A 57671-nucleotide genomic window follows, 5' to 3' on the forward strand; every position below is an offset into this window, starting at 1 on the left:
CAAAACGATTGAGCGCTTCTGGAGTCATCAAAATTCCCAGCTTTTGCGCATGATCGGCTACCAAGTGAAGTACTTCCGCAGACCAAATGTACTCTTCCTCGATAGGAGCTCTACTCGCAAAAGTGGCAAAGGCCGAATGATAGGGACCGCAAAGCACTTGGGAATTCAGGTCTGCCGCTCGGTCGAGAATCCATAGGAGCTTTTCTTTTGCTTTTTCCCTCACTTTTGGATCCGAGGAAATGGGATTTTCATCTGCCCCCATCACAGTGACAGTGGTGACTTCCAGCCCGATATTTTTACAGTGATCTCCCACTGCCCGACAGGCTTTTTCATCCGTACCTCCGATAAAAAACTCCGCTCCATCGTAGCCAATGGCTTTCAAGCGATCCAGAATCGGAAAAAGATTCTCAGAAATCTCCGCTGACCAGGCCAGCACATTAAATCCTATTTTGTTCATATCTCTTAAAGTCCAATTCTTATTTGCTGTTTCTTTTTGTTCTTAGTTCGAAGTTCAACGTTAGATGGTAAAAAAGTAAGCCTTATCAAATGAGCAAGGTCAAATACCAGTAAGTATGAGTCTTGCATCTTTCATCTCGACTCTTGATACTTGATACCAGCTACTTGCTACTTATTTAAAATCCTCCACCCTCATCCCTTTACGGAAGGTATCAAATCCAAACATGGTAGGCTGATATTCCCCTACATAGTCCACATTGAGCTCGGGATTAATTTGGTTGGATAGGTCCAAAAGCCAAAGGGAAGCATTCACTATCAACCTTCGCAAATCTGCACTTTGGAAACCCATGGATGAACCCATCGTAGAGGCAAAGGCCATTCCTTCCTTTCCCCCTTCCAGCTGATAAGGCTTGGTCCAGGCAATGGGCATCACGGACTTTTCCCAAATCAAAGGAGCTTGATCATCCATTCCCGCAGTGGATTGGCCTTGAATGAGTACGGTGGCACTTTCAGGAAGTCCTTGGATTCCATATACGTCTTCGGGTACCCAAATATCCTTTACTCCCCGCAAAACCGGGTGATCATTCATCTGCTGAACCCCATCGATCAGTGCTCGGCAGCCTTCTTTGGCGTGGATACCATGGTGGTTGACCCAAGTTTCTCCGAAAATCCGCTTACCAAATCCCTTTTCCCAACCGGGTTCTTTCCCGTTCCAAGTCCACTTGGCAAATTTCGACTCCTTGTTTTTTTGATAAGCAAAAGCGTGGGTGGACGTTCGGAGGCCGATAATAGGCTTCCCGGCCTTAAGGAAATTCTCGATGTGCTGGGTTTGCTCGTCAGGAAGCTCCCGGAAGCGAATCAACATAATCATCAGATCGGCCGACTCCAAATGCTCCAGTCCAGGGATATTATTTTGATAATTGGGAACGATGTCACCGGTCTCGGGATGGATGGGAAAAAGAACCGTGGTCTTGAAACCATGTCTTTCAGAAAGGATTTTCGCCAGCATGGGCATGGATTCCTCGGAGCGGTATTCATCATCCCCTGCTATCAAGACGATATGCTTTCCTTTTCCAGGTCCTTCCTTTCCTTCAAATTGAAGAAAAGTGACTCCATTTTGAGCAAGGGTCTCAAAACTGGCTACAGAAAACAGAAGAAGAAACAGGAATCCAATTCGAAAAGAAAGGCGGTTCATAATTGAGAGATTTTGGGCTTTAGGCGTTCTATTTGCCTTTGATTTTCTTAAAAATAAGAATTGGCAGCAAAATCACTATCCCGACAGCCAGCCCAAGGACAAAATCTTTGATTATTCCCGGCCAAGTGGGCAGTAAATGATGGAAGAAGTCAATATTGTGGGAAAAAATCCCTCCCGCCACCAAGAGTAAGGCGATGGTCCCGACAAACCCGATAATTCGAATCAGGTAAGGCAGCGCCTGAACCAGCAGTCTTCCGATTTTATCCGAAAATGTGTTGTCCTCTGGATTGAGTGCAATCAGCTTGTACCCAAACTCATCCATCCTTACGATCAAAGCGACCAACCCATACACCCCAACTGTGGCAAGCAAGGCAATAATGGAAACGACAACGATCTGGGTACTAAGCGGCTGATCGACGACAGTACCCAGGGCTATGATGACAATCTCTACGGAAAGAATAAAATCCGTGGTGATGGCAGATTTGACTTTTTTCTTTTCCTGAGCCAAAACCTGTTCAGGAGTGATATCTGCTTCCAAGTCAACTTTTTCATGCCCATGCGCATGAGGAAAAATCCATTCCAGAATCTTCTCGGCGCCTTCATAGGCCAGATACATCCCTCCCAAAACCAATATCACGGTAACCACCACAGGCGCGAATGCACTGAGCAAAAAGGCCACAGGGAGTATAATCAACTTGTTGACCAACGAGCCCTTGGAAATAGCCCATAGCACCGGCAACTCTCGGTCTGAAATAAACCCGGAGGCTTTTTCAGCATTGACAGCTAAGTCATCCCCCAAAATCCCAGAGGTCTTTTTGGCTGCAACTTTGGTCATGGTGGCCACATCATCCATAATGGTGGCGATATCATCAAGTAAGGCAAATAGTCCAGATGCCATGTGTATTTACGAATTACAATTTTGGAATTACGACAATTTTACTAGCCTTCAACCCTAATTTCAAATATGAAGAAGCCAGTTTTGAAAAAAGGGAAAAAGGAGAACGAAACTAAAAAGAAGTTGGGCTTTTGAATAGAATATGAAATAATTATCTCCAAAAAATCTCTGAAGTATAAAACCCAATTTTCAAATCTTCCAATCTTTCAATTTTCCAATCTCTTCGGATCAAAAATCAAAGGAAAAAACTTTCCTCCCATTTTTTCTCCTTTGGGGATCACAGGAACACCTTCCAAAAGCGGTTCATTGGTATCCGAAACGGTGCCGTCTGCGAAGACATTGAGCACAAAAGCCTTTCTGGATCGGGGAGAAAAGTTGGCGAAACTGCCGTGCACTAAAAGCGGATGATGAAATGCCGCATGGCCGGCTTTGAGCGGAATGGCAACCGGCTTGAAATTCGACTTTTGCTCTTCAGTCATCATAGCCATCAAGCCGTCCATTTCTCCGGCAAGTGCAGGCTTCTCCAGCAATCCCCAACGATGCGAGCCCGGCACGTACTGAAGACAGCCATTTTCCTCAGTAGCATCATCCAAGCCACACCAGCAAGTCAGATGCTGCATCTCTATCGTGCGGGTCCAGTAGCTGTAATCCTGATGCCAAGCCACATTTCCTCCATAATGGGCCGGCTTGCAAAAGAGCTGATCGTGCCAAAACCGAACCGGTCGATCTCCTAACAGTTGGGACGCGACCATGCGAAAAGCTGGGTTCCAGATCACATCGTGAAAGGCCTCAGCTATTCTCCAATGGCCTAAAGAATGAAAAAGGACCTTATTCGGATCTCCCGATTCATTGCTGTGAAACTCGTGAAAAAGATGATGCATGGGATGCTTTGGGTCCATGACCTCATCGAGTGCTTTTTTCAAGGCTTCGATTTGGGTTTCATCCAGCAGCTTGATATCTGCCAAATAGCCATTTTCTTTGAAAAAGTCGATTTGCTCTGGGCTGAGACGGTATCGGTCCCAATCGGAAGTAGATTTGGGTTGAGAAAAAAGGTCAGTTAGCGGATGATGAAAGTCGGCGAGGTCACGCATAGGTTTGGGTTTTGTCAGAGTAGAAAAGTTAATAAAAATGCCAAAGAAAGAGGTCTGATTCAAGAAATTTTGCCTCCGCAATGGTTTCCGTTGATTTTTTGCAGTAAGTCAAAAATTATGGGAGGGTTTGGGTAGATTGAAACAGTAAAAATTCTGACCCAAAATCATCCTATTATGTCCACCAATCGAAGAGACTTCCTCAAAACCGGTGCTACGGCAGTACTCGGTCTTTCCGGTCTTACGATCGTTTCTCCCCAAGTCTTGGGCAGGTCCCACGGATATGTTGCCCCAAATGACCAAGTCAATTTGGCCTGCATCGGCATTGGCAATCGGGGAGCGGAAATCATCAAGGCCCTGCACAAAACTGGTTTATGTAACATAGTCGCGATTTGCGATGTGGATATGGGTGCCAAGCAGACCCTGGAGGTGATGAATATGTTTCCTCAGGCAAAGAAATATCAGGATTTCCGCAAAATGTTTGATGAGATCGGAGGGGAATTTGAAGCGGTAAGCATTGCCACTCCTGACTTCTCCCACTTTCCGGTGACCATGATGGCTTTGGCCGAAGGCAAGCATGTCTATGTGGAAAAGCCCATGGCAAGAACATTCCTGGAAGTGGAATTGATGATGGCCGCCGCAAAGAAAAACCCTAAACTGGCTACCCAGATGGGAAATCAGGGCCATTCCGAAGGAAATTACTTTCAGTTTAAAACCTGGAAAGAAGCAGGAATCATCAAGGATGTCACAGCCATGACTGCCCACATGAACAGCCGGAGACGCTGGCATGGATGGGACCCGAATATCAGTCAATTTCCCGCCGGGGAAACTATTCCTGACACCCTAAACTGGGACGTATGGACTTCTCAGGCGCAACCTCATGCATTTAACAAGAACTATCACAATGGACAGTGGAGATGTTGGTATGACTTCGGTATGGGTGCCTTGGGCGACTGGGGAGCACACATCATGGATACTGCGCATGAGTTTTTGGAATTGGGACTTCCTTATGAAATCAATCCTACCAAACTCAGCGGTCACAATTCCTTTTTCTTCCCCATGTCCACGACCTTGGAATTCAAATTTCCTGAGCGGGGAGCTATGCCACCCATGACGATTACTTGGTACGATGGGTTGGACAATATTCCTGCTGTCCCCGATGGCTATGGGGTATCGGAGCTTGATCCCAACATTCCCCCACCGAGCAACGGACAAATCCAACCTGCCAAGCTCAATCCTGGAAAAATTATTTACAGCAAAGAATTGACCTTCAAAGGCGGGTCTCATGGAAGTACCCTATCCATTATTCCTTCAGAAAAAGCCAAAGAATGGGAATCCAAGCTCCCAGAAGTACCTCAAAGCCCATCCAACCACTTTGAAAACTTCCTGAAAGCCTGCAAAGGAGAAGAAAAAACCAGATCTCCATTTGAGATAGCCGGACCACTCAGTCAAGTATTCTGCTTGGGCGTGCTGGCGCAATGGACGGGATTGAAACTCGAGTTTGACCGGGAAACCAAACAAATTACCAACAACTCGATGGCCAATCAACTGCTGATGGGATTGCCTCCGAGAAAGGGTTGGGAAGAGTTTTACAAAGTATAGACGCTTGACGTTTTGGACTTGTCTAGAGAAAAATTGCTGTTGGAGAAATCTGACAGCTTTTTTTATGGTCCGAAAATCTTCCTAACTTTTCCACCTTACCACTTTCGACCTTACTTCTCCAGCCTTTCCAATCGCTCCAAAAGAGGCGGTTGGGAATAATTCACAAACACGTACCAGGGGTGCGGATTGATATAGCTTAGGGACTTAACTGAAAGGGCTCAAGGACTTCTGTCTGAGGGCGAGCAGCGAAGGTTTCTTTGGCGATGGTTGATAAGTTTGGATTATTGGAGATTAAGAGTGCATATTCCGCAATCACTTAAGATTTGAAAATTAGTAGAAAACAATTACTATTCAGTTAGAAATTGTATCCTAGTCCTATTCCTGCGTGAATGGCCTGAAAATCCCAGGATTCATCCATTTTGGTAGGTATTGAGAAAAAGGGTGTATAACCTATTCGGAAAAAAAAACCTTTGTGAGGCTTTTGATATCGATAACCTATTCTGAAGGGAATTAGGGCAGCAAAGAAACCGTCGCCTTTCGTTTGGATTATTCCCCCTGCGGTAAATTCGGAATCAATTTGAGATTCAATGAATGGAGTAAATCCAACTCCCAATTCAAGGTGATGTCTTTTTTTCCCAACCAGAGCAACCAACTCTACTGGTAAAGCTGGTTTCCAAATGGTAGAACCTTCAATTGGGTCAGCCCAAAACGAAAATCCCAAACTACCAACCAGTTTGACATTTCCATTTTGGTGAAATGTTCGACCATAGTTAAAGGCATACTGCCCAGCATTACCGCCAATTTCAAGATAAATGCTGTTTTTTGGATAGCTTTGAAATGAGTCTTCTTGTGCGAATAAGTAAAAGGGAATAAAGGTTAAAATCAAAAAGAAGATTTGAATATGCTTAGTCATAATAGTCAATTTTTATGGTCTTTATTGAATTACTATTTGTTCCAGTACTTTCATGAATTAGAATTCCATCTTTTTTCACTCACCACAAGTACTCACCGCATGTATTAACATCCCACCCAAATGGCTGTTGAAAAGTATTTACAGTGTAAGTATGGGTTCCTCCAGGAATGGAATTACCAGGGCAAACTTCAGTTGGTCCATCTATAACGACTTCAACAGCGGCAACGGTCTGGCAGAAAGTGATGAGAAATATAATCAGCAGGTAAAAAGTCTTCATTTGTAAAGAATTATTAAGTTTAAAGAAAAATTAAGGTAAAGAGAAAAAAATGATTTTTTAAACTTTTCAGAAAAATAATTCAGAAATTTTAGTTTAAAAATACTTCTCTATTTATCTGATAAACAATAGTTTACATTTGATTTTAATGACTAATTATTTTTTTTCAAGTTTTTTAAGCCTTTCCAACAAAGGAGGATGCGAATAATTCACAAACACGTACCAAGGGTGTGGATTGATATCGCTGAGGGTTTTCACAGAAAGTGTTTTCAGGGCCTCTGCCAAAGGTTTTCCGGAGAAAGTGCTTTTCGCAAAAGCGTCCGCCTCAAATTCATTTTTTCTGCTTAGCCAGTTCATCCCTATCCCCAAGACCATGGAAATCGGGGAGAACAGCATGGTAAAACCGATGATATTCAGCTCAGGAGACCACGAATTTCCACCCAAAGCCAAACTCATGTTTTCAGAAAAAATCACCTGAGCTAAGAGAAACAACATCAACCCTACTTGGACTACCGAAATGACCATACTCCAGAGAATGTGTCTCTTTTTGTAATGTCCTACCTCATGGGCTAGGACAGCCACCAATTCGTCCGGCGGGTGCTGTTCGAGAAGGGTATCGTAAAGCACCACTTTCTTTCTTGAGCCAAAGCCAGAAAAAAAAGCATTGGCTTTGGAGGAGCGCTTGCTGCCGTCCATGACAAAAATGTTTTCCAGTGGAAAGTTGACCGAGCGGGCGTAACTGATGATTTTTTCTTTCAGCTCCCCATTTTCCAAAGGCGTCAGCTTATTAAATAGAGGAAGAATCCAGGCAGTATAAAAAAGATTGACTGCCACCATAAATCCTGCTGCAATCAGCCAAAACTGCCACCAAAAATCCCGCCCCATACGGTGAATCAACCAAAGAAAAACCAAAAGCAACCCTCCCCCGATCACAATGGAAAGGAGATATCCTTTTAGCTTGTCTGAAAAGAAAGTTCTTGTTGTAGTTTTATTGAATCCATACTTTTCTTCGATCACAAAAGTAGAGTACCAATCAAAGGGAAGACTCAGGATATCCGACCCGATAAAGACAATTCCGAAGAAAAGTAAAGACTGATAAAGTGGATCTATGGAAAATCCCTCAATCCAAGAATCCAAAGCTCCAAACCATCCCATTAAAATAAATGCCAGAGTAAACAAAAAGGAAAAAATACCTGCGATGAGTCCAAAGCGGAAGTTTTCCAATTGGTAGGCTTTTGCTTCTTTGAGATTGGATTCGCTGAGGTATTCAGAAAGGTTTTGAGGAATCTGAGGTATCGGATTTTTTGCATTAAGTAGCTTCAGCGTTTTTCTTACCAAAAAGCCGAAAACCAACACCCCTACCAAAAGGTATTTTAATTCCTCTGAGCTCATGAAATAGATTAAAATTTAGGACAAGGAAGGATGGTGTCCCTGCGTGAAGGTTTTCCCTGATAGCTATTGGGCAAAGTCCATGAGATACTGATTTCATGAGCACCGCCTGTCTGTATTCCCAATTGGGAAACGGTGTAATCGAAACTGTATCCGATATTCAGTCCACTTAGCAAATTGACACCGACCATCATAACAACTGCGTCCCGGTTACTTTGGTTTTCAACAGGCCGGTAGGGTACACCTCTATACCAAAGTCCAAAAACAATGGGTTCAAGATAGAGATAAGCGCCCAAATCCAACTGCTCGAAGGGGCCTTGTCTCTTGTAGTTGAATGTGGGAGTGATAGAGCGCTGCCGACGCATATGAGTAAAATCACTTCTCATAGTCCCTTCCCCAAGATCAATTCTGTAGCCTCCGTGAAGGGAAAGCTTCATTGGAAGTGGACTCAAGCCGTCGATAAATGACTGATTGGGTTGATTCACATGGTGTGCTGCGAGACCCACCCAAAGATTCTCTGTAAAAAACAAACCGCCAACCGAGAGAGATAGCATCCCAACTGGATCGCCCAAGCCTGGAATATCGGTAGGGAAATTGATCAAATCCCCAAAAGGATCAGCTTCATTGATATTATTTGCAAAAACCAGATTTTCATAAAATCCGATTTCTCTTCGAATATAACTTGCTTGAAAACCCGGACGGAAGTAGCTGTTCTCTCCCAATTTCAATTCGTAGGAGTACATTAATGAAATTGAAGTAGACCGAAGCTTTGCAGCACCTTCTGTGTCCTGCATTACATGAACTCCGATTCCACTGTTGTAATCAGGCAGATAAGTATCATAAAAAGCCGAAAAGGTAGTGAACTGTGCATCAATGCTTGGCCATTGGTTTCGGTAATTGAATCCAATTCTTCCAGTCAACTCCCCCCCGGCCATGGCAGGATTGAGATAAAGAGGGGCGGCATAATATTGGCTATATTGCGGGTCCTGCCCATACGCTTGTCCCATCCAAGCAAATGATACAGATATAAAAAAAACCAATCGAAGCAGAGACCGTAACAAGGATTTGTTCGTTTATTTGAATATTCAGTCAGCTTCTAAACGTTTGGACACTTAGGTTGTTTTAGAAGCAGTTCGAAAAATATGAAAAGCAAATCGTATTCCATACTTATCCAGTTTTTTTTCAGCCTTCTTACTACATTTTTGTGGTTGGGAAATACCAATTCCTCATTTGGTCAAGGATTCAACAATAACGAATGGATATTTGGATACTGTGTCTCAAGTACTGAAAACAATTATCTCTCTTTTGGAAAAGGCGGAACTGCCACAGTCCAAACCTTACCTTCCACTGTCTTGGTGGGGACAAATAACAATTCCCTTGCAATAGACCCTATCACTGGTCAACCTCTCTTTCTTACCAATGGAGAATTGGTCTACGATTTCGGATCCAATCCTCTTCAAGGTAGTGCCCCGGGGCTGAATGGGGATATCGATGGAAGGCAGACGGTGGCGTCGGGCTTTTTGGAATATGATCCCAACGGAAACAGACTCTTCTATATTTTTTACATTTCCCCTTCAGGGCAGCTACAATATGCCGTAGTAGACATGAATGCTCCTGGAGAAGCCGTGGGTAATGAACCTGCTTTGGGTGAAGTGATTGCCAAGGATGTGGCTATCGGGTCAGCCGAAGGAGCAGTTTTGGTTGTGAAAACTCCAGCTTCCCCTTCTTATTTAATCAGTTTTTCTGGAGGAAATCTGATTTCCAGAAGATTGGAATCCACTCAGGGTGACTTTACCCAAACTGACACAGAGGGAATTCCTTTTACCCCCAAGGCGATAATTTTTGACGAGGAAAACAGCAGGCTTATCGTAATCTCAGAAGATCCCGGAGACGATATTTTGGTCCTTTCATTTGACTCAGCATCCGGTAATTTTGGAAATCCAGAACCCATCAGTGAATCAGGGGGAAGTGAGGATATTGGAGGGGCAGATTTTTCTCCCGGCGGAGAGTTTATCTATTTCTCCAGAGGCAATCAATTGTTTAGAATCCCTACCTCAAACCTAAATGCTACTCCTGAATTAATCCCAACAGAGCCGTCTTTGAATCAGATCTATGACGTCAAAGTAGGCCCGGACGGACAGGTTTATTACATCTACGAGGAAGTGGCAGGAGGCCCGCAACTTATCGGTCGAGTCACCAACCCCAATGAATCGGATCTGACCGCCTTGGTGGTAGAAGAAGATCCCTTTAACGGAACAGATTTCTGCGGAAAGATCTTTCCGACTTTTGCTCCAAACGCAGATATCAGCCCCACGGTGGACTTTACTTGGGACCCATTGGAGCCCTGTGCGAATAATCCTGTCCAGCTGACCAGCGAGATTTCTCCTCAAAATTATCAGCCAGTTTCTTTCAATTGGGAATTCACCCCTCCACTCACCGACTCGGACGGAAATCCACTCCCGGCAGATTTTAATCAGGAGCACTTCCTCATTCCTCAGGATGCTGCCCAAGAATCCAGTGTCACGGTCACTCTAACTGTAGAATTTGCGGATGGTACTAGCCGAGATGTGACTAAAACTATTCCTTTAACTGAAAACAACCTTGAGGCTAACTTTACGCCTTCCGACACTACCGTTTGTGAGACTTGTCTTGATATCGCTCCTTTCCTTCAGGCCCAAGCCGCAGGCGGACAGCAGGGAGGGGAAGCTCCAGGAGGCGCTGGAGCTACTTACGAATATTTTTGGTCCAACAAAAGAGATGAAGGATGGATCGGTCAGCAGCCCAATGAGGTCTGTAGACCCGGTTTGTATTGGGTCTTGGTGAGAGAGCCCGGTTCACAATGCTATGCCTATGCCGAAATCCGCATCCGAATGTGGGACCTGCCGGATCAGACCAACAATATCTGGTATTTTGGGGATGGTGCAGGATTGGATTTCAATCCTGATCCGGATGATGAAACTGCCCCGACTCCACGTCCAATAGCCCAGCGACACCCTCAAAACATTCCAGCAGGTACAACCACCATCTCTGATCAGGCAGGACAGGTCCTATTCTTTACCGATGGAGCTTCAGTTTGGGATCTGAACGGGCAGCTGATGGAAAACGGAGACAATATCGGTGGAGACAATACCGCCAGTCAATCTGTAATTGCTGTTCCGGTTCCTACTCAGCCGACTCTATTTTATCTATTCACTACCCAGTCCCAATCCGGAGGATCCAATACAGTCAGCTACACGGTAGTGGATATCAAGTCTGAAAACCAGACCGGAGTAGGAAATGTGACCACCAAAAACAACTTCCTATTTAGCCCATCCACGGAGCAGACGGCAGCTTTGACTTCAGGAGACACTACCTGGGTGATGTTTCATGAATTAGGAAACAATACCTTCCGGGCCTACCCCGTCACTGTGAATGGAATAGGCCCCGCTGTATTGAGCTCCGTCGGAAGCAATCACGGATTTAATTCAGGAGTTGGTGCAATGAAATTCAGCCCCGATGGCACCAAGGTGGCAGTGACAATTTCCGAAGGCGGCTGCAATCGGGCCGAAATCTTTGAATTTGACCAGCAGACTGGAAGAATGACCGAATATGCCCGACTGGACTTGGGCTGCAACGGAGATATTTATGGCTTGGAATTTTCCAATGATTCAGACCGCATCCTCGTCTCCTACCGCAATGGAGGTCCGGGAATCGAGGAAATGATTATTACTCAAGTTGCAAACGATGATCCGAATGCAGCACCTTGTCCCGCTTGCTTTGCCAATGCTACCACCAGACCCCAACGGGAAGCTTGTATCCTTTCTACCAAAAATCAGGTAAGCGGTACTGCCGCTTTGAATCTCGGAGCACTTCAGATCGCTTCAGACGGTCAGGTATATGCGGCAGTAGTGGGTGACAATCGCATCGGCCAAATCCAGGTAGGCAGTGGATGTACTGGAAGAAGTACGTTTACCTTGGATGCGGTAGAACCCATGCCTGGTACCTCAAATCTAGGCCTGCCCAACTTTGTGCAAAACTCTGGTAGCTCAATTCCAGAACCGGCACTCTCTATCCCAACCCGTCTTTGTCTTGATCCTGCCCTAGGAGCGGAAGCTATATTTGAAGGAGCCGGAGAGCCTGATATTGACTCCTATTTTTGGACTATTACCAAAGACGACGGAACGGTAATATTGAATGAATTTGGAGGACCCGGTGATGAGTTTCAGACCTTAGAGCAAATACTCAATGAACCGGGAATTTATACAGTCAATCTCCGGGTGGATCGATGTGCAGAGGTCAATTATTTCCAGGCTGAAGGGGAATTTGAAGTAGTAGCTCCTCCTACTTTGACTCTTGGCTCGGATGCTACACTCTGTGCCGGAAATCCTGTAACTCTGACAGCAATTGACGGGTATGATCCAGCCAGTGGACTGTATGATTTTCAATGGACCAATGCAGCGGGAGTGGTTTTTGGAGATGAAAACTCCAATTCAATCACTGTGGATGAAGAAAGCATCTACACCGTTCAGGTAAGTTACCGCCTTCCTGATGGACTTACGGATGATGAAGCTTTGTTTTTCGAGACCTGTCCCTCCACAGCTGAAATTTTCGTGGGACCAGCCTTCGAGTTTGAAGTCAATGCTTCTGCCGATGAGGTGTGTTTCGAGGATATAGTGGTCACTTTAGCACCGGATACGCCTTTGGAAGGAGAGTGGTTTTACACATTAAATGGTGATCCAACCCGAGTATCCTTGGGTGAATTTTTCGAATTGGAGCTGTTTGTGATCAATCTGCCTGGCCCAGGTCAGTACGAAATTATTTTTGTGGGAGAAGATCCTATTTTACCAGGCTGTATCTTCGAAAAAACCAGCAATCTTCTGGTCAACGAACTGCCCCTTTTGGTACCTACAGCTACCAATCCTGCTACAGATTGTGCCACTGCAGACGGAGCATTTGAAATCCTCATGCAAGCCAATGCAACTGAAGTAAGGATTACTGAATTGGCTTTGACTTTCAGCAATGTCAATGCGGGGGATATCTTGCCCGTACCTGATGTTCTACCAGGAGTGTATACCATTGAGGCTGATAATGCCTCGGGTTGCTTTTTCTCCTCCTCAGTCACAGTGGAAAATCTCAATCCTCCTTCTCAATTCGCATTCACGGTAAATGTTCAAGATGAAACTTGTGCGACTACAGGGGTCAACCCTGGAATAATCACCATCTCTTTCGACAACGGAGTAGCTCAGATTGGGGAATATGAAATCGTAAGGCAGGGAGATGGTCAAGTGTTTACCGGCCCTCTTCCCAACTTAGCATTTTTTGATGTGGAAGTACCTTTTGGTGATTATTTGGTGGAAGTGAAAGATCAATTCGGATGCTCGATCCCTGATACTACAGTTTACAATATCGAACAGAAATTGGAAGTACTTTTCTCTGTACCAACCTCCGTCACTGCCTGCGAAAGCTTCACTTTTGCCCCTTCAAGCCCCAATCTTTTAACCTATTCTGCTACCAATTCCAGTGGAGCGGTATTTACACCTAACGCCTCTGGGGAGTTTACTTTCACCCAATCTGATACATATATCATCCGAGGAGAGGATCCAAGCGGTGTGGATTGTCCGAGAGAAATCCAAATGCAGGTGAATCTAACCCAGCCTCTTGACTATTCGCTTTCTGGGCCGGTGATTGATTGTCAAAGTGGAATCCGGTACGAAGCAATTTTGAATAATGCGGATCCAGCCGACGTGGTTTTCTTGTGGAGAGATGATTTGGGAGTGATTGTGGGCAGAAGACAAACTTTTGTACCTAGTCGTGCAGGCCAATACTCACTGGAAGTCCAGCCAATATCAGGAAGTCTATGCCCTACCAATCCCATTACTTTCACAGCTGAGGTGCTAGTGGATCCAATCTCCATCTCGCTGAATGTACAGCCCTTCTGTATTGAGCTTACCAGCACAACCATTCAAATTGACGGTGACCTAAGCAATGTAGGCTTCATAGAATGGTTTAGTGTCAATGGTGGCACCAGAACCAGAATCCCGCAATTTGACGATCTTCCGATAATTGATGTAAGTCAGGAAGGAACCTACGAAGCCCTGGTTAGAAGTAACTTAGGTTGTGAGTTGGGCCGAGCAAGCGGAGTAGTCCAACGATCCACGATCATACCTCCAGTAGTACCTTTGGAGCCAATTACCATTTGTGCAATAGAAGGAGTCACTACCAGTATCAACCCGGGTGACTATGACAACTATTCTTGGAAACTGAATGGACAAGAAGTCTCGACTGAGGGAATCTTTACTCCCGAAAGACCTGGAAATTATGAATTGACCGTGTCTGATAATCTGGGCTGCGAGTATGTGGCCACATTCACTGTATTTGAGGACTGTAGGTTGAGAGTAAGGTACCCAAGCGGAGTAGTTTTGGATGATCCTAACCGTAACTTCATCTTGTATGCAAATGAATACATTGACGAAGTGGAAGTCTTTATTTTTAACAGATGGGGAGAATTGATTTTCTATTGCGAACACGAAAATCTCGAACCAAGGCAGCCTTTCTGCCCATGGGACGGCATTGTCAATGGAAAATTTGTCCCCAACGGAACATATGCGGTGCTAGTGAAGTTTTACTCCCGAGATCAAAATCTCACAGAAACAGAAACCAAAGCGATTACGATTATTCAATAGTATGTTAATTCTCATTTCTCCTGCCAAAACCCTCGATTATTCAACCCCCAACTATACTAACCACTCGCATCCTGATTTTTTATCTGACATCAAAAGTTTGGTCAATGTGATGAAGAAAAAATCAGCAAAAGAAATCGCTGATCTGATGCATGTGAGCGAAAATCTGGCAACCCTGAATGAGGAGCGATACAAGACTTTTCAGAAAGAATTCAATCCTGAAAATTCAAAACAGGCGATTCTTGCCTTCAAAGGGGATGTGTATACCAAAATTGAAGTTGACAGCTTTTCTCAGGAAGATTTTGAATTTGCCCAAAACCACCTTCGGATTCTTTCTGGGTTATATGGTTTACTCAAGCCTTTGGATTTGATCCAGCCTTATCGATTGGAAATGGGTACTCCCCTCTCTACCTCCAAAGGGAAAAATCTCTACGAGTACTGGGGCACCAAAATCGCAAAAGCCATACAAGCCACCGCTCAGGGAAGACCTATTGTAAATCTGGCTTCTCAGGAATATTTCAAGGCGGTGGACCAAAAGGCACTAAAATCACCCGTAATCACCGTTCAATTCAAAGAATTCAGAAACGGGAAATATCAAATCATAGGATTATTTGCCAAGCAAGCAAGAGGGTTGATGACCAACTTTGCCATCAAAAATAAAATATCAGATCCTGAGCAGCTAAAGACCTTTAACGAAGAGGGCTATGAATTTTCAGAAGGATTGAGTTCTACTTTTGATTGGGTCTTTGTGAGATAAGATAATTTCCTGCAATTTTGATCTAAGTACAAAGTCCAGCAATTTTTTGCCCGCTCAAAAAATAGTAGCTTAGTATCAGAATTTCAGGTTTTTACTCGTGATTACAATCCAGTCTACTTTCAGACTTTTTTTGTTTATACTGATCCTATCCGGTCAATTTACTGGCAAGGATGATAATGGTATATCCAAGAGTGTAGATTCAAATGTTCTATTTGACCCTGAATTGACTGGGCCCGAAAGGCTATGCAATGTTTTTGGAAGCATTTTGGCTAATTACTTTGGAGGGGGCAACCCGGCCACTGACGTTTATTCTTGGGAATTGACTGGGCCAGGCGGTCAGACCCTTTTCAAAGGGGCAGGCGGTGCTGGCTTTCAAACCTTTAGCTATACCTTTTCGCTGATTGGGGTCCATGAGATCAAACTGGTAGTTTCCAGAGGAGGAATAGTCATTGGCAACCTTTCCAAATCTATAGAAGTGGTTCAAGGACCATTGATTCAACTAAAAGCCAATTATACCATCTGCGAAAACCAACCCATTACCCTGTCAGCTATAGATCCTTCTAGCTCTAATTTTTCTAACTATATCTTCGAATGGAAAGATGGAAGTGGAGCTGTCATAGGGAACCAAAATACACAAGTAGTAGATGCATCAGGAGATTATTCCGTCTCTTTTTTCTTTGAAAATGCATCAGGAATAAAAGACTGCGAGACTAACCTCACAACGAGGGTAAACCTTGCTCCTACTTTCACAATTAGTTCTACCGGATCATCTCTATGTCCTGACGCAACCATCACCTTTAACTCCTCCCCCTCCGCTCCTGGGGAATGGTTTTATCAAAAAGTAGGAGATCCGGACTTGATTTCACTAGGACGCGGCACCTCCAAAACTCTCTCTCCGAATCAAATCTCAGGTGGGTTTGGAGATTACCTTGTCTTATTTGAAGTCCCCAATCCCAATAATCCATCTTGCATCCAACAGGCTCAAAGCTCATTTACTTATAATCCCTTACCGGAAATCGAATTTATCAGCGCAAGTGGTGCTTCCGAATGTTTGGTTGCCGATGGCGCACTTACTTTGGAAGCAGTGACTTTCATAGACCTTATTTTTATTGATGGTTTGGGGATCAGTCTTGGTCCATTCAATCCAGGGGACCCAATTCTCATTCCTGGATTAAAGTCAGGAGCTTATACCATCACATCTCAACTCGGCAGCTGTACCAATTCTCTTGCTTCCGTAGTCCCTTTGGTTGATCCTCCCAGTCAGCTTTCTTTCGAAATCCAGGATGTAGAACCAGAAAAATGCACAGATACCGGGAAATTAAACGGCTCTTTTTTAGTTAAACTACTCAATGGGCCTGTGGTAGACGGGTCTTACCGAATACTTAATTCCAGAGGGGGGGTGTTTCGAAACCAAGCTTTGGGAAATGAAACAGAATTGTTTTTTGATGTGCCGGGTGGAGAATATGTATTTGAAATCTACGACAAAGACAGTTGCAACTTGCCCAAAGCAGAGTTGATAGACGTTCCGGCTTTACAGCAGGTGGCATTCAGTATTCCAGATTCACTTTCAATCTGTCAAACCTTTGATTTGACTCCTGAAACCAGTCAGGCATTAGAATTTTCCTTGATTTATCTTAAAGATGGGACCGAGACGATAAAGCCTGCGGGGGAAGCTTTCACTTTAACTGAAGCAGGGGAATATAGCTTGGTAGGCAGAATACCAGATCAAAATCTGCTATGCCCTTTGGAAAGGAAACTTTTTGTGTTGGTTGTGGACCCAGTTGACTTCGAACCTGTTCTTATCAATCAGGACTGTTTTGGAAATCGGACCTACGAAGCCAAATTATTTGGCAGTGACCCTGATTCTGTCATTTATCGCTGGTATGATGAAAATGATCAAATAGTCGGTACTGGGCAGTTTTTGAATCCGATTTCTTTTGGAACCTACAAGCTGGACGTACAGCCGGCCAATAGTACTGCCTGCCCCATCCCCCCGCTTGAATTTGAAATTTCCCAACCCGTTCTTTCAGTCGATGTTACTTTGACCTCAACCAAACTATGTGAATTTGGCCCGAGGGCAATCATTAGTCTTAGTACGACCTTTCCTGAAGAAATCACGGATATCGAATGGAGACGATACGATGATTTGGGAAATATTGAAAACTTACCTCAGTTTGATAATCAAGCTGAAATCACGGTAGATGTAGCAGGCAATTACGAAGCAGCAGTCTTTAGCCGTATTCCTTCCATCAACAAAGACTGTGAATTGGGAAGAAGCAGTTTGGATCTTGATTTGATTCCGGACAAAGTTCCTTTTATAATTCCGGATTCCCTTTCCATTTGTGATCCCTATCAATTGATCCCAGAATCTGCTGATCCTTTGGAGTTTGAATTGATATTTCCTGATGGAAAAACAGAGATCAAAGGCTGGAATGAGGCCTTTTTACTGGACCAGGAAGGCACATACACTGTTTTGGGCTATGACCCCAATATCAGTGGTCCACTTTGCCCGGATCAAAAAACAATTGAGGTAAAAATCAATCCTCCGGTGATTTTTTCTGCCGAATTGGTGGATCTTTCCTGTACAGGAGAATATCAATATCTGGCAAAAGTGGAAAACTACCCTCCGGATTCTGTAGATTATTTTTGGAGAAATCCGGCAGGAAGCGTGGTGGGTACTCAGGCGATTCTTTCTGCCTCCACCTATGGCACCTTCTCACTTGAAGTTCAGCCCAAAGGCTCAATTCCCTGCGGAATCATTCCGGTGGAATTTGAAATACCAGTTCCTGTTTTGGAAGTGGATGTCGAACTGACCGCAGAGACGCTGTGTCCTGACCAACCGGATGCAGCTTTGAGCTTTACTGCCAATTTAGAGGCAGTTCAGACCATCGAGTGGTGGTTTACTGACCTAAGCAACAATACATCTCAACTTACCTCTGAAACAGGCAAAACGGAAATATTGGCTATCGAAGAAGGAACCTACGAAGTCCAGCTTTTGAATTCTTTCGGATGCATTCTCGGAAGAGATTCCCTGATGGTCATCCGAAGTACGGACCAAAACCGCCCCATCTTGGAGGAATCCTATCAGATATGTCCAAGGTATGAAATCGCTCCCACGCTAAATCCAGGTAGCTTTTCCTCCTATGAATGGTATTTTGGCGAAAATTTAGTTTCAACCAGTCCCACCTTTAAACCCCTTCAAATTGGAACATATACGGTAGTAGTTTTTAGCGGAGAGGGGTGTGCCTATCAAACCCAATTTATTACTGAAGAAGAGTGTGAGCTAAAAGTGATTTTTCCAAATGCAATTCAACCTGGAAATCCTGACTTACCTTTCTTAATTTATACCAATTATCTAATCGACGAATTGGAAGTTTGGATATACAACAAATGGGGCAATCCTGTATTTCATTGCAGAAAAACTGATTTGATAACAGAGGAATCAACCTGTCTATGGGATGGATATGTAGAGGGAGACAAGGTTATTCCTGGTTCCTATGCCTACAGGGTATGGTATCGTAACAGAGAGAAAAACATTACCAAAGAAGAACTTGGGGCTATTCTTGTGATCGATTAATTCAGAAAGACAAAGTTAAGTGGAACATTTTTTGAATTGACTTCCGCAAGTAATTCCATGAATTGGAGTTAGTTTTGTGTTTCACCCTTAGATTACAAAAATCCCTTTGAATCCGACTCAATATCCAAAAAGGAATATTGAGATGTGGTCTTGGTTGCTGGTCTTATTTGCGTTTATACCTTCCCTAGAAGGCCGAATCGGAAACACCACAGAAATTCTTCCAAGCAATCTCATAGTACAATCAGACCCGACATTAGTGGGGCCAGAAAATCTATGTATTGTTTTTGGTGGTGTAGTGGGGACCTATAGTGGTGGTGGAGACCCCAACACGGATGTTTACAGCTGGTTGGTCACTGATTCCCAAGGACAAGAAATCTTCAATAGAAGTGGAGGCCGGCAGTTTGAAACTGTAAAAATCTCATTCAATCAAACAGGAACTTATTCTTTGTCTCTAAGTGTAAGGAGAAACAGTGCAACTATCTATTCGAAGACAGTTTCTATTAATGTCCAACAAGGCCCAACTCTTGCCTTACTTCCGGACTATCTTCTTTGCGGGGATACGCCTACAGAAATAACAGCCATTGATCCCTCCACTCCTAATTTTCAGGAATATAATTTCATCTGGACAGATGTCGGGGATAATGTGGTGGGTACTACCAATAGTATTTTTGTCACACAGGAAGGCTTCTATAAAATCGAGCTTTTCCTCAATGGTGCCAGTGGGATTCAGGAATGCTTAATTACAGGTTCGACTTATGTGGGACCCTCTTTGGACTTTGAGCTCAACGTATCGAAATCAGTGGTTTGCCAAGGCGAATCCGTTACCTTAGGTACAGATACACCACTTTCAGGTGAATGGTTTTTGAAAGGTCCGAGCTCCTCTACTTTCGAATCTTTGGGCAATTCATTTAGTGTCAATCTAGACTCTGATAAAATTTTAACCCCAGGGATATACGTAGCCAAATTCCGTGCGGTGGACCCTGACTATCCTGATTGTCCATCAGAAAGAAAAATCAGCTTTGAAGTAAATGAAACTCCGAAAATCAACTTCAATCATATTGAAAAGCCGGATAATTGTGCTGAACCTAATGGGGCTTTCTCTATAACAGCACTTAATGATTTGGATTCTTTAGTAATTGTAGAGACCCAAACTCTCTTGTCCAATGTATCCGCAGGCCAACAAGTTTCTTTTAATAATCTCAAACCGCAGCTGTATACAATAGCTGTATATTCCAATGGCTGCCAGTTTGTATCCATTGAGAATTTGGAATCCAAAGACCCTCCCATTCTCACTCCAAGCACACCGGCAATTGATATCCCCCAATACACCCTCACTCCTGAAACCTGCTCTGCATCAGGAATTAATTTAGGCTCAATAGCAATTAATTTCGCTCAGGGACAGGTAAACGGAGAATTTCGGATTCTATCTCCTGGAGTAGGATTGGTAACTCAGGGTACGATTACTGACCAAGACTCTCTGATAATTCCTGTACGAGGAGGCAGGTATTTATTCGAGTTGAAAATAGACGGCTGCACCTATCCAGTAGAGAATTTCACCATTGATTCTAACCCTTTGGTAACCTTTGATGTCCCCAATGAGATAAATATCTGTCAGACCTTTGACCTGATACCCGAGACTTCAGAAGATTTAATCTTTGAACTTACTTTTCCAGATCAATCCATTCAAACCTTGGATGCAGGAGAAGCTTTCACCCTCACTCAGGGTGGAGAATATTCTATTTTGGGATTTCCCGCTGACCCAAATTCTAATCTTTGTCCCAGAATTCAAAAAATCAATTCCACACTTGCCCGGGAATTTTCATTTGGACTCTCTCTGTATGAGGAGGATTGCTTTGGAAATCAAGTTTATAAGGCTGAACTAACCGGGATCAATCCGGAAGAAACTTCCATCCGATGGATAAACTCTGAGGGGGTGATTGTTGGCCGAAATGAATTGTTTTTTTCAACAGCTGTCGGGGACTATTCTTTGATTGTTCAGCCGCTTCAAAGTGGTTTTTGCCCCAAAAACCCAATCTTCTTCACGGTAGAACCACCGATTCTCCAAGTTGAGGTAAATATGAAGGCCAATAAAATCTGTCCAACCCCAGGCACCAGTAGGATTGAGGTAAACACAAATATGGAAGCGGTCAGGGAAATTGAATGGATATTTTTTGATGATGCGGGTAATAGAAGAGACCTTCCGGAATTTGAAAATCAGTTTGAAATAACTGTGGTGGAAACTGGAAATTATGAAGCAGTGGTGTATAACCGAATTGGTTGTGAAATAGGCCGTAATTTTATAAAAGTAGAAAATAGCGACTTACTAACTGAACCCAATTTAGAAGATGTTTATGGTATTTGCTCCAAAGGGAAAAGAGGACCTACACTTAATCCCGGAAACTTTGCGGAGTACTTTTGGTATTTTGGAGAGCAGTTAGTTTCGAAAGAACCCATTTTTACTCCAAAAGAGGCTGGGGAATATTCTCTAATGGTGATTACAGAAGACGGTTGCGAGTTTTTTGACAGCTTCAGAGCCTACGATGCTTGTTCTTTCGATGTAAGAATGCCAACAGCTATGGTTCTTGGAGATTCCTCCAGAAATTTTGAGGTCTTTTTGAGTGAAGGAGTCACAGAAGCAGAATTGTACATTTTCAATCGGGGAGGAAATTTGATTCATTTCGAAAAAGCCTTGGAAATCCCCTATGAGCAAGCCTTTTTGAAATGGGATGGAGTATCATTTGGGAGGTTGATTCCTTTGGGCACCTATGTCGTCAAGCTTAAAGTCCGGAATCCCCTGTACGACTATGAAGAAGTGATTACTTCCTCACTTTTGGTCATTGAGTGATTTGCCAGGGAATGTCTGAAAACTCTTTAGTAATTCAGAGGCATTTCCAAAAAAATGGACCCTCTCACCAGAGTTCAAAAAGAGCACTTTCCATCCATCAACAGGAGGAAATGGCATTTCATAATTTTTTTTGCACGGGAAAGCTAAATCGACTTTTTTTTCTATTTTGAGCCTCTTCTGAATGTTTAATTCAAACCCAAAAACCAAAAGCACTCATCTATGACTCAAACCATCAACCGGAGCGCCCTCTTCAACGCAAGTTGTCTGGCGCTGATCACCACTGCCTTTTCGTTTTCGATCAGGGCAGGTATTCTTCCTCAGTTGGGAGATTCCTTTGGACTGACTGCCGAGCAGTTAGGCTTTATCAACTCGATGTGGTTCCTTGGCTTCCCCATTTCTATGATTTTGGGAGGATTGTTTTACCACATTGTAGGTCCTGCCAATATTATGAGAATTGCTTTCGTCACCCATACTTTGGGGATTCTGATGACCATTTATGCTGGGGGGTACACTACCTTACTGATTTCTACGCTCTTTATCGGATTCGGTAACGGCTGTACGGAAGCTGCATGTAATCCGATGATTGCAGACATGTATTCAGGCACTACACTGAATAAGATGCTCAACCGCTTCCACATGTGGTTCCCAGGGGGTATTGTATTGGGAAGTTTGGTTTCCAAGTTTATGACAGACAGCGGATTTGCTTGGCAAGCTCAGGTTTGGGTGATGATGATCCCGACCATTGCCTATGCAGTGCTATTCTTTGGAAAAGCTTTCCCAAAACCTACTGTAGAAGGAGCCACTTCCGTGGGCTCGAATATCAAAGCTATGTTTAGCCCAGTCTTTATCTTCCTATTCTTCTGCATGGCCTTGACTGCGATTACTGAATTCGGACCTCAGCAATGGGTAGGTTTGATCATGAGTGCAAGCGGAGCAAGCCCAATGCTCATCCTCGCCTTGACTACAGGGGTAATGGCAGTAGGTAGATTCTTTGCCGGTCCGGTAGTTAAATCTTTGGGACAAACCGGAGTACTTCTTGGAGGAGCGATCTTTGCCGCATTAGGTATCTTTATGTTCAGTACGGTGACAGGCCCTATGGCTTACTTGGCCGCTTTGATCTTTGCTATTGGAGTTTGCTATTTCTGGCCTGTGATGGTAGGTGCCGTTGCACAGCGAGTTCCACTTTCAGGTGCGTTAGGCATGTCTATCATCGGAGGCGTGGGGATGTTCTCCACAGCTATTTTCCAGCCGATTATTGGTGGGTGGATAGACAGTGACCGAGCTGCTCAAGCTGCTGCGGGTCTTACAGGAGATGCTTTGGAACTAGCCGCTGGTCAGGAGACTTTGATGAAAATGGTTTCCTTCCCGGGAATTCTCATTGTCCTCTTTATCATCTTCTTTATCTGGCAACGAGGCAGCAAACCAGCCGCTTCAGCCGCCCATTAATTAAAAAATCAGGCAGCCTTCGGGCTGCCTTTTTTATGCCATGAAAAAACTTCCTCTTCTCTGTATTTTAACTTTTGTTTTGAACTATGGACTCGGTCAGACGATAAGAGGACCCATTCAGGTTCATCCCGAGCAGCAATATTTGATGTCCTCAGAGGGGGAGCCCTTTTTCTGGATGGCAGATACGGCATGGGAGCTCTTTCACAGATTGGACGAGAAAAATACTATTTCCTATCTAGACACCCGGCAAAAACAGGGCTTTAATGTAATTCAGGCAGTAGTTTTGGCCGAGCTGGACGGAATTCACACCCCGAATGCCAATGGGGATTTACCTTTTTCCCAACTCGAAAATTGGAAATACAATGAAGCTTATTTTCAGCATGTGGACCGGATTTTGGAATTGGCGTTGGAGAGGAATATGCATATTGCCCTACTTCCTACTTGGGGGGATAAGCTTTTCAAAGAATCCTGGGGAATCGGACCCGAGATCTTTACTCCCAGTACTGCCTACACCTATGGAAAATGGATCGGAAATCGGTACAGAAACCAAAAAAATCTGATCTGGGTATTAGGTGGAGACCGTAATCCCAGAGCAGACTCGGAGGATATCGAAGTTTGGAATCAAATGGCTAAAGGAATTCTGGAAAGCCAAAATCCAGACAATAAAATCCTCATCACCTTCCACCCCCAGCCTGCAGGTCCAGGGGGAAGTAGCAATTGGTTTCATGAAGCAGAATGGCTCGATTTCAATATGCATCAGACAGGTCACTGCCCCAATCAGGCTACTTATGATAAAATAACCCATGACTTGAGCCTGAGTCCCAAAAAACCGACCATCGATGGCGAGCCGATGTACGAAGAGCACCCGAAATGCTTCAATGCTAAAGAATTGGGCTATAGCGAAGCGGCAGATATTCGTAGAATTATGTACTGGAATGTATTTGCCGGAGCTGCAGGTCAATCCTATGGCTGTCATGCAGTCTGGCAAATGTATGATTTGGATAAAACACCGGTTAATGCTCCCCTTAAGCCTTGGCACAAATCCTTGGATTTGGAAGTGGCCAATCAAGTAAAACACCTCAAAAAGCTGATATTAAGCAGATCCTATTTTGATCGAATTCCAGACCAAGGTCTGATCAATGAATCTCAAGACTACAGCGAAGCCTATTTGGCAGCAACCCGAAATCAAAGTGGAACTTATGCTTTAATTTACAGTCCTGACGGATCAAAAATCCCTATCAATTTGTCTTCACTCAAAGGCGAACGATTCAAGTTGACTTGGTATGACCCAAGGACAGGGGCGCAATTCCTCGAGAATGATGGAAAAACAGTAGGAAAAGAAAAGAATCTCCGGGTGAATCCTCCCAGTTCGGGCAGAGGAAATGACTGGGTATTGATCGTGGATGCAATGGATTAAATTCCGCAGGAGTAGCTTTCGTATCGGTCTACAGCAATGGACCAAAGCTTTCCATCCTCGTCCCGGTAAGTAATGGTACCGGTACTTTTAAGCAATTCTATTCCTTCTGTTTCAATAATTGTCCCGTCTTTGAGTTGAATAGTACATGGGCCTTCAATTTTCTTGATATCTACCAGTTCATCACAACCCAAAAGAGCGACCAAAAACACAACAAAAAGCTTACGCATAGAGGAAAGATTTTTCGAATATGGCAAGAAAGTACGGGGAATAAAAAAACTCAGCTTTTTTGCTGAGCTTAGTGACCTCGTCAGGATTCAAACCTGAAACCTCCTGAGCCGTAATCAGGTGCTCTATTCAGTTGAGCTACGAGGCCGAATGGGTCTGCAAAAGTACCGATTTTAATTTTTTCTCCAACAGCCTCCTTCAAGATTTTTTAAAGAAGAGATTCATTCCCCAAACATGCCTTAAGAATAATTAAGAGCTTTTAAGGGGTTTATCCTCTCGGATTTTATATTTTTGCCCACATTCCAAGTAACGAAGACCTCTTGATGAAAAAATTATTTATTCTGGCCTTGGCCTTATTTTCCCTGAATGCTGTCCATGCCCAGGAGACTGAGAAAACACCTAAAACTCCAATCGGAGGACGCCCCAATATCCCCAGTGATCTTAATTTCGAGTTTGGATTCAATGTGTTAACCAACCGTCCCGCAGACTTGGGGACCAATTTTTTCCCATCTCGGACTTTCAATATCTCTTACCAGTTCCCAGTCCCTGTGGGAGGCGAAACATCCGGATTCACCATTAACCCTGGCTTTGGAATTGGTTCTGACAAAATTCAGTTCAGTGATGACAGAAACCTCTTCCGAAACGAAGATTTGGGACCTGAATCTTCCGAATTGGTGGATGTCACTGAAGTATACGGAGACGATCTTATCCTGAAGGCGAATAATTTTGCAATGAACTACTTCGAAATTCCCCTGGAGCTTCGGTATCATTTCAATAAAACCAATTACAGCAAAAGCTTCCGAATTGCGGTAGGAGGAAAAGTCGGTTTCCTGTACGAAGCCCACACCAAAACCAAGTACGAAACTGCAGATACCGGCAAGGTTAAGGTAAAAACCTCAGAAAATTATGGGGTGGAAAAGATCAGATACGCTTTGACCGTGAAGGCAGGAAGCCCTGGATTTTATGCTTGGGGCAACTTTTTCTTAAATGACATTTGGCAGGCAGGCAGAGGGCCTTTTGCAAATCAGGCCAGCCAAATCAACTTTGGAATTGCTGTGACAGTATTCTAAAAACTTTACAACAAGATCTTAATCCCCCAATTGGCTATGTACTTTTGGGGGATTTTCTTTTACGGCCAAATCCAGGAGAAGCCCCACCAGCAGACCAAAAAACCTGAGGCAAAACCCACATAGACTTCAAGAGGCTTATGGGCATTTAGATAGAGTCTTGAAGTGGCAATAGCTCCACTTAAAATCAGGACCAAGATTAAAGGATATAGCGGCTGGAAGTTTGAAAAACTACGTGCCAAGACCAGTACCAAGGCCAAAAGCCCTCCCACACCAGTCATATGGGCGGACATTTTCCACACAAAAGTGATCAAAGTAAGGACCACCACCGCTGCCAGAATCACAGCCATACCCTGCCAAAGAATGGGATCTAAATCGCTTTTCTGATAGAGAAAATAAGTCGTCAGGAAGAAATAAATACAGGTAATCAGAAAGGGAATAATCCGGTCCTTTACTTCCGGCATATGGAGACTTTTCACCGTACCCATAAGCCGAAGTCCGATAATCGAAATCATCGGGATCAAGAGAGTGGAAAGTATAATGAGGTAGAAAATCCTATCCTTGATTTGTTCCGGAATGCTTGTCGCTTCAGGTACCGCAAAAAGAATCATTCCATAGACCAAAGCAGGCATCAAAAGCGGTTGAAAAACCACCGTAATAACCAAAGCAATAATTCTCCCCACTAAAGTTCCTTTCTTAATCTAGCCACTGGTATCTGAAGCTGCTCTCTGTACTTAGCTACTGTCCTTCGGGCAATATTGTATCCCTTTTTATTCAGCATTTTGACCAATTTATCATCGGAAAGTGGCTTTTTCTTATCCTCGCCATCGACCATACCCTGAAGAACTGATTTAACCTCCCTGTTACTCACATCCTCCCCACTGTCTGTAGAAATCCCTTCTGAGAAGAAGTATTTCAAAGGATATACGCCAAATTCGGTCTGAATGGATTTGCTATTGGCCACACGGGAAACGGTGGAGATATCCATATCGATTTTTTCAGCAATATCCTTCAGAATCATAGGGCGGAGATTGGTCTCATCTCCATCCAGGAAAAATTCATATTGATATTTTAATATAGCCTCCATGGTCCTCAAAAGAGTATTTTGCCGCTGCTTGATCGCATCGATAAACCATTTGGCAGAATCTAACTTCTGCTTGACAAAAGTGACGGTCTCTTTAAGTTTTTTGTCCTTTTTATCACTCTTGTCATATGCGTCAAACATCTCTGCATATGATCGGGATATCCTCAACTCCGGCGCATTGCGAGAATTAAGGGATACCTCCAGTTTGCCACTATTATTGGTCAGGATAAAGTCCGGAATGATATACTGTGTACGAACCAGTCCATCAGAGATTCCTCCCGGCTTGGGATTGAGTCGGGTGATCAGATTGACGGCATCTTTTATTTCATCCTCGGAAAGATCCAATCTCTTCTGAATTTTGGAATAGTGCTTCTTGGTAAACTCTTCAAAACAGTCGTGAATGATCAGAAGAGCATGTTGCACATCCGGATCATCTGGGTGTTCTTTTCTTTCCAGTTGGATCAAAAGACACTCCTGAAGATTTCTTGCTGCAATGCCTGCAGGATCAAACGTCTGAATTTTTCGAAGAATCTCCTCCAACTCATCCAAGTCGGTCTCGATATTTTGTCCAAAAGCCAAATCATTGATGATCGCTTCCAGATCTCTGCGGATATATCCGTCATTTTCAATACTTCCAATCAGCTGTTGCCCGATGATTTTCTGGCGCTCATCGAGCTTGAGGAAATTTAATTGGGAAATCAGTTGCTCATGAAGACTGGCCTGACTGGAAATGGGGATCTCCCGGTCTTCCTCATCGGCATTATAATTTCCGTCACCCTGCATTTTATACCCACTGTACTCATCATCCAGATAGTCGTCCAGATTCAGTTCATGATCATCCCTGCCCAAGTCATCGTCATAGGAATCCTCGTATTCTTCTTCCTGTGACTGTTCTTGCTCTTTATCTTTTCCCTCTTCCAAGGCGGGATTGATTTCCAATTCCTCTTCAATCCGAGCATCCAACTCAGCAGTAGGCACCTGCAGCAGTTTGATAAACTGAATCTGCTGAGGAGAAAGCTTTTGAGAAAGTGTCTGAGAAAGGTTTAACTTTTGCATTGAATTGAGATAAAACCAGCAAAACGGGTTTAAAAAAAGCTTTTTCACCAGAAAAAGCCCACTGACCAAATTTAGGAAAAAGAGGCAATTTTTTGATAAAAACGTGATTTAATCGTTTTTTTGCATTCCATTTTATTCAGGCAGGAAATCCATTTTTCCAAAAAAAACTCACGCATGGCATTCAACAAGCGGGTCAAAATCAAGACCATACTCGAACAAAACCCAATCGGACAGGAAATCACACTGATGGGCTGGGTTCGAACCAAAAGAAGTAACAAAAACGTCTCCTTCATTGCGCTCAATGACGGCTCTGTGATTACCAACTACCAGGTAGTCGCTGATCCAAATCTTATTGCGGAAGATATTTTGAAAAAATGTACCACCGGAGCCTGTCTGAAAATCACAGGGACAGTGGTAGAGTCTCAGGGAGCGGGTCAAAGTTCTGAACTCAACGCAAAAACAATAGAAGTACTCGGAGAAGCCGATCCTGAAAAATACCCTCTACAGCCCAAGAAGCATTCTCTCGAGTTTTTGAGAGAAATCGCCCACTTGAGAATGCGTACAAATACCTTCAGCGCCGTATTTAGAGTACGCCATGCTTTGGCTTTCGCCGTGCATAAATACTTTAATGATAAAGGATTCTTTTACATCCACACCCCGATCATTACAGCTTCTGATGCAGAAGGAGCTGGAGAGACATTCAAAGTCACCACTTTGGATATATCCAAGCCACCTCGCACACCAGAAGGCGAAGTAGACTTCAGGCAGGATTTCTTTGAGCGGGAAGCCAATCTAACTGTATCTGGACAACTGGAAGGTGAATTGGCTGCGATGGCGCTTTCTGAGATTTATACATTCGGTCCTACCTTCCGTGCTGAAAACTCCAATACTACCAGGCACTTGGCTGAGTTCTGGATGATTGAGCCGGAAATGGCCTTCTATGATGCCGAGGACAATGCTGATTTAGCAGAGGACTTCTTGAAATACCTGATCAGCTATGCCCTTGAGCATTGCCAGGAGGACTTGAAATTCCTTCAATCAAGATTGGAAGAGGAAGAAAAATCCAAACCGGCCGACCAGAGATCAGAAATGGGACTTTTGGATAAGCTCCGATTTGTGGTAGACAATGAATTTGTCAGAATCACCTACACCGAGGCAATCGATATTCTGAGAAACTCAAACCCTAATAAAAAGAAGAAATTCCAATACCTGATCGAATCTTGGGGGGCAGATTTGCAGTCTGAGCATGAGCGATACTTGGTGGAAAAGCATTTCAAAAAACCCGTAATCCTGACCGACTATCCCAAGGAGATCAAATCCTTCTACATGCGTCAAAACGAAGACGGAAAAACCGTGGCTGCCATGGATATTCTATTCCCTGGAATCGGAGAGATCATCGGGGGGTCACAGCGGGAAGAGCGCCTGGACTTGCTCCTGAAGCGAATGGAGGAGCTACACATTCCGATCGAGGAAATGTGGTGGTTTTTGGATACCCGTAGATTTGGATCTACACCTCATGCCGGCTTTGGGTTGGGTTTTGAGCGAATGGTCCAGTTTGTCACCGGTATGGGTAATATCCGAGACGTTATTGCCTTCCCGAGGACCCCAGGAAATGCAGAATTTTAAACTCATCATCCCCGGCTTAGGTCGGGGATTTTTTTTAGGTGACCACCCAAAAAGTGACCCAGAATAGCAAAAAACGGTAAATGGTAAAGCTGGGAATAATGAAAGCTGTCAACAATACACTTCTCCAAATCGCATCAGCAATACCCGTGGAATAGGCCTTTTTGATCAAGAAATACTGATAAGTAAATATCCCTACAAGAAACAAAATTGAAAGAGTGAGCTCATTCAAAAACCCGTTGAATTGTAAATCCCCGATCCAGTCGACTAAACCAATTAAGCCCGGAAAGGCCACTAAAAAGACCAAAATGTAAAACCCATAGAAATAAGCAGAACCCGCAAAGAAATCAATGAGGTAAAACCTCCTGTCCCGAAGGAAAAGGAGCTTCAAAAACAAGCCATGCAACAAAACCAGCAAAATCAAAAGTAGTTTCCCGTTCGAATTGGAGGTGGCTTCATAGGATGTCCTGAAAGAAGTTGCTTCTTCCGGGTGCTGTTCTAAATAGTTTTCAACTACGGGCCTGACCCAATCACTATAGGGAAGATTGTACATTTGGATATCCAGCGAAGTATTGAAGGTGGAGATCAGAGGAAAAAGAAAGTAAATCAAGTTGGCAAAGAAAAAAAGCTGCAATGGAGAAAGGTATTTTTTACGAACCCCGTCCACAAAGCTTTTGGTGAGTGCTCCAGGCTGGGTGAGGAGCAATTTGATCGTCCTGAAAAATTTTCCATCAGCGACGAAAATGGAGGAAATCAACTCCTCAACAAAAAATTCCAGTCGCTTATCCTGAAGCTCTATTCGCTTTTCTCCACAGGAGTGACAATATGATCCTAGAAATGGGGTTCCGCAACTTGGACAAGTAGGAGATTCAGCTTGAGACATTGAAAAATTCTTTGAAAAATCAATTTGACAAATTCACTGCTGAATTCAAACCCCAACCGATGGCGTCAGCTTATTACTTTTACCCTTCTTGCCAAAGGAATACACAGTACGCTGAAAAAGATAGCTAAATAACCCACGATATTGAAGTTGGTCAGCTGTCCTGCTTCATTTTCACCGATAATCAGCCCTGCTATCAACGAGGCAAGTCCTGCTGCTAATTGCTGCACAGCCGAATTGAAACTCAGAAAACTCCCTCTGTTTTCAGGCTTGGCTGTGCCGGTGATAATAGCAGCAGCTGGGACATAACGCCCGTTTGAAGTCACAAAAAACATCGTGGTAATCATCAGCACGAAAGGAATTGGTGTCACTCCCAAGTGGGTAATTACCCCTATAGGAATCAAGTTGAGCAACATGAAAATGGTAAACACTTTCAGCTTCCCATGTCGATCGGACAGCTTTCCTACCCACGGGGAAGTAAACACTGTAAACCCACCACCGGCAATGTAGATATAGGTCAGCTGTAGTTCAGTAAAACCTACATTAGCTACATTAAAGGGACTGAGAAAAGGAATGATCATAAACTGCCCAAACATCATCATCACAGAAAGCGAGATAGCCTTCATTTGATTTGAATTACTGGTAACTCGGGAAATCACCTGCATTGGGGTGGGCTTGACCAGTTCCTGATCCATATGATCACGAATAGAGGGAATAAATCGAAAAATCATCCCTAGGCTAAGAAAAGACAATCCAGTCAGAATATAGAAGGGCATGTGCCAATCCGAAAGGCTGGCCAAAAACAACCCGATAGGCACTCCCATCACCGAAGCAAATGAAAAAGCAGACATGACCAACCCCATGGCCCGGCCTCTTCTTTCATACGGGACCACATCTCCAATAATGGCCAAAATCAAAGCTGAAGTTAATCCTCCAAAAACCCCACTGAGTACTCTAGCTACCAACAAAATGGGGTAGTTTGGTGACAATGCACAGCCTAAAGTTCCAATCGTAAAACCAACATAGACCCAAAGAAGGATCTTTTTTCGATCAAAGCGATCAAGCACAAATGCTCCCAAAAAACTGGAAATCCCAGCGCTGAAGGTGTAGGAAGAGACAAGCAGACTAAACTCACTGGGACCGATTTCAAAAATTCTCATCAACTGAGGCCCCAGGGGCATGAGAATCATAAAATCAACAATGTGTATGAAATTAATGACTGCTAGAGTCCAAAGCAGAGGTTTTTCTTTGATGTTCATAAAAATCTATGAGTTCAAAACCGCATCAGGAAAAATTAAGTTTGGATCGGCTCTCATTTTTTCACAAAACATTTAAGAGCGTATAGGTCTTTCCTATATTTTCAGAAATATCAGAAGCGATCGTGGATCTTCGGTTTTGCTGTCCGGCGAGTTCACCGGCTTTTCCGTGATGATAGACCCCACAGATCAAGGCATTTTCAGGCGTGTATCCTTGGCCCAAAAAAGAAGTCAGCATGCCCGTCAGCACATCTCCTGCTCCTGCTTTAGCCATGTATTGTGTGCCTGAGGAGTTGAACAATTGCCGTCCATCAACCAAAGAAAGTACTGAATAAGCTCCTTTGATCAACAAATTCAATTGCCATTTCATACAAAATTCCTTGACCTTCATCAGCCGGTCAAGATGATCAGTAGATTTGCCAATTAATCGTTCCAATTCCAGGAGATGAGGAGTCAAAATACTGTTTTTGGGAATTAAGGAAATCAGATCCTGATTTGACGCTATCAAAGTGATCGCATCAGCATCCAAGACTATTGGCTTAGAACAGGCCTTGAGGATATCTTGAAGCAAATCCTTTTTGTCCAGGCCAATCGCAGGCCCTACTCCCAAGGAATCAAATTTATTCCAATCCGTGTTTTCATCGAATTCACACATGACTTCAGGAACCGCGCTCTGGATGATTCCTCTTTCATCCTTAGGTACAAAAGCAGTCACTAAGCCGGAACCAGTCCTCAATGCAGCCTTTGAGCACAAAATCGCCGCTCCCATCTTCCCTTTACTGCCTGCAACTATCGCCACTTTTCCAAAATCCCCTTTATGGGAAAATTGACCAAAAACACGGTGTCTGGATAGGATATCTTTTTCCTGTATAAAAAAATAGGATGTCGGGAAAGATGCGTATTCCGATTCACTGATTCCAATATCTGCCAAAACAATTTTACCGGAAAAGGAGGAATTTTCAGGAAAAAACAAAGCCAGTTTTGGGAAAGCAAAGGTTACTGTGAAGTCAGCTTTTACCCTTGGACCAAATGTAGGTGAATCGGCCAACAGCCCACTGGGAAGATCAATGGATATCTTGATTCCTGGAAAGGAATTCATGCACTCAATAATTGGAACAGCGGAATTCCTAATTGGGCTTTTTAACCCAACTCCCAGAAAAGAATCAATTAAAAGGCCTTCTCTTGAAGAATTAAATTCCTTCAAATCATAAATCAAAACTCCTTCAGGAACCCAATCCAAATTTTTCTGCGCATCTGCAGATAAGACGCTTCCTTCTTCAAAACACCGAAAAACCTGAACCTCCCATCCCTCTTTGAAAAGAAGCCTCGCTATGGCAAAACCATCTCCCCCATTATTTCCAGCTCCACAGAATACGAATACAGGGAGATTTTTTGGAAACTCCATGGATTTCCACCAGTTGATAAAGCTCAAAGCTGCCCGTTCCATCAATTCATGACTGGAAATCCCGGCATTTTGGATGTGGATTCGATCCAGTTCTTTGACCTGATCACCAGAGAGAATCTTAAGCATGGATTAGATTGATTTCGGGGACAAAGAAGTTTTGGGAATACTTACCAGAAGAAGGAAACCTAATCCGACCAAAAAGAAAACACCCAAAGAAGCAGCCGAATTTCGCATACTCCCAGTCAGTTGTTCGATTGCACCGTAGGAGAAAGTACCCAAAACGATGGCAATTTTTTCTGTCACATCATAAAAACTGAAAAATGAAGCATGCTCTGTAGTCCCTTCAGGAATCAGCTTGGAATAGGTGGATCTGGAAAGAGATTGAATACCCCCCATGACCATCCCAACTACAAAGGCGAGGGCATAAAACTCATATACAGAATACACATAATAAGCGGCACCGCATATTCCAATCCAGATTAGAACCATGATCATCAAGCTGATCTTATTCCCGAATTTTTTAGAGACCCAAGCAAATAAATAGCTTCCAATAATGGCAACAAACTGAATAATCAACACCGTCAAGATCAACTGGTCCCCGGGCATACCCAATTCTTTATCCCCAAAGGAGGCTGCGAGATACATGACCGTTTGTACACCCATGGAATAAAAGAAGAAGGAAGCCAGATATTTTTTCATTACCGGGATTTGCTTCACCCTTTGCCAAACTGACCTGATTTCCTGATAGCCCTTAAGGAAAAGCTGGCGCTCAATTTTCTTTTTGTAAGGATTATTGGGCAAAAAGCGGAAAGGAATCTGGGAAAAACCTGCCCACCAAAGCCCGGTGATTAGAAAAGATAGTCGGGCTGGAAGGCTGCCTTCTGACAAACCAAACAATTCTGGAAACTGAATCATGATTAGATTCAAAACCAAAAGAATCACACTACCAATATAACCCAACGCAAAGCCTCTGGCACTTAAAAAATCATATTCAGATTCCTCAGCGATTTCAGGAAGGTAAGCATTGTAAAAAACAATACTGCCTGCGTAGCCAATACTTGCCATCACGCTGCAGAATATCCCAAATTCCAAATTGGAACCATCAAAAAAGAATAAACCCACACAGGAAAGGGAACCTAGGTAGGCAAAAAGCTTCATAAACAACAGCTTCTTACCAGAAGCATCCGCGATACCGGAGAGCAAAGGGGAAAAAATGGCAATGACTAAATAGGAAAAAGAAATAGAATAGGAGTACAAAACTGTATTTATTACTTCCCAACCAAAAAACTGAACCCTATCGGACCCATCTATTCCTTGGGTGACACTATTGTAATACACAGGAAAGATTGTAGAAGTAATAACCAAACTGTAGACAGAATTGGCCCAATCATACATAGCCCAAGCACCCTGTACCTTGGATTTATTGTTAAGTTTTATGTTCATAGCGCAATAAAAAAGCCATCCAGAATAATCAGGATGGCTTTAAATATAAGAATTCGCTTGTTTAATCTTGATAAATCTTACCTGTAGAGGCGTAAAGGACTCTTCGGGCATCCGCATTTCTCAACTCAGTCTGAACGTCAGAGATCGGACCCATCTTCACGTCCTTATCTACTTTCAGAGAAATGGTAATCAATCCTCTATCTGCTTCAGGAAGCATATCTCTTTCTTGGTTGACCCACTGCACGATATCCGGAGCGGTAATCAGTACATCATTGGCCTGAACTCTTGGCTCTGAACCATACAAAGAAGGGTTCTTTGGCTTTCCGATGTAAATGTAAGAGATAAGTGTTTTTTTCTGAAGCTTTTGCAGCTGAGTAGCCTGAGGAATCTTTTGCTCTACCAAGATGGTCTGCTCTCTCAACACGGTAGTCACCATGAAGAAGAACAAAAGCATAAAGATGATATCAGGCAATGCTGAGGTAGGGATGCTTGTCGCTGTATTGGTTTTTTTCTTAAACTTTGACATATCAATTACCTCCTATTTTATCAGGTTCTGCAATAGAGATCGCCATCGGAATTCCCGCTTTCCCTCGGTCTTGAAGAGCTTTGGAAGCTTCATCGTCTCCGGTCAATGCTCGATATTCATCTGCGGTCAATCCTACTCTTTCTCCGTAGACTTCGAAATATGCTTTTTTGGCAAGGTCAAATACCTCCAAAAAGACCTCATAACTTGTTCCTCTGTTAGTCTTGATAGACACAACAGCCTCACCAGGGTTATCTGAAGATTCAGGTCTTCTCAAAGCCTGGGCTTGCAATGAAGCAGGCAAAGAGTTGAACAAAGCAACGGCATCCTCATCCGGAGCACCAAAATTCAAAACAAACTCTTTTATGTCCTTATCCAATCCTTCTGCCGTTCTTCTGTATTCACCTTCTACCAGCAAATCGTCATTGGCATTAACAAGGATGTTAAAGATGTTTCTCTCGTTTTTCTGAATATCTGGCGGCGGAACATTAGGATCCAGCTTCGGAGGAAGGATATTCAAGATACCCTTGTCTGAAGCGATGGTAGTGGTCACGAGAAAGAAGATCAACAACAGGAAGGCGATGTCCGCCATAGATCCTGAGTTTACCTCCTGACTCATTCTTCCTTTCTTCCTAGCCATAATTACTTTATTGCTTTATTAAATTCAGTAATTACAATACCTACTACCGTCACGATAGTGAGGATGTAAGTGGTAATCAAAAAGCCACCTACCATTTGGGACATCCCAGGAGTAAGGTTAAATGGCTCTCCTTCAAACTTTGGCAGTACTTCATTAGTGGAAATAGAATAACTGATGAAGAACAAAACCAAGATCACTACGATTCCAAGACCTGTTTTAAGCAGAGCCTTAGGATTGTCTAGTGACTTTATCAATGGAAGGGCTATAGAAACCAAGGCTCCTAATCCTACCAAAGCGTAGCTCACATAGAGCATAATATCATAAGTATCCATACTATTTTCTTTAGTTAATTAAGAATCGGATTAAGACAAACGGGGAAGCGATAATTACTTACCAGTCAATTTGTGCTTCACCAACACGTCTACCAAAGAGATAGAAGCGTCTTCCATGTCATTAACCAAAGAGTCAATTTTAGCGACTAGGTAGTTGTAGAACAACTGAAGAATGATCGCAACGATCAAACCTGCTACCGTGGTCAAAAGGGCGATTTTGATACCACCTGCTACGATGGATGGAGAGATATCACCTGCTGCTTCGATAGTATCGAAGGCGAAGATCATACCGATTACCGTACCCATGAAGCCCAACATTGGAGCCAAGGAGATGAAAAGAGAAATCCAAACAAGACCTTTTTCCAATCGGCCCATTTCTACGGAACCATAAGCAATGATAGATTTTTCAACCATCTCGATACCTTCAGAGTATCTCATCAAGCCTTGAGTAAAGATGGAGGCTACTGGACCTTTGGTGTTTCTGGTCACGTCTTTTGCAGCTTCGATACCTCCTGAAGAAAGTGCATCTTCCACTTTAGAGATCAATTTCTTGGTGTTGGTAGTGGAAAGGTTCAATGTAATGATTCTTTCCAAAGCAATTGCGAGACCCAAGATCAAACAGATCAATACCGGGGTCATGTAAACTGGATCACCTTCGATAAACTTCTCTTTGATGATCTGGTGGAAGCTTTGCTCCTCAGCGACGATCTCATCGTCTACCATGGTTGGAGATGCAGCAGGGGTTTCTACTGCTGGGGCAGCTTCTGCGGCAGCTGAATCAGCTGAAGCTTCTTGTGCGTTAGCGAAAACAGGAACAAATAGAATCCCTGCAAGCATGAACAAAGCGATTAACTTTCTCATAATGTGATTTTTAAATAGACTTTTGATAAAGGTTAAATGGTTTCCAGATTAAAATCGAGTTTTAAAGTTATCATTTTTTAATTTCAAAAAACAAGGGACGCTTTTAACTTTTTTGAAAGAATCCGCTGTTTAAACCGAAATCGAGGCAATTTTTACATGAATGGGTGAAGATTTGGCCAATTCACCTTCACGCAATTATCACAAAGTAAACAGGACCAAAAGATTACTTTGCAGGATGATAATTTCATCACTTTCTTCCTCAAATTAAGTTATTTTCTTCGCTTTGGATCTTTTTTGACTTATTCAAATTCCCACTACACCCCCAACAAAAGTTTTAATCAACTGATATACATGTACTAATCGGCCAATTACCGCTTAAATAAAACCCAAGAAAATAAGGATTGGCTGTCCGAATAGGCAGAATCCCATTTCAATCCCGAGCCTTCTGCCAAATCCATCAACCTTTCTTGATCATACTTTTGTGAGATCTCAGTCTTGATTACTTCATGGAGTCCAAATTCAATTTTTTTTGTCCCGATTGTTACCGTCTGTTTTTTCAAACTGACCAAAAAACTTTCGGCTGCACCCGTCATGGGATGATAAGTGGCATAATGTTCAAAGGCTGATAGGTCAAAATCCGCAGACAGTTCTCTGTTGATCCTTTTGAGCAAATTGAGGTTAAACCTAGCGGTAATTCCTTTCGCATCGCTGTAGGCATCCAATATCATCTTTGGGTGCTTTTTCAGATCTGCTCCCAGCAAGAAATAATCCCCCGCCTTCATTTCTTTTTTGATCATCTCCAAAAACTCGGAAGCCTTGGAATCAGGAAAATTTCCAATGTTGCTCCCTGCGAACAAAATCACCCGTGGAATATTTCTTTCTCTGATTTGTGGAAGCGTCTGGAAATAATCCCCCATGAGTGGCTTGACCTTGATGGAAGGCACTTGCTTATTGACAAGGTTTTCATTTTCCCTTAGGATGCCCTCATCTATATCCAAAGGAAAATAAGCCAACTGGGGAACTTTTGAGCTTAATACTTCAAGAAAATGGACCGTTTTCCGACCATCTCCAGCCCCAAGTTCGATCACATCCAGTTCCTTTTTCCAGATTTTCTCAGCAATGTATCCAGACTGATTCTGGATGATCTCCATTTCTGCCTTGGGTAAGTAATATTCCGGCATATCCATTATTTCCTGAAATATCCTTGAACCCTCCGAGTCGTAGAAATATTTGGAAGAAAGACTTTTGTTTTTTTTGCCTAAGCCCTCCAAAACCTCCTTTTCAAAATCATTCATAATCATTTATTTGGCTAAGCGAATTCCTGAAAAAATCCACCGGGAGGAAGGATGGAAAAAATTGCGATAGGTAGGACGGGAATGCTCTTCAGGGGTCGCAACCGAAGCTCCTCTTAATACCTGCTGACTGACCATAAACTTCCCATTGTATTCTCCCAAGGCACCTTCAGCCTTTTTAAAGCCCGGATAAGGCAAATAGGAACTCCCAGTCCATTCCCAAAGCTGCCCCCATTTGAACTGCTTTGAGGCTACCTCCCATTCAAATTCCGTAGGAAGACGGCATCCTTTCCATGATGCATAAGCTTGAGCCTCATAGTAGCTAATATGCTGTACAGGGAGATCCCAGTCTACCTTCTCAAAACCCCGGAGGGTGTAATTCCACCATTCTCCCTCGACCTCATGCCAGTATAAAGGCGCACGGATTTGTTCCTTTTGGATAAAACTCCAACCCTCATCTAGCCAAGGATCAAAATTAAGGTACCCGCCGGCCTGAATAAACTCCAAATACTCCCCGTTGCTCACCAAGCTTTCGGAAATTTCAAATTCCTCCAAGAATACCCGATGTCTGCCCAACTCATTATCGTAACAAAACCCTTCTCCTTCAAATCCAATTTCAAAGACTCCCGAACTGACTTTACTAAATTGACCTTCGGAAACCGGTTTGGTTCTAAAGCCCTCTCCATAAACTGGAAAAGTAGGTTGATTTCCCAGAATATACTTCATGTCGTAGACCAAAAGCTCCTGATGTTGCTCTTCGTGGTAGATTCCTAAAACCACTCTTTCTTCCGCCTCCTGTTCAAAATCTCCTTTTTCCAACCACAGGGACAGGCGCTCTGTGACATGGGACCTATAGGCCATCACCTCTCTCACAGGCGGTCTACTCATCAATCCCCGATTGGGACGAAGAACCCGCTTACCGGCATGATTGTAATAGCTATTGAACAAATAGGCAAAATCTTCTGAAAACACCCGATAGCCCGGGTCAAATGGCAACAGAACAAACTGTTCGAAAAACCAAGTCGTATGTCCCAAGTGCCACTTCGGAGGAGATACGTCTGCGATTGGTTGTGGTACGTAATCCTCCACTTCCAAGGGGGCACATATTTCCTCGGTCTTTTTTCTGGTAGAAATAAATTTGGCCAAAAGGGCTTCAATCGAGTTCATCTTAGGGTAGAGTTGATTTGATAACGAATAAACTGTCCTATCAGCAAGATAAAAATCAGGCTGAAAGGCAGGGCAAAAAGGATCAATAAATTACTGACTGACTCAAGCAGGCCTTCCTTTCCCACCCAAATCAAGATGGCGGTGAAAATGAAAATGCTTACTCCCCAGAATACCCGAATTCGCGAATTGGGCTCTGCTTTTCCCTGGTCGGAAAATATACTTAGGACGAAAATGGCGGAGTCAATAGATGTAATCAGAAAGGTTGAAACCAAGACAGTCACCACCAGATTGCTGATAGGCGAAAAGGAGAAATGCGAGAAGAAAATCAGAATTGAACTGTAAATGGAGGAAAAAGCCTCAGGGGAAACTTGACCTGCCTCGATTAGACCAAAAGACCGGGTACCAAAAACCGAAAACCAAAGAAAAGTGCCCAAGGCCGGAATTAGGAGGGCTCCCGACACCAATTCCCGGATAGTTCTTCCCTTGGAGATTCTCGCAATAAAAACCCCGGTAAACGGGGCCCAAGAAAGCCAAAAAGCCCAATAGAAATAGGTCCAGTCTTTCAGAAACTGATCCCCGACCTGCGCTTTGCCAAGATTGAGACTCAGGGAAACAAAGTCTCCCAGATAAGTGAATAGCCCCAATCCCAGACTTTCGATTATCTCCCAAAAGCTTCCCAAGGTCCAGGCAAAAACCATCAATAGGGATGCCCCGGCCATATTCAGGTTGGAAATCAAACGAATCCCCTTCCTTACCCCCAGAAAAGCCGAAAGAGTCGCCAAAAAACAAATGAAAAATAAGGGAATAATGACTTGGGTAGGCACAAAATCCCAGCCTGTCCAATACCGAATGGCCTCCATCAACTGCCTACTGCCCAGTCCTACTCCTGCGACCACTCCAAATAGCGTGCAGAGCAGAATAAACAAATCAATCATTCCTGCCCAAAGCCGATGGCGCCCCCTGCCAAGCAAAGATTCGGAACTTAGGGAAGAGCCCTTTTTGATATAAAGATTAAAGGAAACCACCAAAGCCATCAATCCATAAAAGGCCCAAGGGGTAAGTCCCCAATGAAAAAAGGTATACTCCAACGCGAATGTTTTTGCATCTACATCTGCAGCCCTAGGCGGATTCTGAAAAAAATAAACCGGCTCCTGAACAGCCCTTAAAATCAAGCCTCCTCCCATTCCGGTACTGTACAACATCGCCAACCATGACCACCAGCTAAACTCTGGTGGTCCTGAGCCTAATTTGATTTTTCCGGTGGGCAAAACCGCGAGCATGATCAGGACCACTACCGAGGCAAAACCCAGAAACAAATAATACCCACCAAAATATCCCAAAATCGTCAGGGTAAACTTGGCAAGCAACTCGGCTAAGCCCTCACCAAAAAAAAGAGCCAAAATCAAAAACAAGGCTAAAACACCAAAGGTCAGCCTAAGCAAAAAAGGAGAGGAAGCAATCGCTTTCAGCATCTAACACGCTTAATTTGAATCAGTGATGAACTTCCACTCCTTTCCAAAATGCCAAATACCCTTTGATTGGGAAGGCTGCAGGTTTCGGTTCGGGATAATACCACGCCGCATCGGGATTAGTCTTCCCGTCTACCTTGATTGAATAATAGGAGGCGGTTCCCTTCCATGGACAAACGGTGTGCGTATCGGAGGCCTTCAGGTATTCTTTGTTGACTGAATTCGGAGGAAAATAATGATTTCCTTCAATGACTAGAGTTTGATCACTTTCTGCGATCACCTTTCCATTCCAGCTGGCTTTCATTTTATTGATTTATGTGGTGAGAATTGTGGATTAATGAACATCAGTTAAGGTGAAAACACCTCTTTTTTTTTCAATTTCTCAGGATTCAGCGTCTTTAATTTTGGTCTCTACCTCTATCGGTTCGTGGAGGGTTTTATGAACCGGGCATTTATCAGCTATCTCCAATGCCTTTTCCTTCATTTCTTGGGTCAGCTCCTTGGCACGGATTTCAATCCAGCGGGTAAACTTTGAAATCTTCCCCCCCTTGTTTTTTCCAACACCGGCACTATCCTCTTGATGAACTTTTTCATGATTCAAATAGACGACCACCTCTTCCCAATTCCAACCTTTCCTCTCTGAGTACATTTTCAAAGTCATCGCTGTGCAAGTCCCCAAGGAAGCCATCAGTAGATCATAGGGTGTGGGACCGAGATTTTTCCCACCTACAGATTCCGGTTCGTCGGCAATCAGGTGATGAAATGGCGTCAACACCTCCGTAGTGTAATTATCTCCTGCCAAACGTACCTTGACCTGATGCCCTTTGACGTCATTCTCTGACCGAAAGGTGGGAAGATACTTCTTGGACCAGGCACTGATCACTTCAGCTGCATAGCTGCTTTCTTCAGGATCGGAAAGTAAGTGATCTGCTCCATTAAGGGAAACAAAGCTTTTCGGGTGATGGGCTGCCTGATAGAGCTCTGCCGCATTGGAAATCTCTACAATCAAATCCTGAGGAGAGTGAAGAATCAGCAATGCCTTTCTCATTGCATGAAGCACTTCCTGCAGATTTTGAGACTCCAAATCCTTCACAAACTCCTGGCTTAGCTCAAAAGGCCGTCCTCCAATATTTACTTTGGCCTTTCCTTTTTCTTCAATTTCATCCAGCTCATCCGAAAACAAATGTTTGACATGCTCGGGACTCGAAGGCGCACCGATGGTCACCAATGCCTCAATTGTATCCAGTTGTGCCGCCGCAAATACCACCGCAGCTCCTCCCAAGGAATGCCCGATCATTAATTTGGGGGCTTCGTAATGCTCCTCAAGAAATCGGGAGGCGTAAACCAAATCCGAAACATTGGAAGAAAAACCCGAAGCGGAAAAATCCCCTTCAGAATTGCCAAGACCCGTGAAATCAAAACTCAAAACGGCTATACCCAGCTGACTGAGTGTATCGGATATCGTGCTTACGGCTTTGAGGTTTTTGGAGCAGGTGAAGCAATGCGCAAACAGGGCAAAATACCTAGGATTTTCATCCAAAGGCAGGTACATCTTAGCTGCAAGTTGCTGGCCCTTGGCATTGGGAAAAGTAAGTTTTTTGGTTTTCATGAGAAGAATAAAAAGTAAGATATTCAAAGTAAGGATAAATCTTTTTAGAAACCACCCCGAAAAGGACTTTTGGTCAGGGGCAAGACACCCATGGATGAAATTAGAATGAGAAGTCTGGTTAACCTATTTTTTTTCCTTTCCCTTTGCTCAATAAAAAAAGCCAACTCTATCGCTAAAGTTGGCTTGATTGCAGAGAGGAAGGGATTCGAACCCTCGATACCCTTTAGGGGTATACACACTTTCCAGGCGTGCTCCTTCAACCACTCGGACACCTCTCTGTGTTTGATTTTCCGATCATTTGTCAAATCGGAGTGCAAAGGAATGAATATTTGCTTGCCTTTGCAAACTCCCGCCAAAAAAATAATCCCTACCTCAGGCTAAATTTCATTTCCTTTAGATCAGGCATCAGCGAGTTAAATTCGATTCAGAATTGAATCCGTGTTTCTGAAACCCCCACCCCTTCAAAGAGAATTTCCATGGATGATCCGGATAAATCCACCTCAGTCCCTTTGAGATCAAATCGAAAAATAAACCAACCATCAAACTGATTGAATTTTTCTTTTCCTGAAACAAAAGATCCCAAATCCTCTCCAGAAAGGGATTTAAAAGTAATTTTTCCCTGAGCAAAATTCCCTGCTAGAGTCCTTACATTCCTGATGGTCAACAAGAGTTGATCTGTACTTCGGTTGTGTAGAGACAAGTAGGGCATTCCAATCCCCCGCTTTTCGGTTCCAAAATCTCTCATGAGCAAAGACCACCCTTTTTCAGCTTGAATATCCGGATTCACAACATTCAACGGACTGCCTTGGGTAAACCAAGGCAAAGTGATGGTATCTTCTACGATTCCACCATTATCATCCAAGTAGGTCACAATAGTTTCTCCCTGTTCCCAATCCCAATCCAGGCTAGAGCCTGAATCAGAAAGCTCATTATTGAAAATATGCCTCAGTCCTAAAGTAAATACGGTGTCCTGAATAACGATTTCCTCATCCTCCTCCAATTCCAAAACTGGATCGTCATTTTTGATAATTTCACAGGAAAATAAACCTAAGGAAAAAAGAAGGAAAAAGAGAGTGGTATTTAAGTGGGATTTCATGGCAGAATGGGTTGAAAAAAACTCAACTATTGATAAATTAAGTAAGGGTAAACAAATAAAGTGATTAACGAAAAGAAACTGAATTAATTAAATATGAACAATTGACCTATCCATGAAGTCATGAAAATAGAAGTAGGTTAGCCTTAGCTAATCCCAAACTATTTTAGATAGAAAGAAAAATCCAATTGAATTTACCCGGAAATCTCTCCCGCCAAGGATTGCGTCAGTTGAGTTCGTATTTCTTCCGTAGTCAAATTCTGCCCCAAAAGAAACATCAACTTGGTCACAGCTGCCTCTGTGGTCATATCCGCCCCGCTGACTACCCCCACTGCCAGCAATTCCTTGCTCGTTTCATAGCGGCCTTGAATTACACGACCTCCATTGCATTGAGAGACATTGAGGATAATCAACCCTTTTTTGATCGCTTTTTCCAAAGACTTCATAAACCAAGCCTCTGAGGGGCTGTTGCCGGAACCATAGGTTTCCAAAACCACTCCTTTTAATCCGGGAACGGAAAAACTGTGATCGAGAATTTTCTCCGTAATTCCCGGAAAGAGCTTGAGCACCATCACATTGTTATCCAACTGATTCATATTGACCAGCTTTTTGGCAGATTTATAGGGTCGGATTGCATTGGTATTGTAGTCAATCACGATCCCGGCCTCAGCGAGCGGAGGATAATTTTCGGACTCGAAGGCATCGAAGTGAATACTCTGTACCTTTTTGGAGCGATTTCCTCTCAGAAGCATGTGATTGAAAAAAATACAAACTTCCGGGACAATCGGCAGACCGTTGACTTTGGCACTGGCGATTTCCAAAGAAGTCACCAAATTCTCCCGGGCATCCGAACGCATGGCAGAAATCGGAAGCTGAGCTCCGGTAAAAATCACCGGTTTATTCAGCCCTTTCAGCATATAGCTCAGCATTGAGGCAGAATAGGCCATGGTATCTGTGCCATGCACCACGACAAACCCATCGTAGCTGTCGTAGTTTTCATAGATAATATAGGCCATGTCCTTCCAGTGCCGGGTGGTGACATTGGATGAATCGATTGGTTCGGGAAAGGAAATGACCGTAATGGCAATGTTCATATTGGACAGAATCGGAATCTTTTCCAGAATCAATCCAAAATTGAAAGGAACTAAGGCCCCAGACTCGTCATAAGCCATGCCCAAGGTGCCTCCTGTATAGATAATCAATACCGAAGCGGTATTTCGGCCATTGCCAGTGGTTTTCAGTCGTACAATTTTATAATTCATCTTTCGAATTCCTTGAATAGGGCAAGGGCATTTTCCTTGGTATCCAAGGCGATTTGCTCTGCCGATACATGAAGTAGACCCCCCACCCGTTGTGCGATGTGGGGAAGATAAGCAGGGGTATTTCTTTTTCCTCGGTGGGGTACTGGAGCCAAATAGGGCGCATCCGTCTCCAAAACCAAGTTTTGTATTCCGATAAATGGAATTACCTGATCCAGTCCTCCATTTTTATAAGTGGACACCCCGCCTATTCCCAAAAGGAAGCCAAGTGAAATGATGCGTTTTGCTTGATCCAAGGTCCCGGTGAAGCAATGGAAAATTCCTTTTAGTTGCCCGTTTTGATGCTCTTCGATGATCTCTATCGTCTGGTCGATGGATTCTCTGCAGTGAAGTACCACGGGGAGGTCTTTTTCCAGAGCCCAAAAAAGCTGAATCTTCAGCGCTTCTTTTTGAATCTCAAAGGTGCTTTTGTCCCAATACAAATCAGTCCCGACCTCTCCCACTGCTGCAAAGGACCGTCTGTTCAGCCAATCTTCCATGATATAAAGCTGCTTTTGAAAATCCTCCTTCACATCGCATGGATGAAGACCCATCATGGGAATGCACAGATCACCGTATCGGGATTCACATTCGAGCATCCGGTCGATGGTCTCCACATCTACATTGGGCATATAGATGCGCTCAATTCCGGCACCACGGATCTCCTCGATCACCTGGTCTCGGTCTGAATCAAATTTGCTTGAATAAATATGGGCGTGGGTGTCGATCAGATTCATCAGTAGGGTCTTGACTTCCAAATCGTGGGAGAGGGCCAAAAGTAATAAAGAATCGTCAGGCTGTAGGCAGCCAAAAGGTAAAAATCAAAGAAGATTAAGTCTCTCCACAAGAGTCTCTGCCCGGTTCTCATTGACATATTTCTAAAGAACAACCCTTGCAGAACCAATTTCACCCCCCAACAAACCAAGGCTAAAACCCAACTGGAGAAAAACATCATCCCAAGTCCCAGGAAAAATAAGACCTGCATTCCAAGCAATATTTTCCAACCCAGATTCAAAGTCATCGCCCCGGCCATCCATCGTTTTCTTTGTTTTAAAAGTGCCTTCCAGTTGTTTTCTGCCTGGGTAAGTACCAGGTTTTCTGGGCTGACTACCTGCTCCATTCGAAAACCTTTCTTTTGGATGGCTTTGGAAATTTCCAAGTCCTCCGTCAATGAAAAAGGAATTCCCGAAAACCCGCCACAGGCTTGGTAGGCTTCCTTTCGGATGGCCATGTTATTGCCCAACCCCGTAGTAGCAAAGTCCAAATCATTGACCACTTTGACAATTCCAAGTGTATTCCACCAGTCGATTTCCTGCATTTTTCCCAGCCAAGTTTCACTCTGTACTCGGGTAATTCCTATCACCAAACCTGTTCTCTCCGAAAAACCAGCCAAGGTCTTTTTTATCCAGAAAGGAGGAACCTTACAGTCTCCATCTGTGAAAAAATAAAACTCTCCCACAGCAAATCGCTCTAATTGAGCCAATGCATTTGCTTTTCCGTTTCTCTGAGTCAAAGATTTTTCATCCCTTAGGGCAGAAATCCAAATTACATTCGGACGATTTTGAGCCCATTGGCTAAGGATTTCCCCAGTACGATCCGTACTTTGATCATCCGCCAACAAGATCTGAAGCTTTTCCTTGGGATAGTCCAATCGATCCAAGCTTTGAAGCAAGCGGGGTAGATTTTCCTCCTCATTTCTTAATGCTATCCAAACTGAGACCTGCGGTAAGGGTTCCGTGGCGGTTCCCCAGGATTTCCAGTTGGTTCGGGCCAAAATCAGCAGGATAAAATACTGGATCGGTACCCAAGCCACAAACAGCCAACTGATCAATTCAATCAAAGCAATTGGGTTTTGAATCCTTCACTGAGCAAAAAATCAAGGTAATGCGGAAGCACCTTAGGCAATAATTCAGCAGTTTTTTCCTGATCATGAAAGACGACCACACTCCCGTTTTGGGTAATCTTACAGCTCTGCTCAATCACCCTCTCCGGTGAAATTCCCTTTCGGTAATCCCCGCTCAAGACACTCCACATGATGACCTGATGAGTCTTACGGATAGCCGAGGCCTGGGTGGAGGTAATCAATCCATAAGGAGGTCTGAAAAAACGTGTTTTTTGACCCAAAATATCCTCAACGGTCTTTTCTGCTTTTTCAAAATTGGAAAGGTAGCTCTCCGTATCTGTTTTCCAGCCATTCAGGTGATTATGGGTATGATTTCCGACCTGATGCCCGGCTTGAATCACTTCTCTGGCAAGTGAAGGGTTCTTGCAGACATTGTCTCCCACCGTAAAAAAAGTGGCTTTTTGTCCTCTTTTATCCAATTCGTTGAGTACAAAATCTGTAATCCCGGGAACAGGACCGTCATCAAAAGTGAGAAAAACCGATTGGGTGTCGGGATCCCCTTCCCAAACTCTATTGGGGAAAAGTCGCTGAATCAGTCTGGGAACACCGTGAAAAACCATATGCTAGGAGAACCTCAAACTCATAAATGTCAAATCATCCCGAAGGGGTATGGGTCCTTTGAAAGCTTCAATTTCCTTGAAAAACTCCAAATGAAACTGGTCCGGATCCATACACATATGAGAGAAAACAAAGTTTTGGAGTCGTTCTTCCCCAAACTCCTCATCGCTCGGATTCAATGTCTCGGTGAGTCCATCCGTGTAAAGATGGATGGTAAAGGAATCCAAACCCTGCCTCTCCCCCATCTCCAAAAAGGGAAGATGCTCAAAGGCTCCCAAAATGGTCGTGCCTGCCTCAAGGAGCTCTGTTTTCCCGGCTTTTTCCCAACAGAGAATGGGAGGATTATGCCCGGCATTGACATAGCGAAGCCTTTTCTTCACAAAATCATATTCACCAAGAAAAAAGGTGATGAATCGTTCTCCTTTGGTATTTTCAAAAAGGGTGTAGTTCAACTGATGCAAAATCACCTCAAGACTGGCATCACTTCGAAGTAAAGTACGGAGTGCAGCCTGAAAGTTGGACATCAAAAGCGCAGCGGCAATCCCTTTGCCAGACACATCTGCAACGCAGAAGTAGACCTTTTCTTTGGATTTTCGGATCAAATCGTAATAGTCCCCTCCCACCATACTGTGCGGAAAATAGGTCACTTTTACCTTCAATTCTCGGGTATTGGGCAGATCAGAAGGGAAAAGCATCTGCTGGACCTGAGAGGCAATGGCCACCTCCCTGTTTAGGATTTCCTGCTGGATTTGTCTGCGGGCAAATCGCTTATTCTCCAAGGCCACAACCAAAATATTGGCTATGGCCTGGGTGAAGTCCAGGTCGAGTTCCACCTGGTCTGACTTTCTTCTCAGAAAGAGAAGAGCAAGAAGTTTCTCTTTATGATACACCGGGAGATAAGTTTCCAGCTCCGAAAAAGAAAAATCCCCCGGAAGATCAAGCCTGAGTTCTCCGCTTTCCTTGTGATCGATCACCTGACCGGAAAGTAAAACAGAAGGAATTTTGCCTTTGACACCATGTGCGATTTTCTTTTCAAACTCGCCTTCCTTGGCCACATAGAGAATCATCGCCTTGATCTCCAAATGAACCAAGCAGGTAAACTTGAAAATATTCAGCAACACGCTCTCCGGCTGATTTTCATTGATCGCTTGGGTAATTTCCAAGAGCGCCTTGAGCTCAAGTTCCTTCCGCTGGTATTTGTTATAAGCTTGCCCTTCCAAAATCAAAGTGCGTTATGAGCCATCAAGCCCTTTTTGGTAGCCAGAAAATATAGATTTTTCCCTTCCAGATTGATATTGACCTGATCAAAGCGTTCGTCATCCGGCGCAACCAAGCATTTGATCATTCCATGGGAATACAAGGAGTCAAGGGTATCGAGAAGTAGCGAATCCTCCCATCCCAGGCTTTCTTTCAGGTAGGAAAAATGCTGAACAAAGTACAACTCGTCCAAAAGATCAAATTCAGCGTCTGTCATCGTCGGTGGTTTGAGTCCAAAAATAAGCAAAATCAATTGGACCTGCCTTTCCATTCAAATTTTCCCCAGATCGAGCCGATACTTACCCCAATCACATAAAATGGGTGAAAGAGCGAAGTCAAGGCCCAATATCTACCGGGGGTTCTCCCTAGGGAACGAAGTACCTTTTCCAATGCCCATCTTTCGATTGCCAGCTTTCCCGCCCAGACTCCCAAAAAAGCCCAAATCCCCCATAGTCCATCTATCGGGAGAATAAAACTAAACAGCCAAACCCATTGGGATATAGCTGCCAAAACTGCAGAGAAAAAGTGAGCTGCCGATCCATGCTCTTTCCACTTACTCGCCCAGCGGATTCGTTGGTTAAAAAGAGCATACCAGGAAGGCTGAGGGAGGGTGCGAACTAAGACCTGCTTAAACGGAAGATAAATACAGGCGCGGGCTCCAAACTCCCGACTCATTTTCTTCAGCAAAAACTCATCATCCCCTGACAGCAAGTGATCGTTTCCCATGTATCCCCCTACCCGGAGAAAAGCTGATTTCCTGAAGGCAAGATTGGCCCCGCTGCACATAAGAGGTTTTCTGGATTGAAAGGAAAATTGAGTAACCAGAAGAATACTTGCCCACTCGATCTGCTGAAATACTTCCTGAAATATTCTAGGGTCTGCTTTTGTCAGCACCGGTCCGGCTACTAGCTGTACTTGGGGATTTTGGAAAGGCGCTGCCATTTCTTTAACCCAGCCTTCGGCAAAAGAACAATCCGCGTCCGAGGTAAGGATGATTTCTCCTCTGACTTGCTGAATCCCCCAATTCAAAGCTGCTTTTTTACCAGTTCCTGGACTTTGAAGAATCCGTATTTTGGAGTTGACATGGGCTAATTCTGAAAAAATGGCAAAAGAATCGTCCTCGCTTTGGTCATCGACGAGGAGAATTTCGGTGACTTCGGGAGAAATCTTCCCCAACTCTTTTGCCAAGGGCTCAGCGAGTTTTGATTCGTTTCGGAAAGGAATAATCAAACTGATATTTGGAAAAGCAAAGGCTTCTCCTGATGGCTTTTTGTCTTTTGAAGGCCACTTTCTGACCAGAAGAACAAGCAAAAGGATATAGCTGAAAATCCAAATCAGATAAAAATAGACCATCATTTACACTAACTTGCAGGGGTGAGTAAAGAAGTAGAAAAACCGCTGAAAGAAAAAATCATTTTGGGAATTGACCCGGGCACCACGGTGATGGGCTATGGGCTGATTCTCACGGAAGGCAAGAAATACAAAATCCTTCAATACGGGGTCATCCACCTGAAGAAGTACGAAACCCACGAGCTCAAGCTGAAAAAGATTTTTGAGCGGATCACAGGAATCATTGAAGAATTCGCTCCGGATTCTGTGGCTTTGGAAGCTCCTTTTTACGGAGCCAATGTGCAATCCATGCTCAAGCTCGGCCGCGCGCAGGGAGTGGCCATGGCTGCTGCTCTTTCCAAAGAAATCCCCATTACTGAATACTCTCCCAAAAAAGTCAAACAGTCTGTCACCGGAAACGGAAATGCATCCAAGGAACAAGTGGCTGCAATGCTTCAGACTTTACTGGGCATCACCGAACTGCCCAAATTACTGGATGCCACAGATGCTCTTGCTGTGGCCTTATGTCACCATTTCCACGAAGGAAGGGTGCAATCAAGAGGTCGGACTGCCGGGTGGAAGGCATTTTTGGAAGAAAATCCCAATCGGATAAAAAAATAAATCCCGACCAATCCTGGCCGGGATATTTTATGATTCTGGATTTTGATCAAAAGGAATACCCCAAGGACACTTTAAAAACTTGATTTTTAACAGCCGTATTGAAATAATTCAAGGATCGAAGCCCAAAATCATAACTGGCTTGAACATTGAAATTCAAAGGCAGCACCACTTGAGCTCCAGCCACCCCGGACAAATCATAGGCGGTCAAGACCTCCAAACTGGTAGAGGTGACATCACCCAACTGATAATTTCGGGATGCTAGAAAGGATATCTGAGGACCTAAAAACACGTTGACCGCGGGAATAAGGCTCATTCTGAACAATACAGGGATCTCCACATAGTTCAGCTGCTCATCAATCGACCTTCCTTGATCATCGGTACCGGTATATCCCTTTTGCGAAAAAAACAAGCCCGGTTCCACTTTCAGAAAGTTTTCCCCAAACCTATAGTAAATACCGGCATGAAATCCGGATCGTGGTTCGAAGTTAGTATCGGAGAAATTGGATGAGGAAAACCCAGCTCTAATCCCAAACTGTGCTTGAGCAGAACCAACTAAACCCACTACAAACATTATCAGCAAAACCTTTTTCATAAACTTATAATTTTTTAAATTCCTCAAAACTAACGCTTGAAATTCGAAATCTGATTTCAAATTGGGATTTTTAGTAAATGGAAAACATTCTTAGGATACTGGACAATTTTCTTGAAGTGGACGAAGGAGCAAAAAATGCATTTGCAGACAAGCTCCATCTGATTAACGTCGAGAGAGGGGAAATAGTGGAAGCAGCTGATTCAGTGTGTAGTTATCTCTATTTTGTCATTGAAGGCTCACTTCGGAGCTATTACCTGAAAGACAACAAGGATGTTACTGTGTCCTTTACCCTGGAAGGTGAATTTACCACTTCCATCTATTCCTTCATTTCCCGCAATCCCTCGTATGAAAATATCGAGTCTATGGAAACCTCCCGCTTGGCTCGAATTCACCATGATGACCTGCTGAGACTTTTTGATTCATACCATAGCCTCGAACGGGTCTATCGAAAACTTCTTGAGCAATATTATATCTCACTCGAAGAGCAGTTGGTCTTTGCCAAATTTAAATCGGCAAGGGAAAGGTATCTTGAATTGATGGAGAATCGGCCCAAAATCATCCAAAAAGCATCTGTCGGACAGATCGCCTCTTACTTGGACATGAGCATTGAGACCCTATCACGAATTCGTGCCAAAATCTGATTTTTTGATTTTTCTCAAACAAGAAAACCTATGGATCCAAGTACTTTTGAAGTCTTTATCCCCACGCATAAATGAAAACTCTAAAAGCACTAACCCTCTTTCTTCTTTCGGGGCTCATTCTCATGGGCTGCGACTCCTCCACATATGAGCAGACCTTTGACACCTCAAAAATCCGAAGGGCAAGCTTGGAAGAAACCGAGGCCATCATTGAAGCCTTTATCATGGCTGAAGATTCTTCCACTATAATCATCCCTGAGGGGTTTTACACGCTCAATACCCAGTTGATTCTGGACAATAAAACCGCGGTGAAGATCAAAGGTGAAGGTATGGACAAGACCGTTCTTTCTTTCCGCAACCTCCAAACAGGCGGAGAAGGAGTGAAAATCGTAGGAAATCAAATCTCCATAGAAGATCTGACCATCGAAGATGCTCCTGGAGATGGGATCAAATCCCAGCATACTGACGGAATCACTTTAAGAAGAATAAATGTCACCTGGACGAATGGTGACAAATCAAAAAACGGAACCTATGCCATCTACCCGGTTCAGTGTAAAAATGTGATGATTGACGGGTGCATCGCTTCCCACTCTAAGGACGCAGGAATTTACGTCGGCCAATCTGAGAATATAGTTGTCAAGAATTCACTGGCCTTCGGAAATGTAGCCGGAATAGAAATCGAAAACTCAGACAATGCTGAGGTATTTGGAAACACCGCAAGGAATAACTCCGGAGGAATTTTGGTCTTTAACCTTCCCGGACTACCCAAATCCGATGGTAAAGGCACAAAAATCTACGATAACGACATCATCGACAACAATCATAAGAATTTTGCAACGCCGATTGGCGACGGTCCAAACGGAAATACGGTAACGATGATCCCTCCGGGCAGCGGAATCGTACTTTTGGCAGCCAAAGAAGTCGAAATCTACAACAACCGAATCCATCACAACAAAACCTCAGGTGTCTCTATTGCCAGCTATCAGGTTACCGGATTCCCGGCAGAAGCTCCCAATTGGTCTCCCTACACCACGGATATCTATGTACATGACAACGAGTACAAGAGAAAAAGACTTTCCACTCCTGACCTGACCCGAGAGCTCGGTCAAATGGTCAGCATCTACAATGCACATGGCAAGGGAAAAACTCAGGATATCATTTATGACGGAATTTGGGATGAAAACATCAGTCCTAACATCGAGAGTAATCCGATGAGAATCTGCATTCAGGAGAAAAACTGGGAGAATCTACACTTTACCCGATTTTACCTTAAGGAAGGAGACGATAATATCACTTCTTTCAAGGACCATGAACTCTTTCAGAATTGTCAGGTAAAGGTAAATACTGACATTTCCGGACTCGCAGGACTATAATGAGACGATCAATCAGGAAGATGATAAGGAAAAGCAGTAGAAATAATTGGGTATTGGGACTGATTTTGGGATTAGTCATTTCCTGTCAGGGCAAAAATGAAAACAGCATTACGGAGACCTCCCAAGCTAAATCTGGAGAAAGAGCTTTGGCCCCTGAAGAAGCCGATGGAAACTACCCCTATCGAAGACTATCTACCTATGGATTTTTTGAAGGAGAAATGAATAAGCTTGAACCGGCTTCCACCCTCACCCTGTATCGACCGGCTTCATCCTTATTTACCGATTATGCTTGGAAAAGCCGCTTTGTTTATTTCCCTGACGGAAGCCAAGCCAAAATCGTCGGAGATGAAATGGATTTGCCTTTAGGCTCGATTTTGATTAAAAATTTTTACTACCCCAATGATTTTAGAAAACCGGAAGAAGGAAAGCGAATTATCGAAACCCGTCTGATGATCCATGAAGAAGGAGGCTGGCAAGCTTATCCTTACCTATGGAATGAAGAGCAAACCGATGCCGTACTTAAAGTGGTTGGCGCTCAATTAGAGGTAAAGTTTACCGATTCATCCGGCAAAGATCAGATCATTAACTACTTGGTGCCAAACAAAAATCAATGCAAGAGCTGCCACAACAAGGATGAAAAATTGGCTCCCATAGGCATACAGCCCAAGCATTTGAACCATGAGCTGGACTACGGGGGATTCAAATCCAACCAATTGGCATATTGGGCACAACAGGGACATTTAAGTGGATTTGAAGGAGTCGATGCCTATCCGAAGGTCATCGATTATGAAGATCAAACCCAAGCATTGGATGACAGGGCCATGGCATACTTGGACATCAACTGCTCCCATTGTCATAGAGCGGAAGGCCCGGCTAGCACTTCAGGATTATTCCTTACCTACGATCAGAAAGACCCTTTGAAACTGGGGGTAAATAAAACTCCGGTAGCAGCAGGAAAAGGAGCAGGAAGTTTTACCTATGATATTCACCCCGGCAAGGCCGATCAATCCATTTTAACCTACCGGATGAATTCCACAGAGGTCGGTGTAGCTATGCCTGAAATCGGACGAACTACCGTTCATGAAGAAGGAGTAGAGCTCATCCGTCAGTGGATCAATAGCATGCCTGAGAGCAAATAATCAGATGACTGCCTTTTCGATATACCGGGAATTCATCAATCCAAGCACGCCTAGGTATTTCAGTTTAAACTTGATCGAATCCCCGACTTTCAGCCGTTGGGGATTTTTGTTTAGGTTTAAAATCATCATATCAGAACTGGCCCCCAACACTTCGATTTCCTTATCCTCGGGCTCAAGATATTTCGGATCAATGTCCAAAATCCCCAAGTCCAAAATCGCCCTGAAGGAGGATTTGCCCAGATTTTCCTCTTCGATCTCCGCCACCTGACCTTGAGGATTGGCCGCTAGATTCCCGATCGGCACCAAAGGCTTCTCCTGAAGTTCAATGATTTGAGCATGGAGCTCAAAGACATCCCCATGCATGCCGTCGATCACTTTTTCCTCTACCAAATCCACTCCGAAATAGAGGGTTTCCCCGACACGAAAATGATTGACCCCTGCCGGCAGCTGATGAGAAAGCATCAAGGGTATGGTGACAGAAGTACCAGCGGAAACCCAAGGGATGGATTTCCCGAATTTCAGTTCAATGATTTGTTTGTAGAGTGAAAGCTGAATCAGCTTGTCGGTACTCGGCATGACCCCATTGAGACAGTTCAAGTTGGTACCCAGACCGATTACTTCGATATTGGGAAGTTCAAATACGCGGGCATAAAAATCCACCAAGTCCTGCCCCATTACACCTTCCCTGAGATCACCTGTCTCTACCATGATGATAACTTTGTGAAGCTTTTGCTGTTTCACAGCTTCCTTGCTGATGAGTCGGATTGTCTCCAGTTCACTGTTTAGACTAACGTCTGCGAACTCCACCATCTGAGCTACATTTTTCTTGGCTACGGGCTTGATATACACGGTTTGGACATCTCTTTTCAGCCGTTTGACCATAGCCAAGTTAGAAATCCGGGAATCGTGAATTTCTTCAATTCCCAAATCTATAAGCTCCTGAAGAAATCGCTTATGTCCGCAAAGCAACTTGGAAACCACCCCCCAACTGACCTGCTTCTGCTCGAAGAGGTCTTTGAGAAAACGGTAATTTTCCTGAAGCTTCTCTCTATTTAAGGTAAGGACTGCCATTTTTTATTTCTTGGTTAGCCTCATTTCAAGGTATTTGTTGGTAAATCCCAAGCGCTCGTACAGTTTTTTGGCAGGATTATCCGCCTCCACGTGGAGAGCAATAGCTCCATTAGCCATGGTAATTGCCAAATCCATAAGTTTCCCTCCGATTCCTTTTCCTCTTTGGGAAGCATCCACTGCAATGTAGACCAGAATATTTTCAGGAATATATCCTGACATTCCGGTTTTATTCATCACCAAAGCCCCTACGATTTCTCCCTTTTCCCTTGCAAGAATAACAAAACCGCCTGCATGTAGTCCCGGATCCAAAGCGTAATCCAGACACTTCATGATGTCATCCTTTGGATCTCCGTATTTTCCCAAATGGTGAAAAAGGAAGTCTGCAATCTCATTTTTCTCAAGAAAGGTCGCGTTGTTTATCGCGGATAGGGTTTCTAATTTGATCATATTTTTATTGTTCTATTTTCTTATTTCTAAAATAATAAACCAAGCTATAACTTATTGCTGAACAGGCTATTCCGAATAGATTGGCATCGAGACTAAAAGGCAAATTTACACCTGCCAAGGTCAGGCCCGCTGTGACACTTCCCCCAATAATCATCGAGAAAATAGCCGCTGTTGGATTTCTTTTATTCAAAAATAACCCAGCCACCACAGGAACCAGGAGTCCTGAAACCATAAATGCATAGGAATACAGCATCAAGCTCAATACTTCGGTCATCTGCCAGGCAATCAAGACCGCAATAATTCCAATGGCTAAGGTAAGCAGCTGACTGATTCGAACTTCTTGGTGCATGGGTTTGTCTTTTAGCTGATTGGAAAGAAGGTCTGTGGTCAGATTTCCTGAGGCAGCCATCAAACAGGAATCTGCCGTGGACAGCACTGCCGAAAAATAAGCCGACATCATCAGGCCAAGGATTCCCACAGGGAGAATTTGACTTAACATCACAGGAAGGCCCATCTCGGGATCCATCGTCGCCGTAAAGCCCTCAAGTGCTCCCTGCTCGACCGCCACTCTGGATAAGAGTCCTAGGCTCACCCCCAAAAAGGCCATAATCGGCCATTCGAATATACCGGCTATAAACCAGGCTCTTTTGGCAGATTTCTCATCCCGAGCTGCAAAAATCCGCTGATACAGCGTCATTCCCACAAACCAAATCGGGATGATCGTCACTCCCCAATTGACCAAATCTTGCCATGTCAAGTTGCTAAGAGAGAAAAACTCTTCCGGCAAGGTCCGGGTAATTCCATCCCATCCTCCGACGAAGGAATAGGCTACAGGAATTCCGATCAACATAAGACCTAACATCAAAATAATCCATTGTACCGTGTCAGTATAAATCACGGCCTTCAATCCACCCATCACGGTATATACCACCGCAATCACACCCATAATTAAAAGTGCAGTGTGCAGATCTAGAGATTCAAAGGTACCGGAGGCCAACTTGGCACCGGCTAGAAGCTGAGAGGAGGTAAATCCCAAATACCCAATGAAGCAAATAAGTGCGGCGATTTTGGCTGCTTTTTGATCAAAAAGATAACCGATGATCTGAGGAAAAGTGAAAAATCGGGCGAAAGAAGGATTGGCCTTTACTTTTGGAATCAACAGCACAGCAGCCAGCCAAGCACCGATCAATCCCGTAAACAACATCCATGATCCGGAGATGCCCATGGCAAAACCCAGTCCGCCCAAACCAATCGAAAATCCTCCGCCTACGTCAGTGGCTACAACCGAAAGCCCGATATGCAGACTTCCAATAGATCGCCCTCCTACATAATAATCCTCCTGGCTGGAATTCTTTTTCATGAAATATACTCCCACGCCCAACATGGCCAGCATGTAGGCTAAAAAGATCCCCAGATCCAGTAAATGCATTATTATCTAACTTGTGTAACAAAAGAAATTTAAAATATAATTTTTTAAAGTTAATTAAAAAGAGTCAAAAGGCCAATTTTATTTGGTTTTTTGACCTAATTCGATTTATTTAATCAAATTTACCCTTGGAATAATACCATTTTTAGACTTAAATTGAAGCTGAGATTGTGATCATATTCAGGTAGTATTTTACCCCAATCATCTAGTAGTAAGGGCAAAAAAAAACCGGAGAGGTCTCCGGTTTTCTTTGAATTATTCTCTAAAGTCCAATTATAAGGATTCACTGCTGACTACTGCACTGAAATATTCTCTGTTCATTCGGGCGATGTTGGTAATGGAAATTCCCTTTGGACATTCAGCCTCGCAGGCACCCGTATTGGTACAAGCACCGAATCCTTCGGCATCCATCTGCGCAACCATCTTTTCTGCTCTCGTCTTTCTTTCTACCTGTCCCTGAGGCAAAAGTGCCAATTGGGAG

Annotated in this window: 49 protein-coding genes and 2 tRNA genes (2 of these 51 only partly in view); 13 read left to right on the forward strand and 38 right to left on the reverse strand. The window is 43.7% G+C overall.

Features of this window, described 5'->3' with window-relative positions; translation table 11 throughout:
- From AAA942_RS08745 to AAA942_RS08760, 4 genes are all read right to left on the reverse strand, one after another.
- Nucleotides 1-457 carry the 5' portion of a sugar phosphate isomerase/epimerase family protein gene (locus AAA942_RS08745; protein WP_338219860.1) on the reverse strand. The gene continues 395 nt to the left of window position 1, outside the view, so 457 of the gene's 852 nt are visible here — the first part of the coding sequence; it begins with the start codon at nucleotides 455-457; the stop codon falls past the left edge of the window.
- Nucleotides 458-628: 171 nt separating this feature from the next.
- The gene (locus AAA942_RS08750; protein ID WP_338219861.1) at nucleotides 629-1651 is read right to left on the reverse strand and encodes a ThuA domain-containing protein; all 1023 of its coding nucleotides are present in this window, start codon (nucleotides 1649-1651) and stop codon (nucleotides 629-631) included.
- A 28-nt stretch (nucleotides 1652-1679) separates the two neighbouring features.
- Entirely contained in the window at nucleotides 1680-2549 is an 870-nt protein-coding gene (locus AAA942_RS08755; protein ID WP_338219862.1) for a DUF808 domain-containing protein, read from the reverse strand.
- A 203-nt stretch (nucleotides 2550-2752) separates the two neighbouring features.
- Nucleotides 2753-3637: a phytanoyl-CoA dioxygenase family protein gene (locus AAA942_RS08760; protein WP_338219863.1), complete on the reverse strand. Its 885-nt coding sequence runs from the start codon at nucleotides 3635-3637 to the stop codon at nucleotides 2753-2755.
- A gap of 174 nt (nucleotides 3638-3811) precedes the next feature.
- Between AAA942_RS08760 and AAA942_RS08765 the strand changes: the two genes are divergently transcribed.
- A complete protein-coding gene (locus AAA942_RS08765) occupies nucleotides 3812-5236 on the forward strand; it encodes a Gfo/Idh/MocA family protein (RefSeq protein ID WP_338219864.1) in 1425 nt (474 codons plus the stop codon).
- 355 nt (nucleotides 5237-5591) lie between these two features.
- On the opposite strand, the gene AAA942_RS08770 is transcribed toward AAA942_RS08765, so the two are convergent.
- The 3 genes from AAA942_RS08770 to AAA942_RS08780 form a co-directional block, all read right to left on the reverse strand.
- A complete protein-coding gene (locus AAA942_RS08770) occupies nucleotides 5592-6149 on the reverse strand; it encodes a hypothetical protein (RefSeq protein ID WP_338219865.1) in 558 nt (185 codons plus the stop codon).
- A gap of 430 nt (nucleotides 6150-6579) precedes the next feature.
- Complete coding sequence (locus AAA942_RS08775; RefSeq protein ID WP_338219866.1) at nucleotides 6580-7815, reverse strand: M48 family metallopeptidase; 1236 nt, start codon at nucleotides 7813-7815, stop codon at nucleotides 6580-6582.
- A gap of 8 nt (nucleotides 7816-7823) precedes the next feature.
- Entirely contained in the window at nucleotides 7824-8873 is a 1050-nt protein-coding gene (locus AAA942_RS08780) for a PorP/SprF family type IX secretion system membrane protein (RefSeq protein WP_338219867.1), read from the reverse strand.
- Nucleotides 8874-8954: 81 nt separating this feature from the next.
- On the opposite strand from AAA942_RS08780, the gene AAA942_RS08785 reads away from it, so the two are divergent.
- The 6 genes from AAA942_RS08785 (at nucleotide 8955) to AAA942_RS08810 (ending at nucleotide 24513) form a co-directional block, all read left to right on the forward strand.
- Nucleotides 8955-14474 (forward strand): hypothetical protein, encoded by a 5520-nt coding sequence (locus AAA942_RS08785; protein WP_338219868.1) that lies wholly within the window; start codon nucleotides 8955-8957, stop codon nucleotides 14472-14474.
- 1 nt (nucleotide 14475) lies between these two features.
- Nucleotides 14476-15228 (forward strand): peroxide stress protein YaaA, encoded by a 753-nt coding sequence (yaaA, locus tag AAA942_RS08790; RefSeq protein WP_338219869.1) that lies wholly within the window; start codon nucleotides 14476-14478, stop codon nucleotides 15226-15228.
- Between the two features lie 97 nt (nucleotides 15229-15325).
- On the forward strand, nucleotides 15326-18805 hold the full coding sequence (locus AAA942_RS08795) for a hypothetical protein (protein ID WP_338219870.1): 3480 nt from the start codon (nucleotides 15326-15328) through the stop codon (nucleotides 18803-18805).
- Nucleotides 18806-18911: 106 nt separating this feature from the next.
- Nucleotides 18912-21650 (forward strand): hypothetical protein, encoded by a 2739-nt coding sequence (locus AAA942_RS08800; RefSeq protein ID WP_338219871.1) that lies wholly within the window; start codon nucleotides 18912-18914, stop codon nucleotides 21648-21650.
- Nucleotides 21651-21869: 219 nt separating this feature from the next.
- Nucleotides 21870-23096: an MFS transporter gene (locus AAA942_RS08805; protein WP_338219872.1), complete on the forward strand. Its 1227-nt coding sequence runs from the start codon at nucleotides 21870-21872 to the stop codon at nucleotides 23094-23096.
- A 40-nt stretch (nucleotides 23097-23136) separates the two neighbouring features.
- Nucleotides 23137-24513: a glycoside hydrolase family 140 protein gene (locus AAA942_RS08810; protein ID WP_338219873.1), complete on the forward strand. Its 1377-nt coding sequence runs from the start codon at nucleotides 23137-23139 to the stop codon at nucleotides 24511-24513.
- Here the strand turns inward: AAA942_RS08810 and AAA942_RS08815 are convergent.
- Both AAA942_RS08815 and AAA942_RS08820 read right to left on the reverse strand, forming a co-directional pair.
- On the reverse strand, nucleotides 24510-24740 hold the full coding sequence (locus AAA942_RS08815) for a hypothetical protein (protein ID WP_338219874.1): 231 nt from the start codon (nucleotides 24738-24740) through the stop codon (nucleotides 24510-24512). The two genes, AAA942_RS08810 and AAA942_RS08815, sit on opposite strands and share 4 nt — an antisense overlap.
- Before the next feature lie 72 nt (nucleotides 24741-24812).
- Nucleotides 24813-24886 (reverse strand) — tRNA-Arg (locus AAA942_RS08820).
- 175 nt (nucleotides 24887-25061) lie between these two features.
- Here AAA942_RS08820 and AAA942_RS08825 point away from each other — a divergent pair.
- On the forward strand, nucleotides 25062-25808 hold the full coding sequence (locus tag AAA942_RS08825) for a porin family protein (protein WP_338219875.1): 747 nt from the start codon (nucleotides 25062-25064) through the stop codon (nucleotides 25806-25808).
- Between the two features lie 59 nt (nucleotides 25809-25867).
- On the opposite strand, the gene AAA942_RS08830 is transcribed toward AAA942_RS08825, so the two are convergent.
- Both AAA942_RS08830 and rpoN read right to left on the reverse strand, forming a co-directional pair.
- Nucleotides 25868-26437, reverse strand: a complete 570-nt coding sequence (locus AAA942_RS08830) for a phosphatase PAP2 family protein (protein WP_338219876.1) — start codon at nucleotides 26435-26437, stop codon at nucleotides 25868-25870.
- Between the two features lie 50 nt (nucleotides 26438-26487).
- On the reverse strand, nucleotides 26488-27945 hold the full coding sequence (rpoN, locus tag AAA942_RS08835) for an RNA polymerase factor sigma-54 (protein ID WP_338219877.1): 1458 nt from the start codon (nucleotides 27943-27945) through the stop codon (nucleotides 26488-26490).
- 174 nt (nucleotides 27946-28119) lie between these two features.
- Here rpoN and asnS point away from each other — a divergent pair, with 174 nt between their 5' ends.
- Nucleotides 28120-29571, forward strand: coding sequence for an asparagine--tRNA ligase (gene asnS / locus AAA942_RS08840; RefSeq protein ID WP_338219878.1), 1452 nt, complete (start codon nucleotides 28120-28122; stop codon nucleotides 29569-29571).
- Nucleotides 29572-29605: 34 nt separating this feature from the next.
- On the opposite strand, the gene AAA942_RS08845 is transcribed toward asnS, so the two are convergent.
- The 22 genes from AAA942_RS08845 to AAA942_RS08950 form a co-directional block, all read right to left on the reverse strand.
- The gene (locus AAA942_RS08845; protein ID WP_338219879.1) at nucleotides 29606-30451 is read right to left on the reverse strand and encodes a DUF3667 domain-containing protein; all 846 of its coding nucleotides are present in this window, start codon (nucleotides 30449-30451) and stop codon (nucleotides 29606-29608) included.
- A gap of 65 nt (nucleotides 30452-30516) precedes the next feature.
- A complete protein-coding gene (locus AAA942_RS08850) occupies nucleotides 30517-31707 on the reverse strand; it encodes an MFS transporter (RefSeq protein ID WP_338219880.1) in 1191 nt (396 codons plus the stop codon).
- A 61-nt stretch (nucleotides 31708-31768) separates the two neighbouring features.
- Entirely contained in the window at nucleotides 31769-33235 is a 1467-nt protein-coding gene (locus AAA942_RS08855) for an NAD(P)H-hydrate dehydratase (protein ID WP_338219881.1), read from the reverse strand.
- Nucleotides 33236-33238: 3 nt separating this feature from the next.
- Complete coding sequence (locus AAA942_RS08860) at nucleotides 33239-34552, reverse strand: MFS transporter (protein ID WP_338219882.1); 1314 nt, start codon at nucleotides 34550-34552, stop codon at nucleotides 33239-33241.
- A gap of 61 nt (nucleotides 34553-34613) precedes the next feature.
- Nucleotides 34614-35078, reverse strand: coding sequence for an ExbD/TolR family protein (locus tag AAA942_RS08865; protein ID WP_338219883.1), 465 nt, complete (start codon nucleotides 35076-35078; stop codon nucleotides 34614-34616).
- A 1-nt stretch (nucleotide 35079) separates the two neighbouring features.
- Entirely contained in the window at nucleotides 35080-35715 is a 636-nt protein-coding gene (locus AAA942_RS08870; protein ID WP_338219884.1) for an ExbD/TolR family protein, read from the reverse strand.
- A 2-nt stretch (nucleotides 35716-35717) separates the two neighbouring features.
- Entirely contained in the window at nucleotides 35718-36047 is a 330-nt protein-coding gene (locus AAA942_RS08875; RefSeq protein ID WP_338219885.1) for a hypothetical protein, read from the reverse strand.
- A 54-nt stretch (nucleotides 36048-36101) separates the two neighbouring features.
- Nucleotides 36102-36908 (reverse strand): MotA/TolQ/ExbB proton channel family protein, encoded by an 807-nt coding sequence (locus AAA942_RS08880; protein WP_338219886.1) that lies wholly within the window; start codon nucleotides 36906-36908, stop codon nucleotides 36102-36104.
- A 368-nt stretch (nucleotides 36909-37276) separates the two neighbouring features.
- Complete coding sequence (egtD, locus tag AAA942_RS08885) at nucleotides 37277-38203, reverse strand: L-histidine N(alpha)-methyltransferase (protein WP_338219887.1); 927 nt, start codon at nucleotides 38201-38203, stop codon at nucleotides 37277-37279.
- 6 nt (nucleotides 38204-38209) lie between these two features.
- Nucleotides 38210-39367 carry an ergothioneine biosynthesis protein EgtB gene (gene egtB, locus AAA942_RS08890; protein ID WP_338219888.1) on the reverse strand — a complete coding sequence of 386 codons (1158 nt, stop codon included), beginning with the start codon at nucleotides 39365-39367 and terminating at the stop codon, nucleotides 38210-38212.
- Nucleotides 39364-40839 (reverse strand): BCCT family transporter, encoded by a 1476-nt coding sequence (locus tag AAA942_RS08895; RefSeq protein ID WP_338219889.1) that lies wholly within the window; start codon nucleotides 40837-40839, stop codon nucleotides 39364-39366. The genes egtB and AAA942_RS08895 overlap by 4 nt, the downstream gene beginning before the upstream one ends.
- A 19-nt stretch (nucleotides 40840-40858) precedes the next feature.
- Nucleotides 40859-41140: a DUF427 domain-containing protein gene (locus AAA942_RS08900; RefSeq protein WP_338219890.1), complete on the reverse strand. Its 282-nt coding sequence runs from the start codon at nucleotides 41138-41140 to the stop codon at nucleotides 40859-40861.
- Between the two features lie 78 nt (nucleotides 41141-41218).
- Complete coding sequence (locus AAA942_RS08905) at nucleotides 41219-42445, reverse strand: bifunctional alpha/beta hydrolase/OsmC family protein (RefSeq protein WP_338219891.1); 1227 nt, start codon at nucleotides 42443-42445, stop codon at nucleotides 41219-41221.
- Nucleotides 42446-42635: 190 nt separating this feature from the next.
- Nucleotides 42636-42723, reverse strand: a tRNA-Ser gene (locus AAA942_RS08910).
- Between the two features lie 146 nt (nucleotides 42724-42869).
- Nucleotides 42870-43541: a hypothetical protein gene (locus AAA942_RS08915; protein WP_338219892.1), complete on the reverse strand. Its 672-nt coding sequence runs from the start codon at nucleotides 43539-43541 to the stop codon at nucleotides 42870-42872.
- Nucleotides 43542-43732: 191 nt separating this feature from the next.
- The gene (locus tag AAA942_RS08920) at nucleotides 43733-44800 is read right to left on the reverse strand and encodes an asparaginase (RefSeq protein ID WP_338219893.1); all 1068 of its coding nucleotides are present in this window, start codon (nucleotides 44798-44800) and stop codon (nucleotides 43733-43735) included.
- The gene (locus AAA942_RS08925; protein ID WP_338219894.1) at nucleotides 44797-45573 is read right to left on the reverse strand and encodes a TatD family hydrolase; all 777 of its coding nucleotides are present in this window, start codon (nucleotides 45571-45573) and stop codon (nucleotides 44797-44799) included. Before AAA942_RS08925 ends, AAA942_RS08920 begins: the two co-directional genes overlap by 4 nt.
- Nucleotides 45573-46676 carry a glycosyltransferase gene (locus AAA942_RS08930; protein WP_338219895.1) on the reverse strand — a complete coding sequence of 368 codons (1104 nt, stop codon included), beginning with the start codon at nucleotides 46674-46676 and terminating at the stop codon, nucleotides 45573-45575. Before AAA942_RS08930 ends, AAA942_RS08925 begins: the two co-directional genes overlap by 1 nt.
- The gene (locus AAA942_RS08935) at nucleotides 46673-47299 is read right to left on the reverse strand and encodes a polysaccharide deacetylase family protein (protein ID WP_338219896.1); all 627 of its coding nucleotides are present in this window, start codon (nucleotides 47297-47299) and stop codon (nucleotides 46673-46675) included. Before AAA942_RS08935 ends, AAA942_RS08930 begins: the two co-directional genes overlap by 4 nt.
- Before the next feature lie 3 nt (nucleotides 47300-47302).
- On the reverse strand, nucleotides 47303-48517 hold the full coding sequence (locus tag AAA942_RS08940) for a PP2C family protein-serine/threonine phosphatase (RefSeq protein ID WP_338219897.1): 1215 nt from the start codon (nucleotides 48515-48517) through the stop codon (nucleotides 47303-47305).
- A gap of 2 nt (nucleotides 48518-48519) precedes the next feature.
- Nucleotides 48520-48771: a hypothetical protein gene (locus AAA942_RS08945; RefSeq protein ID WP_338219898.1), complete on the reverse strand. Its 252-nt coding sequence runs from the start codon at nucleotides 48769-48771 to the stop codon at nucleotides 48520-48522.
- 32 nt (nucleotides 48772-48803) lie between these two features.
- The gene (locus tag AAA942_RS08950; protein WP_338219899.1) at nucleotides 48804-49910 is read right to left on the reverse strand and encodes a glycosyltransferase; all 1107 of its coding nucleotides are present in this window, start codon (nucleotides 49908-49910) and stop codon (nucleotides 48804-48806) included.
- An 18-nt stretch (nucleotides 49911-49928) separates the two neighbouring features.
- Here AAA942_RS08950 and ruvC point away from each other — a divergent pair, with 18 nt between their 5' ends.
- On the forward strand, nucleotides 49929-50504 hold the full coding sequence (gene ruvC, locus AAA942_RS08955) for a crossover junction endodeoxyribonuclease RuvC (RefSeq protein WP_338219900.1): 576 nt from the start codon (nucleotides 49929-49931) through the stop codon (nucleotides 50502-50504).
- A gap of 46 nt (nucleotides 50505-50550) precedes the next feature.
- On the opposite strand, the gene AAA942_RS08960 is transcribed toward ruvC, so the two are convergent.
- Nucleotides 50551-51096, reverse strand: coding sequence for a porin family protein (locus tag AAA942_RS08960; RefSeq protein WP_338219901.1), 546 nt, complete (start codon nucleotides 51094-51096; stop codon nucleotides 50551-50553).
- 77 nt (nucleotides 51097-51173) lie between these two features.
- Here AAA942_RS08960 and AAA942_RS08965 point away from each other — a divergent pair, with 77 nt between their 5' ends.
- The 3 genes from AAA942_RS08965 to AAA942_RS08975 all read left to right on the forward strand — a co-directional run bounded on the left by AAA942_RS08965 (nucleotide 51174) and on the right by AAA942_RS08975 (nucleotide 54246).
- Entirely contained in the window at nucleotides 51174-51737 is a 564-nt protein-coding gene (locus tag AAA942_RS08965) for a Crp/Fnr family transcriptional regulator (protein WP_338219902.1), read from the forward strand.
- Between the two features lie 71 nt (nucleotides 51738-51808).
- Nucleotides 51809-53107 (forward strand): parallel beta-helix domain-containing protein, encoded by a 1299-nt coding sequence (locus AAA942_RS08970; RefSeq protein WP_338219903.1) that lies wholly within the window; start codon nucleotides 51809-51811, stop codon nucleotides 53105-53107.
- Between the two features lie 20 nt (nucleotides 53108-53127).
- Nucleotides 53128-54246, forward strand: coding sequence for an SO2930 family diheme c-type cytochrome (locus tag AAA942_RS08975; RefSeq protein WP_338219904.1), 1119 nt, complete (start codon nucleotides 53128-53130; stop codon nucleotides 54244-54246).
- Here AAA942_RS08975 and AAA942_RS08980 read toward each other — a convergent pair whose 3' ends face one another.
- The 4 genes from AAA942_RS08980 to AAA942_RS08995 all read right to left on the reverse strand — a co-directional run.
- Nucleotides 54247-55317 carry an alanine/ornithine racemase family PLP-dependent enzyme gene (locus AAA942_RS08980; RefSeq protein ID WP_338219905.1) on the reverse strand — a complete coding sequence of 357 codons (1071 nt, stop codon included), beginning with the start codon at nucleotides 55315-55317 and terminating at the stop codon, nucleotides 54247-54249.
- Between the two features lie 3 nt (nucleotides 55318-55320).
- On the reverse strand, nucleotides 55321-55764 hold the full coding sequence (locus tag AAA942_RS08985; protein ID WP_338219906.1) for a GNAT family N-acetyltransferase: 444 nt from the start codon (nucleotides 55762-55764) through the stop codon (nucleotides 55321-55323).
- Between the two features lie 4 nt (nucleotides 55765-55768).
- The gene (locus AAA942_RS08990) at nucleotides 55769-57193 is read right to left on the reverse strand and encodes a sodium:solute symporter family protein (RefSeq protein WP_338219907.1); all 1425 of its coding nucleotides are present in this window, start codon (nucleotides 57191-57193) and stop codon (nucleotides 55769-55771) included.
- 270 nt (nucleotides 57194-57463) lie between these two features.
- Nucleotides 57464-57671 carry the 3' end of a succinate dehydrogenase/fumarate reductase iron-sulfur subunit gene (locus AAA942_RS08995; protein ID WP_338219908.1) on the reverse strand. It continues 542 nt past the right edge of the window, so only the last 208 of its 750 coding nucleotides appear in the window; its start codon lies beyond the right edge, outside the window; it ends in the stop codon at nucleotides 57464-57466.

This window comes from Algoriphagus sp. oki45, assembly GCF_036245605.1.
In the GTDB taxonomy this organism is placed as follows: Bacteria; Bacteroidota; Bacteroidia; order Cytophagales; family Cyclobacteriaceae; genus Algoriphagus.

What these genes read in the sequence shown, in the direction of transcription:
- AAA942_RS08770 (WP_338219865.1), bottom strand. Translation starts at nt 6,149, where the DNA reads ATGACTAAGCATATTCAAATCTTCTTTTTGATTTTAACCTTTATTCCC.
- AAA942_RS08875 (WP_338219885.1), bottom strand. Translation starts at nt 36,047, where the DNA reads ATGGATACTTATGATATTATGCTCTATGTGAGCTACGCTTTGGTAGGA.
- AAA942_RS08750 (WP_338219861.1), bottom strand. Translation starts at nt 1,651, where the DNA reads ATGAACCGCCTTTCTTTTCGAATTGGATTCCTGTTTCTTCTTCTGTTT.
- AAA942_RS08775 (WP_338219866.1), bottom strand. Translation starts at nt 7,815, where the DNA reads ATGAGCTCAGAGGAATTAAAATACCTTTTGGTAGGGGTGTTGGTTTTC.
- AAA942_RS08755 (WP_338219862.1), bottom strand. Translation starts at nt 2,549, where the DNA reads ATGGCATCTGGACTATTTGCCTTACTTGATGATATCGCCACCATTATG.
- AAA942_RS08850 (WP_338219880.1), bottom strand. Translation starts at nt 31,707, where the DNA reads ATGAACATCAAAGAAAAACCTCTGCTTTGGACTCTAGCAGTCATTAAT.
- AAA942_RS08925 (WP_338219894.1), bottom strand. Translation starts at nt 45,573, where the DNA reads ATGAATCTGATCGACACCCACGCCCATATTTATTCAAGCAAATTTGAT.
- AAA942_RS08975 (WP_338219904.1), top strand. Translation starts at nt 53,128, where the DNA reads ATGATAAGGAAAAGCAGTAGAAATAATTGGGTATTGGGACTGATTTTG.
- AAA942_RS08860 (WP_338219882.1), bottom strand. Translation starts at nt 34,552, where the DNA reads ATGAACATAAAACTTAACAATAAATCCAAGGTACAGGGTGCTTGGGCT.
- AAA942_RS08805 (WP_338219872.1), top strand. Translation starts at nt 21,870, where the DNA reads ATGACTCAAACCATCAACCGGAGCGCCCTCTTCAACGCAAGTTGTCTG.
- AAA942_RS08815 (WP_338219874.1), bottom strand. Translation starts at nt 24,740, where the DNA reads ATGCGTAAGCTTTTTGTTGTGTTTTTGGTCGCTCTTTTGGGTTGTGAT.
- AAA942_RS08900 (WP_338219890.1), bottom strand. Translation starts at nt 41,140, where the DNA reads ATGAAAGCCAGCTGGAATGGAAAGGTGATCGCAGAAAGTGATCAAACT.
- yaaA (WP_338219869.1), top strand. Translation starts at nt 14,476, where the DNA reads ATGTTAATTCTCATTTCTCCTGCCAAAACCCTCGATTATTCAACCCCC.
- asnS (WP_338219878.1), top strand. Translation starts at nt 28,120, where the DNA reads ATGGCATTCAACAAGCGGGTCAAAATCAAGACCATACTCGAACAAAAC.
- AAA942_RS08880 (WP_338219886.1), bottom strand. Translation starts at nt 36,908, where the DNA reads ATGAGAAAGTTAATCGCTTTGTTCATGCTTGCAGGGATTCTATTTGTT.
- AAA942_RS08960 (WP_338219901.1), bottom strand. Translation starts at nt 51,096, where the DNA reads ATGAAAAAGGTTTTGCTGATAATGTTTGTAGTGGGTTTAGTTGGTTCT.
- AAA942_RS08785 (WP_338219868.1), top strand. Translation starts at nt 8,955, where the DNA reads ATGAAAAGCAAATCGTATTCCATACTTATCCAGTTTTTTTTCAGCCTT.
- egtD (WP_338219887.1), bottom strand. Translation starts at nt 38,203, where the DNA reads ATGAATGATTTTGAAAAGGAGGTTTTGGAGGGCTTAGGCAAAAAAAAC.
- rpoN (WP_338219877.1), bottom strand. Translation starts at nt 27,945, where the DNA reads ATGCAAAAGTTAAACCTTTCTCAGACACTTTCTCAAAAGCTTTCTCCT.
- AAA942_RS08965 (WP_338219902.1), top strand. Translation starts at nt 51,174, where the DNA reads ATGGAAAACATTCTTAGGATACTGGACAATTTTCTTGAAGTGGACGAA.
- AAA942_RS08990 (WP_338219907.1), bottom strand. Translation starts at nt 57,193, where the DNA reads ATGCATTTACTGGATCTGGGGATCTTTTTAGCCTACATGCTGGCCATG.
- AAA942_RS08920 (WP_338219893.1), bottom strand. Translation starts at nt 44,800, where the DNA reads ATGAATTATAAAATTGTACGACTGAAAACCACTGGCAATGGCCGAAAT.
- AAA942_RS08980 (WP_338219905.1), bottom strand. Translation starts at nt 55,317, where the DNA reads ATGGCAGTCCTTACCTTAAATAGAGAGAAGCTTCAGGAAAATTACCGT.
- AAA942_RS08950 (WP_338219899.1), bottom strand. Translation starts at nt 49,910, where the DNA reads ATGATGGTCTATTTTTATCTGATTTGGATTTTCAGCTATATCCTTTTG.
- AAA942_RS08935 (WP_338219896.1), bottom strand. Translation starts at nt 47,299, where the DNA reads ATGGTTTTTCACGGTGTTCCCAGACTGATTCAGCGACTTTTCCCCAAT.
- AAA942_RS08905 (WP_338219891.1), bottom strand. Translation starts at nt 42,445, where the DNA reads ATGAAAACCAAAAAACTTACTTTTCCCAATGCCAAGGGCCAGCAACTT.
- AAA942_RS08895 (WP_338219889.1), bottom strand. Translation starts at nt 40,839, where the DNA reads ATGCTGAAAGCGATTGCTTCCTCTCCTTTTTTGCTTAGGCTGACCTTT.
- AAA942_RS08810 (WP_338219873.1), top strand. Translation starts at nt 23,137, where the DNA reads ATGAAAAAACTTCCTCTTCTCTGTATTTTAACTTTTGTTTTGAACTAT.
- AAA942_RS08970 (WP_338219903.1), top strand. Translation starts at nt 51,809, where the DNA reads ATGAAAACTCTAAAAGCACTAACCCTCTTTCTTCTTTCGGGGCTCATT.
- AAA942_RS08765 (WP_338219864.1), top strand. Translation starts at nt 3,812, where the DNA reads ATGTCCACCAATCGAAGAGACTTCCTCAAAACCGGTGCTACGGCAGTA.
- AAA942_RS08915 (WP_338219892.1), bottom strand. Translation starts at nt 43,541, where the DNA reads ATGAAATCCCACTTAAATACCACTCTCTTTTTCCTTCTTTTTTCCTTA.
- AAA942_RS08855 (WP_338219881.1), bottom strand. Translation starts at nt 33,235, where the DNA reads ATGCTTAAGATTCTCTCTGGTGATCAGGTCAAAGAACTGGATCGAATC.
- AAA942_RS08945 (WP_338219898.1), bottom strand. Translation starts at nt 48,771, where the DNA reads ATGACAGACGCTGAATTTGATCTTTTGGACGAGTTGTACTTTGTTCAG.
- AAA942_RS08845 (WP_338219879.1), bottom strand. Translation starts at nt 30,451, where the DNA reads ATGTCTCAAGCTGAATCTCCTACTTGTCCAAGTTGCGGAACCCCATTT.
- AAA942_RS08985 (WP_338219906.1), bottom strand. Translation starts at nt 55,764, where the DNA reads ATGATCAAATTAGAAACCCTATCCGCGATAAACAACGCGACCTTTCTT.
- egtB (WP_338219888.1), bottom strand. Translation starts at nt 39,367, where the DNA reads ATGAACTCGATTGAAGCCCTTTTGGCCAAATTTATTTCTACCAGAAAA.
- AAA942_RS08830 (WP_338219876.1), bottom strand. Translation starts at nt 26,437, where the DNA reads ATGCCTGCTTTGGTCTATGGAATGATTCTTTTTGCGGTACCTGAAGCG.
- AAA942_RS08760 (WP_338219863.1), bottom strand. Translation starts at nt 3,637, where the DNA reads ATGCGTGACCTCGCCGACTTTCATCATCCGCTAACTGACCTTTTTTCT.
- AAA942_RS08825 (WP_338219875.1), top strand. Translation starts at nt 25,062, where the DNA reads ATGAAAAAATTATTTATTCTGGCCTTGGCCTTATTTTCCCTGAATGCT.
- AAA942_RS08870 (WP_338219884.1), bottom strand. Translation starts at nt 35,715, where the DNA reads ATGGCTAGGAAGAAAGGAAGAATGAGTCAGGAGGTAAACTCAGGATCT.
- AAA942_RS08865 (WP_338219883.1), bottom strand. Translation starts at nt 35,078, where the DNA reads ATGTCAAAGTTTAAGAAAAAAACCAATACAGCGACAAGCATCCCTACC.